This is a genomic window from Pseudomonas frederiksbergensis (genome assembly GCF_003732705.1).
Taxonomy (GTDB): domain Bacteria; phylum Pseudomonadota; class Gammaproteobacteria; order Pseudomonadales; family Pseudomonadaceae; genus Aquipseudomonas; species Aquipseudomonas frederiksbergensis_F.
The window spans coordinates 56389-112263 of sequence record NZ_MOBR01000016.1 but is presented as its reverse complement, the minus strand read 5'-3'; the positions used below and the strand labels follow the sequence as shown (position 1 = coordinate 112263).

General features: G+C 59.6%; 56 protein-coding genes, 1 other RNA gene, 1 pseudogene and 1 riboswitch (2 of these 59 cut by a window edge). Of the genes and pseudogenes, 20 read left to right on the top strand and 38 right to left on the bottom strand.

The window, feature by feature from the left end:
• From BK667_RS18135 to rsmI, 8 genes are all read right to left on the bottom strand, one after another.
• Positions 1–819 carry the 5' portion of a UDP-N-acetylmuramoyl-tripeptide--D-alanyl-D-alanine ligase gene (locus BK667_RS18135; protein WP_123598459.1) on the bottom strand. Its footprint begins 549 nt before the window's first position, so 819 of the gene's 1368 nt are visible here — the first part of the coding sequence; it begins with the start codon at positions 817–819; the stop codon falls past the left edge of the window.
• Positions 812–2275 carry a UDP-N-acetylmuramoyl-L-alanyl-D-glutamate--2,6-diaminopimelate ligase gene (locus BK667_RS18130; RefSeq protein WP_123598458.1) on the bottom strand — a complete coding sequence of 488 codons (1464 nt, stop codon included), beginning with the start codon at positions 2273–2275 and terminating at the stop codon, positions 812–814. The genes BK667_RS18135 and BK667_RS18130 overlap by 8 nt, the downstream gene beginning before the upstream one ends.
• Positions 2275–4014 (bottom strand): peptidoglycan D,D-transpeptidase FtsI family protein, encoded by a 1740-nt coding sequence (locus BK667_RS18125; protein WP_185058242.1) that lies wholly within the window; start codon positions 4012–4014, stop codon positions 2275–2277. The genes BK667_RS18130 and BK667_RS18125 overlap by 1 nt, the downstream gene beginning before the upstream one ends.
• Positions 4014–4307: a cell division protein FtsL gene (ftsL, locus tag BK667_RS18120; protein ID WP_123410156.1), complete on the bottom strand. Its 294-nt coding sequence runs from the start codon at positions 4305–4307 to the stop codon at positions 4014–4016. The genes BK667_RS18125 and ftsL overlap by 1 nt, the downstream gene beginning before the upstream one ends.
• Positions 4304–5251, bottom strand: coding sequence for a 16S rRNA (cytosine(1402)-N(4))-methyltransferase RsmH (gene rsmH, locus BK667_RS18115; RefSeq protein ID WP_375539177.1), 948 nt, complete (start codon positions 5249–5251; stop codon positions 4304–4306). The genes ftsL and rsmH overlap by 4 nt, the downstream gene beginning before the upstream one ends.
• Positions 5248–5703, bottom strand: a complete 456-nt coding sequence (gene mraZ / locus BK667_RS18110; RefSeq protein ID WP_008147486.1) for a division/cell wall cluster transcriptional repressor MraZ — start codon at positions 5701–5703, stop codon at positions 5248–5250. The genes rsmH and mraZ overlap by 4 nt, the downstream gene beginning before the upstream one ends.
• A gap of 411 nt (positions 5704–6114) precedes the next feature.
• Positions 6115–6468, bottom strand: an RNA gene (gene rnpB / locus BK667_RS18105) — RNase P RNA component class A.
• Positions 6469–6544: 76 nt separating this feature from the next.
• Complete coding sequence (rsmI, locus tag BK667_RS18100; protein WP_185058240.1) at positions 6545–7450, bottom strand: 16S rRNA (cytidine(1402)-2'-O)-methyltransferase; 906 nt, start codon at positions 7448–7450, stop codon at positions 6545–6547.
• A gap of 176 nt (positions 7451–7626) precedes the next feature.
• On the opposite strand from rsmI, the gene BK667_RS18095 reads away from it, so the two are divergent.
• The 4 genes from BK667_RS18095 to BK667_RS18080 all read left to right on the top strand — a co-directional run bounded on the left by BK667_RS18095 (position 7627) and on the right by BK667_RS18080 (position 11073).
• A complete protein-coding gene (locus BK667_RS18095) occupies positions 7627–9438 on the top strand; it encodes a penicillin-binding protein activator (RefSeq protein WP_123598457.1) in 1812 nt (603 codons plus the stop codon).
• A complete protein-coding gene (locus BK667_RS18090; RefSeq protein ID WP_123410153.1) occupies positions 9438–9800 on the top strand; it encodes a YraN family protein in 363 nt (120 codons plus the stop codon). The genes BK667_RS18095 and BK667_RS18090 overlap by 1 nt, the downstream gene beginning before the upstream one ends.
• A gap of 104 nt (positions 9801–9904) precedes the next feature.
• On the top strand, positions 9905–10498 hold the full coding sequence (locus BK667_RS18085) for a phosphoheptose isomerase (protein ID WP_007904374.1): 594 nt from the start codon (positions 9905–9907) through the stop codon (positions 10496–10498).
• Positions 10495–11073, top strand: coding sequence for a BON domain-containing protein (locus BK667_RS18080; RefSeq protein ID WP_123509240.1), 579 nt, complete (start codon positions 10495–10497; stop codon positions 11071–11073). The genes BK667_RS18085 and BK667_RS18080 overlap by 4 nt, the downstream gene beginning before the upstream one ends.
• A gap of 148 nt (positions 11074–11221) precedes the next feature.
• On the opposite strand, the gene BK667_RS18075 is transcribed toward BK667_RS18080, so the two are convergent.
• The 7 genes from BK667_RS18075 to rplM form a co-directional block, all read right to left on the bottom strand.
• Positions 11222–11635: a ClpXP protease specificity-enhancing factor gene (locus tag BK667_RS18075; RefSeq protein WP_123598456.1), complete on the bottom strand. Its 414-nt coding sequence runs from the start codon at positions 11633–11635 to the stop codon at positions 11222–11224.
• A 16-nt stretch (positions 11636–11651) separates the two neighbouring features.
• The gene (locus BK667_RS18070; RefSeq protein WP_123410150.1) at positions 11652–12269 is read right to left on the bottom strand and encodes a glutathione S-transferase N-terminal domain-containing protein; all 618 of its coding nucleotides are present in this window, start codon (positions 12267–12269) and stop codon (positions 11652–11654) included.
• A gap of 150 nt (positions 12270–12419) precedes the next feature.
• Positions 12420–13202: a cytochrome c1 gene (locus BK667_RS18065; RefSeq protein ID WP_123509239.1), complete on the bottom strand. Its 783-nt coding sequence runs from the start codon at positions 13200–13202 to the stop codon at positions 12420–12422.
• Positions 13202–14413: a cytochrome b gene (locus tag BK667_RS18060; protein WP_123598455.1), complete on the bottom strand. Its 1212-nt coding sequence runs from the start codon at positions 14411–14413 to the stop codon at positions 13202–13204. Before BK667_RS18060 ends, BK667_RS18065 begins: the two co-directional genes overlap by 1 nt.
• Positions 14413–15006, bottom strand: coding sequence for a ubiquinol-cytochrome c reductase iron-sulfur subunit (gene petA / locus BK667_RS18055; RefSeq protein ID WP_054045584.1), 594 nt, complete (start codon positions 15004–15006; stop codon positions 14413–14415). The genes BK667_RS18060 and petA overlap by 1 nt, the downstream gene beginning before the upstream one ends.
• 266 nt (positions 15007–15272) lie before the next feature.
• The gene (gene rpsI, locus BK667_RS18050; protein WP_003216038.1) at positions 15273–15665 is read right to left on the bottom strand and encodes a 30S ribosomal protein S9; all 393 of its coding nucleotides are present in this window, start codon (positions 15663–15665) and stop codon (positions 15273–15275) included.
• A gap of 14 nt (positions 15666–15679) precedes the next feature.
• Positions 15680–16108, bottom strand: coding sequence for a 50S ribosomal protein L13 (rplM, locus tag BK667_RS18045; RefSeq protein WP_007905295.1), 429 nt, complete (start codon positions 16106–16108; stop codon positions 15680–15682).
• 245 nt (positions 16109–16353) lie between these two features.
• Between rplM and BK667_RS18040 the strand changes: the two genes are divergently transcribed.
• The gene (locus BK667_RS18040; RefSeq protein WP_123509238.1) at positions 16354–17394 is read left to right on the top strand and encodes an NADP(H)-dependent aldo-keto reductase; all 1041 of its coding nucleotides are present in this window, start codon (positions 16354–16356) and stop codon (positions 17392–17394) included.
• Positions 17395–17531: 137 nt separating this feature from the next.
• On the opposite strand, the gene BK667_RS18035 is transcribed toward BK667_RS18040, so the two are convergent.
• Positions 17532–18668 carry an acyl-CoA dehydrogenase family protein gene (locus BK667_RS18035; RefSeq protein WP_123598454.1) on the bottom strand — a complete coding sequence of 379 codons (1137 nt, stop codon included), beginning with the start codon at positions 18666–18668 and terminating at the stop codon, positions 17532–17534.
• Positions 18669–18912: 244 nt separating this feature from the next.
• Here BK667_RS18035 and BK667_RS18030 point away from each other — a divergent pair, with 244 nt between their 5' ends.
• Positions 18913–19809 (top strand): GlxA family transcriptional regulator, encoded by an 897-nt coding sequence (locus BK667_RS18030; RefSeq protein ID WP_185058241.1) that lies wholly within the window; start codon positions 18913–18915, stop codon positions 19807–19809.
• 176 nt (positions 19810–19985) lie between these two features.
• Here the strand turns inward: BK667_RS18030 and zapE are convergent, their stop codons facing one another.
• From zapE to BK667_RS18015, 3 genes are all read right to left on the bottom strand, one after another.
• Positions 19986–21080, bottom strand: coding sequence for a cell division protein ZapE (gene zapE, locus BK667_RS18025; protein WP_123509236.1), 1095 nt, complete (start codon positions 21078–21080; stop codon positions 19986–19988).
• 91 nt (positions 21081–21171) lie between these two features.
• Positions 21172–22527, bottom strand: coding sequence for a tryptophan--tRNA ligase (locus tag BK667_RS18020; RefSeq protein ID WP_123598453.1), 1356 nt, complete (start codon positions 22525–22527; stop codon positions 21172–21174).
• Positions 22528–22551: 24 nt separating this feature from the next.
• Entirely contained in the window at positions 22552–23181 is a 630-nt protein-coding gene (locus BK667_RS18015) for an alpha/beta hydrolase (RefSeq protein ID WP_123598452.1), read from the bottom strand.
• 144 nt (positions 23182–23325) lie between these two features.
• On the opposite strand from BK667_RS18015, the gene BK667_RS18010 reads away from it, so the two are divergent.
• A complete protein-coding gene (locus tag BK667_RS18010) occupies positions 23326–23760 on the top strand; it encodes a Z-ring associated ZapG family protein (protein WP_123509233.1) in 435 nt (144 codons plus the stop codon).
• A 231-nt stretch (positions 23761–23991) separates the two neighbouring features.
• On the opposite strand, the gene BK667_RS18005 is transcribed toward BK667_RS18010, so the two are convergent.
• Complete coding sequence (locus BK667_RS18005; protein WP_123509232.1) at positions 23992–24717, bottom strand: YiaD family glycine zipper/OmpA-like lipoprotein; 726 nt, start codon at positions 24715–24717, stop codon at positions 23992–23994.
• A 102-nt stretch (positions 24718–24819) separates the two neighbouring features.
• Positions 24820–25464, bottom strand: a complete 645-nt coding sequence (locus BK667_RS18000; RefSeq protein WP_123598451.1) for an MBL fold metallo-hydrolase — start codon at positions 25462–25464, stop codon at positions 24820–24822.
• 325 nt (positions 25465–25789) lie between these two features.
• Here BK667_RS18000 and BK667_RS17995 point away from each other — a divergent pair, with 325 nt between their 5' ends.
• Positions 25790–26599 (top strand): PP2C family serine/threonine-protein phosphatase, encoded by an 810-nt coding sequence (locus BK667_RS17995; RefSeq protein WP_123598450.1) that lies wholly within the window; start codon positions 25790–25792, stop codon positions 26597–26599.
• Positions 26600–26653: 54 nt separating this feature from the next.
• Here BK667_RS17995 and BK667_RS17990 read toward each other — a convergent pair whose 3' ends face one another.
• From BK667_RS17990 to BK667_RS17970, 5 genes are all read right to left on the bottom strand, one after another.
• Positions 26654–29392, bottom strand: coding sequence for a winged helix-turn-helix domain-containing protein (locus tag BK667_RS17990; protein ID WP_123598449.1), 2739 nt, complete (start codon positions 29390–29392; stop codon positions 26654–26656).
• A gap of 289 nt (positions 29393–29681) precedes the next feature.
• On the bottom strand, positions 29682–31046 hold the full coding sequence (locus tag BK667_RS17985) for a DUF1329 domain-containing protein (RefSeq protein ID WP_123509228.1): 1365 nt from the start codon (positions 31044–31046) through the stop codon (positions 29682–29684).
• Positions 31047–31074: 28 nt separating this feature from the next.
• A complete protein-coding gene (locus tag BK667_RS17980) occupies positions 31075–32976 on the bottom strand; it encodes a DUF1302 domain-containing protein (RefSeq protein WP_123598448.1) in 1902 nt (633 codons plus the stop codon).
• Positions 32977–33322: 346 nt separating this feature from the next.
• The gene (locus BK667_RS17975) at positions 33323–35005 is read right to left on the bottom strand and encodes a fatty acid--CoA ligase (RefSeq protein ID WP_123598447.1); all 1683 of its coding nucleotides are present in this window, start codon (positions 35003–35005) and stop codon (positions 33323–33325) included.
• 153 nt (positions 35006–35158) lie between these two features.
• The gene (locus BK667_RS17970; RefSeq protein ID WP_123509225.1) at positions 35159–35788 is read right to left on the bottom strand and encodes a LysE family translocator; all 630 of its coding nucleotides are present in this window, start codon (positions 35786–35788) and stop codon (positions 35159–35161) included.
• Positions 35789–36011: 223 nt separating this feature from the next.
• On the opposite strand from BK667_RS17970, the gene BK667_RS17965 reads away from it, so the two are divergent.
• The 3 genes from BK667_RS17965 to BK667_RS17955 all read left to right on the top strand — a co-directional run bounded on the left by BK667_RS17965 (position 36012) and on the right by BK667_RS17955 (position 38847).
• Positions 36012–36977 carry a 2-hydroxyacid dehydrogenase gene (locus BK667_RS17965; RefSeq protein WP_123598446.1) on the top strand — a complete coding sequence of 322 codons (966 nt, stop codon included), beginning with the start codon at positions 36012–36014 and terminating at the stop codon, positions 36975–36977.
• Positions 36978–37010: 33 nt separating this feature from the next.
• Positions 37011–38009, top strand: a complete 999-nt coding sequence (locus tag BK667_RS17960; RefSeq protein WP_123598445.1) for a methyltransferase — start codon at positions 37011–37013, stop codon at positions 38007–38009.
• 40 nt (positions 38010–38049) lie between these two features.
• Positions 38050–38174: riboswitch (yybP-ykoY riboswitch) on the top strand.
• 88 nt (positions 38175–38262) lie between these two features.
• Positions 38263–38847 (top strand): TMEM165/GDT1 family protein, encoded by a 585-nt coding sequence (locus BK667_RS17955; protein WP_054045620.1) that lies wholly within the window; start codon positions 38263–38265, stop codon positions 38845–38847.
• Between the two features lie 140 nt (positions 38848–38987).
• On the opposite strand, the gene BK667_RS17950 is transcribed toward BK667_RS17955, so the two are convergent.
• On the bottom strand, positions 38988–39806 hold the full coding sequence (locus BK667_RS17950) for a M48 family metallopeptidase (RefSeq protein WP_123509222.1): 819 nt from the start codon (positions 39804–39806) through the stop codon (positions 38988–38990).
• A 259-nt stretch (positions 39807–40065) separates the two neighbouring features.
• Between BK667_RS17950 and BK667_RS34155 the strand changes: the two are divergent.
• Together BK667_RS34155 and BK667_RS34150 are read left to right on the top strand one after the other, a co-directional pair.
• Positions 40066–41352, top strand: a pseudogene (locus BK667_RS34155) (methyl-accepting chemotaxis protein); the annotation flags it as partial.
• A 12-nt stretch (positions 41353–41364) separates the two neighbouring features.
• Positions 41365–42207 carry a methyl-accepting chemotaxis protein gene (locus BK667_RS34150; RefSeq protein WP_375538744.1) on the top strand — a complete coding sequence of 281 codons (843 nt, stop codon included), beginning with the start codon at positions 41365–41367 and terminating at the stop codon, positions 42205–42207.
• Between the two features lie 108 nt (positions 42208–42315).
• On the opposite strand, the gene BK667_RS17940 is transcribed toward BK667_RS34150, so the two are convergent.
• Genes BK667_RS17940 through BK667_RS17930 form a run of 3 tightly spaced genes read right to left on the bottom strand, consistent with a single transcriptional unit; the run spans position 42316 to position 43430 of the window.
• Positions 42316–42939, bottom strand: coding sequence for an SOS response-associated peptidase (locus BK667_RS17940; RefSeq protein WP_123410128.1), 624 nt, complete (start codon positions 42937–42939; stop codon positions 42316–42318).
• Positions 42940–42974: 35 nt separating this feature from the next.
• Entirely contained in the window at positions 42975–43235 is a 261-nt protein-coding gene (locus tag BK667_RS17935) for a putative signal transducing protein (protein WP_123509219.1), read from the bottom strand.
• A 12-nt stretch (positions 43236–43247) separates the two neighbouring features.
• Positions 43248–43430 (bottom strand): CPXCG motif-containing cysteine-rich protein, encoded by a 183-nt coding sequence (locus BK667_RS17930; protein ID WP_008153387.1) that lies wholly within the window; start codon positions 43428–43430, stop codon positions 43248–43250.
• Between the two features lie 142 nt (positions 43431–43572).
• Between BK667_RS17930 and BK667_RS17925 the strand changes: the two genes are divergently transcribed.
• Positions 43573–44736, top strand: a complete 1164-nt coding sequence (locus BK667_RS17925; RefSeq protein WP_185058239.1) for a 1-acyl-sn-glycerol-3-phosphate acyltransferase — start codon at positions 43573–43575, stop codon at positions 44734–44736.
• Positions 44737–44863: 127 nt separating this feature from the next.
• On the opposite strand, the gene BK667_RS17920 is transcribed toward BK667_RS17925, so the two are convergent.
• The gene (locus tag BK667_RS17920; protein ID WP_123598442.1) at positions 44864–45148 is read right to left on the bottom strand and encodes a hypothetical protein; all 285 of its coding nucleotides are present in this window, start codon (positions 45146–45148) and stop codon (positions 44864–44866) included.
• A gap of 194 nt (positions 45149–45342) precedes the next feature.
• Between BK667_RS17920 and BK667_RS17915 the strand changes: the two genes are divergently transcribed.
• Positions 45343–45549 (top strand): hypothetical protein, encoded by a 207-nt coding sequence (locus BK667_RS17915; protein ID WP_010458215.1) that lies wholly within the window; start codon positions 45343–45345, stop codon positions 45547–45549.
• Between the two features lie 173 nt (positions 45550–45722).
• Here the strand turns inward: BK667_RS17915 and BK667_RS17910 are convergent, their stop codons facing one another.
• Complete coding sequence (locus BK667_RS17910; protein ID WP_123509216.1) at positions 45723–46307, bottom strand: YajG family lipoprotein; 585 nt, start codon at positions 46305–46307, stop codon at positions 45723–45725.
• A gap of 205 nt (positions 46308–46512) precedes the next feature.
• Here BK667_RS17910 and BK667_RS17905 point away from each other — a divergent pair, with 205 nt between their 5' ends.
• Positions 46513–46746 carry a hypothetical protein gene (locus BK667_RS17905; protein WP_054045638.1) on the top strand — a complete coding sequence of 78 codons (234 nt, stop codon included), beginning with the start codon at positions 46513–46515 and terminating at the stop codon, positions 46744–46746.
• Between the two features lie 737 nt (positions 46747–47483).
• The gene (gene mqo, locus BK667_RS17900; protein ID WP_123598441.1) at positions 47484–48992 is read left to right on the top strand and encodes a malate dehydrogenase (quinone); all 1509 of its coding nucleotides are present in this window, start codon (positions 47484–47486) and stop codon (positions 48990–48992) included.
• Between the two features lie 193 nt (positions 48993–49185).
• Here mqo and BK667_RS17895 read toward each other — a convergent pair whose 3' ends face one another.
• The 4 genes from BK667_RS17895 to BK667_RS17880 all read right to left on the bottom strand — a co-directional run bounded on the left by BK667_RS17895 (position 49186) and on the right by BK667_RS17880 (position 51178).
• A complete protein-coding gene (locus BK667_RS17895) occupies positions 49186–49473 on the bottom strand; it encodes a PA4642 family protein (RefSeq protein ID WP_123598440.1) in 288 nt (95 codons plus the stop codon).
• Between the two features lie 63 nt (positions 49474–49536).
• Positions 49537–50022, bottom strand: a complete 486-nt coding sequence (locus BK667_RS17890; RefSeq protein WP_123509214.1) for a hypothetical protein — start codon at positions 50020–50022, stop codon at positions 49537–49539.
• 121 nt (positions 50023–50143) lie between these two features.
• The gene (locus BK667_RS17885) at positions 50144–50617 is read right to left on the bottom strand and encodes a WbuC family cupin fold metalloprotein (RefSeq protein WP_123598439.1); all 474 of its coding nucleotides are present in this window, start codon (positions 50615–50617) and stop codon (positions 50144–50146) included.
• A 3-nt stretch (positions 50618–50620) separates the two neighbouring features.
• Positions 50621–51178: a hypoxanthine-guanine phosphoribosyltransferase gene (locus BK667_RS17880; protein WP_123509212.1), complete on the bottom strand. Its 558-nt coding sequence runs from the start codon at positions 51176–51178 to the stop codon at positions 50621–50623.
• Between the two features lie 165 nt (positions 51179–51343).
• Here BK667_RS17880 and upp point away from each other — a divergent pair, with 165 nt between their 5' ends.
• Both upp and BK667_RS17870 read left to right on the top strand, forming a co-directional pair.
• Positions 51344–51982 (top strand): uracil phosphoribosyltransferase, encoded by a 639-nt coding sequence (upp, locus tag BK667_RS17875; protein WP_054045646.1) that lies wholly within the window; start codon positions 51344–51346, stop codon positions 51980–51982.
• A gap of 2 nt (positions 51983–51984) precedes the next feature.
• On the top strand, positions 51985–53259 hold the full coding sequence (locus BK667_RS17870) for a uracil-xanthine permease family protein (protein WP_054613540.1): 1275 nt from the start codon (positions 51985–51987) through the stop codon (positions 53257–53259).
• 114 nt (positions 53260–53373) lie between these two features.
• Here BK667_RS17870 and hemH read toward each other — a convergent pair whose 3' ends face one another.
• A complete protein-coding gene (gene hemH / locus BK667_RS17865) occupies positions 53374–54399 on the bottom strand; it encodes a ferrochelatase (protein ID WP_123598438.1) in 1026 nt (341 codons plus the stop codon).
• Between the two features lie 13 nt (positions 54400–54412).
• Complete coding sequence (locus tag BK667_RS17860; RefSeq protein WP_123598437.1) at positions 54413–55315, bottom strand: TIGR01777 family oxidoreductase; 903 nt, start codon at positions 55313–55315, stop codon at positions 54413–54415.
• A 196-nt stretch (positions 55316–55511) separates the two neighbouring features.
• Between BK667_RS17860 and BK667_RS17855 the strand changes: the two genes are divergently transcribed.
• Positions 55512–55875, top strand: the 5' portion of a protein-coding gene (locus BK667_RS17855; protein ID WP_123598436.1) for an NAD(P)/FAD-dependent oxidoreductase. Its footprint extends 623 nt past the window's final position; the window shows 364 of its 987 coding nt (coding positions 1–364); its start codon is at positions 55512–55514; its stop codon lies beyond the right edge, outside the window.

Below are 55875 nucleotides of genomic sequence, written 5' to 3'. Positions count from 1 at the left end.
CACACCTTCTGGACTGTGCAGGCTGAACGACGGGCAACCGCGGGCATCGCGGTCCAGGTCGCTGGCATAGAAATCGGCGCTCGGGTTGTTCAAAGCAAATGTCAGCACTTTGCGGCCACCCGCGCGGGTCTTCCAGATGCCGAACGCCTTGTCGTCGAGATTCAGAACGGCGACGCCATCGGCATCCAGCCCTTCAATAATTTCGCCCTTGGCTTCAACGATTTTGTCCGGCCCGCCAAACTCGCCGACATGGGCGGTCCCGGCGTTATTGAGGATGGCCACCTGAGGCTTGGTCATGCCCACGGTGTAGGCAATTTCACCCAGACGCGAAGCACCCAGTTCGATCACGGCGGCGGTGTGTTCCGGCGCGAGCTCGAGCAGGGTCAACGGCACGCCGAGGTCGTTGTTCAAGTTGCCACGGGTCGCATGCACCGGACCGCGGGTGCGCAGGATGCTCGCGAGCATTTCCTTGACCGTGGTCTTGCCACTGGAACCGGTCACCGCTGCGACCGGGTTGCTGTAAGCCGCCCGGTTCAGCGCGCCCAGTTGGCCGAGGGCCTGGCGAGTGTCTTGCACGACGAGTTGCGGCAATGTGCTGTCGGCGACTTCACGCTCGACCAATGCCGCGACGGCGCCTTTGCCGGCAACGTCATTCAGATAGTCATGGCCATCGAAGCGTGGACCGGTCAGGGCAATAAACAACTGACCTGGCTTGATCGCGCGACTGTCGATGCTGACACCGTCGAAACTGGCGTCGGCAGCCACCAGACGGGCATTCAGCACGCCCGTCAGCTCGCTCAGTTTCAAGGCTTTAAGCATGGGCCACCTCCCACGCGGTCAGGGCGTGATCAGCCTCGACCAGATCGGAGAACGCGTGGCGCTGACCGTTGATTTCCTGATAGTCCTCGTGACCTTTACCGGCCAGGACAATCACGTCATCGGCCGACGCACTGGCGATCAATTGGGCAATCGCCTGTCCACGGCCAGCGACGAACGTCACTTTATCCACAGCGGTGAAACCGGCGCGGATGTCATCGAAAATTACCGATGGATCTTCGGTACGCGGGTTGTCGTCGGTGACCAGCACGCCATCGGCCAGACGCTCGACCACTTCAGCCATCAACGGACGCTTGCCGCGATCGCGATCACCGCCGCAACCGAACAGGCACAGCAGTCGGCCTTTGGCGTGGGGACGCAGGGCCAGCAAGACTTTTTCCAGCGCGTCCGGGGTGTGGGCGTAATCGACCACCACCAGCGGCTGAGTACCGCCGCCCAGGCGCTGCATGCGACCGGCGGGGCCTTCGAGTTTCGGCAGAACCTTAAGGATTTCGTCCAGCGCATAGTCCAGGCCGAGCAAGGCACCGACGGCGGCCAAGACGTTGCTTAGGTTGAAACGACCGAGCAACGTGCTGCGCAAATGGTGCTCGCCTTGGGGCGTGACCAAGGTGGCGCGCACGCCTTCGTCGTCGAACTGCGCTTCGCGGCAATATAGATAGGCGCTGGTATTTTCCAGGCTGTAGGTGATCAAGCGCGACTCACGCTTATCAGCAGCGAGTTCGCGGCCGAATTCGTCGTCGAGGTTGATCACCCGGCATTTCAAATCATTCCAGGCAAACAGCTTGGCCTTGGCTTCGCCATAGGCTTGCATGGTGCCGTGGTAATCCAGATGGTCGCGGGACAGGTTGGTCATCACGGCCACATCGAACGCCAGTGCGGTCACGCGGCCCTGATCCAGACCGTGGGAAGACACTTCCATGGCCACGGCTTTGGCACCGGCCTTTTTCAGGTCGGCGAGGGTCGCTTGCACGGCAATCGGGTTCGGCGTGGTGTGCAGGCCGCTTTCCAGCGCGCCGTAGAAACCGGTGCCCAGGGTGCCGACGATGCCGCAGTGTTGGCCGAGCAAGTCGAGGGCTTGCGCCACCAACTGCGTCACACTGGTTTTGCCGTTGGTGCCGGTGACGCCGACCAGGTTCAAGTGGCGGCTCGGGTCGCCATAAAAGCGCCCGGCAATGTCCGACAACTGCGCCGCCAGGCCTTTGACCGGAATCAGCGGCACATCGGTAATCGGCAGCACGGTGGCGCCTTCGACTTCATAAGCCACGGCAGCCGCGCCGCGCTGCAACGCGTCGGCAATGTGCGCACGACCGTCGAACTTGCCGCCAGGGACAGCGAGGAACAAATCCCCTGCCCGCACGTTGCGGCTGTCGAGGGTCAGTTCGCGGATCAACAGATCACGACCGGCATGGGCGAAAATCTTGTTCAGACTCAGAGACATCAGCCGCGCCCTCCATTGGCTTTCAGCGGAACGACCGGTGTTGCGTTGGCCTGTTGGGTCGGTGGCAGGTTGTCAGGGGTGATGTTCATCAGGCGCAAGGTCCCGGACATCACTTTGCTGAACACCGGCGCCGATACCAGGCCACCGAAGTAACCGGCCTTGGTCGGCTCATCGATCACCACCACAATGGCGAAACGCGGATCACTCATCGGGCCGAAACCGGCGAACAGCGAGCGATAGGAATTCTCGGCGTAGCCTTTGGCGCCCACCGACGTTTTACGGGCCGTACCCGACTTGCCCGCCACGTGATACGCCGGGACCTGCGCACGGAATACACCGCGCGGGGCCTCGATCACCTGGGTCAGCATGCCTTGCATGGTTTTCGCGACTTTTTCCGGGATCACCTGGGTGGTCTGCGGTGGCTTGTCGGTCTTGATCAGGGTCAGCGGCGCAATGCGGCCGTTGTTGGCCAACGCGGAGAAGGCGTGGACCAGCTGGATCGCCGTCACCGAAATACCGTAGCCGTAGGACAGCGTGGCGGTTTCAGCCTTGCGCCATTCGCGGTAGTTCGGCAGGTTGCCGACGCGCTCGCCGGGGAAGCCGAGACCGGTGTCCTGGCCGAGACCGACTTTCTGCGCCAGACGGAAAATGGTTTCGCCGCCGATATCGAACGCGACCTTACTCATGCCGACGTTACTGGAGTTGATCAGGATGCCGGTCAGGTCAAGCACCGGGCCTTCGGACTTCGATACGTCCTTGATGGTGTACTTGCCAATCTGCAAGGAGCCCGGATACACCTCGACGGTGTCGCTCGGTTTCCAGCGCCCGGTTTCCAGGGCGGCACTCATGGAGATCGCTTTCATGGTCGAACCGGGTTCGAACACGTCGATCATCGCGCGGTTACGCATCATCGCCGGTTGCAGGTTGCGACGGTTGTTCGGGTTGTAGGTCGGCTGGTTGACCATGGCGAGGATCTCGCCGCTTTTCACGTCCATGATCACCAGGCTGCCGGCCTTGGCGCCGTTCTCGATGATCGCGTTACGCAGTTCGCGGTTGGCCAGGTATTGCAGGCGCAGGTCAATGGACAACGCCAAGGGCTTGCCGGCCTTGGCGTTTTTGGTGACCTGGACATCCTTGATCAGCCTGCCGCGCCGATCCTTGATGACCTGTCGCTTGCCGGCGACCCCGGCCAGCCATTCGTCGTAGGCCAGCTCGACGCCTTCGCGCCCGTGATCGTCGATGTCGGTAAAGCCGACCATGTGCGCGGTGACTTCACCGGCCGGGTAGAAACGGCGGAACTCTTCAATGCCGTAGACGCCGGGCACTTTCAGGTCGAGCACCGACTGGCCCTGCTCGGGGGTCAAGCCGCGCACCAGATAGATGAATTCTTTATTGGCCTGGGCTTCGAGGCGTTCGGCCAGGGCTTTCGGATCCTGGCCCAGCGCCGCTGCGAGTGCCGGCCACTTCTCTTTGGCCAGCTGCATTTCCTTGGCGTTGGCCCACAGGGTGGTGACCGGGGTACTCACGGCCAAAGGCTCGCCGTTACGGTCGGTGATCAGACCACGGTGAGCCGGGATAGGAATGTGACGAACGCTGCGGGCATCGCCCTGACCTTTAAGGAAGTCACGGTCGACCACTTGCAGGTCGATGATGCGCCAGCAGATCGCAGCCACCATGATGCCGAGCAAACCCAGCACCACGCGGAACCGCCAGGGAAAGAGTGCGCCTTCGAGTTTCATCATGGCGCCACCATCCGTACTTCAGCGGCGCCGGGAATGCGCATCTTCAGTTGTTCGGTGGCCAGCACTTCGATACGGCTGTGGGCGGTCCAGGTGCTCTGCTCGAGAATCAACCGGCCCCACTCGGCCTGCGCCTTGTCGCGCACGCTCAACTCGTTGTACAGCGAGTTCAGCAACTGACGGTTCCAGTGGGCGCTGTAGGACACGCCGATGGCCGACACGAGCACGCCAACAAACAGCAGCAGCATGAAAAAGCTTCCGCCGGGAAGTGGCTTGGCGAAAAGCTTGCTCACCGCAGCTTCTCCGCGACGCGCATGATGGCGCTACGGGAACGTGGGTTGGCTTTGAGTTCGGCCTCGGAGGCGGACTGCGCTTTGCCATGGACTTTGATTTTCGGTTCGAAAGCGACGTGACGGACCGGCAGGTTGCGCGGCAGGTTGTCGGCTTCGCCTTTCACCAGTTTGCGCATGAACAATTTGACGATGCGGTCTTCAAGCGAATGGAAGCTGATGACCACCAGGCGACCGCCGACTTCCAGGCATTCCAGTGCGGCTTCAAGGCCGGCTTCCAGATCGCCCAGTTCGTTGTTGACGTGAATACGCAGGCCCTGGAACGCACGGGTGGCAGGGTTCTTGCCCTTTTCCCAGGCCGGATTGGCGACTTTCAGGACTTCAGCCAGGTCAGCGGTGCGCTCGAACGGCTTGATGTCGCGGCGCTCGGCCACGGCACGGGCCATGCGGCCGGAGAAACGTTCTTCGCCGTATTCCTTGAACACCCGGGCGATTTCTTCCACCGGCGCGGTGTTGACGAATTCGGCAGCGCTGATCCCGCGGGACGGGTCCATGCGCATGTCCAGCGGGCCATCGTTGAGGAAACTGAAGCCGCGCTCAGGGTCGTCGAGTTGCGGCGACGAGACGCCGAGGTCGAGCAAAACGCCGCTGACCTTGCCGGCCAGACCGCGTTCGACGACTTCCGAGCCGAGCTCGGCAAAGCTACGCTGCACAACGACAAAGCGGCCGTCTTCGGCCGCTAGCGTTTGCCCGGTGGCAATCGCTTGAGGATCCTTGTCGAATCCGAGCACTCGACCATCGGGACCGAGCTGGCTGAGGATCAACCGACTGTGTCCGCCACGTCCGAACGTACCGTCCAGATAGCAGCCATCAGGACGTACGGCGAGAGCCTCCACGGCTTCGTCAAGCAGTACGGTGATGTGGTTAAAGCCGCTATCAATAGTCACAGGATCAAATCACGCAGTTCATCAGGCATGGCGCCCGGTTGTTGAATAGCAGCCAGGTCAGCGGCAGAAACCGCATCCCAGGCATCCTCGTCCCATAATTGGAACTTGTTCAGTTGGCCTACCAGCATTGCGCGCTTATCCAACTTGGCATATTCGCGCAGACGCGGCGGAACCAGAAAACGACCACTGCCATCGAGCTCGAGGTCGACGGCATTACCAATCAGCAAACGTTGCAGGCGGCGGTTCTCTTCGCGAAGCGAAGGCAGTGCGCGCAGTTTGGTTTCAATAATTTCCCACTCATCGAGGGGATAAACACACAAACACGGATCAACGGCATCGATGGTGACGATCAGTTGACCGGAACTACGCGAAACCAACTCGTCACGGTACCGGCTCGGCATAGCGAGACGGCCCTTTGCATCGAGACTGATTGCGTTAGCTCCGCGAAACACGTCTGCGTTTCTCCAATTTTTAGCGTTTTGAGCTCAAAAAACCCACTTCATGCCACTTTCCGCCACTTGCGCACACTATAGGAATGCGCCCACCACACCGTCAAGGCGCGGATTAAAGGAAAAGCCTTACAGAACGGAGATTTAGGAGCGTAAAAGGAGGGGCAACGAGAATATGACGTATGTTTTTGCTCAATAACTTGATTCAGCACTGATGGCTGCGCTCGAAAGTTAAAGTAATTTGTTAAGAGTAAGATTTTTTCGGTATTACGACGGAGGGTCTGCTGGTGTTTATGAAAGGAGGGAAATCGATATTGCGAGGAGATTTGTAAAGTGCTGCCAGCGCAGGCTAATCGATATCACAAAAGCCCGCCATCAGCACCTGCTTGATGATTCAAGCAGGGAAAGAAAAAGGTGGAGAGTCGATCTGTAAGCCGGGTTCTGTCTTGAACAGTCATTCGTCTACGATGGCCATCACTGGACATCTTTAGCAACCTACCCGGTCCCAGCGCGGGCCACGCCTTGGGACCCTATTTGGTCTTGCTCCAAGTGGGGTTTACCTAGCCACGAACTGTTGCCAGACGTGCGGTGCGCTCTTACCGCACCTTTTCACCCTTACCGGCGCTTGAGCGCTTAGGCGGTTATTTTCTGTGGCACTTTCCGTAGGCTCACGCCTCCCAGGCATTACCTGGCACTTCGCCCTATGGAGCCCGGACTTTCCTCCCCCCCCTAATTTTCATAGAGGGCAGCGACTGTCCAATCGACTCTCCGCCGCGAAGGTTAACGGCAGAGCGGCTGAAGAACAAGCGCTAATAGCCTCCAGCCACGCCTGCACGTCAGGTTTTTACTCGCTCTTCTGTTTATCCAGCGCGACTTGATAGAGAACATTCTTACGCTCGCCGGTGATTTGCGCGGCCAACGCTGCGGCGCGCTTGAGCGGCATTTCTTCGAGCAACAGATTCAGGATCCGCATCGCTTCACTGCTGACCGCGTCTTCTGTTTCCGGAGCCGACCAACCCGCCACCAGCACCACGCATTCACCGCGCTGCTGATTGCTGTCGGACTCGACAAATTCGCGCAACTCGGCGAGCGGCAAGCCCTTGAGGGTTTCGAAGGTTTTGGTGATTTCCCGGGCCAGCAACGCCGGTCGCTCGCCGCCGAACACCAACTCCATGTCTTGCAGGCATTCAAGGATCCGGTGCGGGGCCTCATAGAAAATCAGCGTGCGCGGCTCTTCCTTGACCAGCTCCAGGCGAGCCCGGCGGCCCACAGCCTTGGCCGGCAGGAAGCCTTCAAAGATAAAACGATCCGACGGCAGCCCCGCCGCCGACAGCGCCGCGATCAAGGCACAGGCCCCCGGAACCGGCACCACATTGATCCCGGCCGCACGCGCCTGACGCACCAGGTGATAACCCGGATCGGAAATCAGCGGCGTCCCGGCATCGGAGATCAATGCCACATCGTCCCCGGCCAGCAGGCGCGTGATAAAGCGACTACCTTCATCCCGTTCGTTGTGTTCATGGCAAGCGGCCAGCGGTGTCGGAATGCCGAAGTGCTGCATCAAACGCTGGGAGTGACGCGTGTCTTCAGCGGCAATCAACGCCACCTCTCGCAGGATCTTCAGCGCACGGGCACTGATGTCGTCCAGGTTGCCGATGGGCGTCGCCACCACATAAAGCGAGCCAGCAGCGGAATTCAAAGCACCTGGAGCAGTCAAAGCGCACACCTCATGATCGGTAAAAGTCGCCATTGTAGCGCGTAGTGACACTTGCGATGCGCGCAAGCCACCCTTGGTTTCGGGGCCCTTTGTGCAGTGCTGCAACATTTACACGAGCTAAATTGATCGTTTCACGCCAGTAACATCGCGCCCCGGCCAGTGCTTGGGTACAATTCCACGCTAATTTGATCGAGTATCAGGAACACTACATGATCGCTTGCCTGCGGCTGTTCACTGCCCTCTGCCTCGCTGCCTTGCTGGCGGCTTGCGCCAGCTCGCCCTCCTCCAGCCTTGGCGAACTTCCACGGACCCCGGATGCCAGTATCGAGCAACTGCTCGAAAAGGCTGCCCAGAGCAAAACGCCGGAACAAGCTGCACTGTTTCGTCTGAGCGCGGCAGACCTGGCTTACCGTCAAGGCAATGCCGGCCAGTCCGCGCAAATCCTGCAACAGGTGCCGATGGAACAACTCAAGCCTGGCCAACAGGTCTTCGCCAGTACCCTGGCGGCTGAACTGGCCATGGTGCGCAATCAGCCCAAAGCGGCGCTGACTGCCTTGAGCCATCCGAGCCTGCAACGCCTGGGTGAGCTGCCGGTCGAGCAACAGGTGCGCACCGGCACCGTTCACGCCCGCGCCCTTGAAGCCGACGGCCAGACACTGGCCGCCGCCCGGGAGCGCATCTTTATTGCGCCCATGCTCGAAGGCGAAGCCGCCGGCAAAAACCACGAAGCCATTTGGACCCTGATCGCTTCGCTGCCCACCGATCAACTGCAGCCGACCACCACCGACGACCTCGGCGGCTGGATGAGCCTGGCCCTGGCCGTGAAAACCGCTGGCACCCTGGAACAGCAGCAAGCTGCGATCGACGCCTGGCGCGCACAAAATCCAAAGCACCCGGCCGCACTTCAACTGCCATTGCCACTGACCAAACTCAAGGAACTGGCCAGCCAGCCCCTGGGCAAGATTGCCCTGCTGCTGCCGCAAGACGGTCAGCTGGCATCAGTCGGCAAGGCGTTGCGTGAAGGCTTCATGGCCGCTCACTACCAGGCACAACAAGCCGGGCAGAAGCCGCCGGCCATCGTGTTTTACGACAGCTCGAAACTGACCTCGATGGACGATTTCTATCGCAAGGCCCAGGCTGATGGCGTGCAACTGGTCGTAGGGCCGCTGGAGAAGCCGCTGGTCAAACAGCTCAGCGCTCGCCCGCAACTGCCGATCACCACCCTGGCGCTGAATTACAGCGAAGGCGAACAAGGTCCGGCCCAGTTGTTCCAGTTCGGTCTTGCCGCTGAAGACGAAGCTCGCGAAGTGTCCCGCCGCGCTCGCGCCGATGGCCTGCATCGCGCCGCCATCATGGTGCCGAAAGGCGAATGGGGCGACCGCGTCCTGAGAGCCTTCAGCCAGGATTGGCAAGCCAACGGCGGCAGCATCGTCGCAACCGAACGCGTCGATCAGCCGGTGCAACTGGCCCAGCAAATCGCCGACATGTTCCAGCTGCGTCAGAGCGAAGGCCGGGCGAAAACCCTGCAGAGCACCGTTGGCTCGCAAGTCGCCGCACAACCTTCCCGTCGTCAGGACATCGAGTTCATCTTCCTGGCGGCCACCCCGCAACAGGCGCAACAGATCAAACCGACTCTGAACTTCCAGTACGCTGGTGACGTGCCGGTCTACGCGACCTCCCACGTGTTCAGCGCCAGCGGCGATGTGAACCAGTACAACGACATGAACGGCGTTCGCTTCTGCGAAACCCCATGGTTGCTGGATGCCAATGACCCGCTGCGCAAACAGGTCACTGCACAATGGCCACAGGCCGGTGGCAGCCTCGGCCGCCTGTACGCGATGGGTGTTGACGCCTATCGCCTGGCGCCACGCCTGGGGCAACTCAAGGCCCTGCCGGACAGCCGCATCGAAGGTCAATCGGGCAGCCTCGGCATGACCCAGAACCAACGTGTGGTACGTCAGTTGCCGTGGGCACAGTTCGTCAACGGCCAGGTTCAACGCCTGCCGGACACCCCGCGCTGATGCCTGACAGGTCACGCCAGCAAAGCGGTCAGGATGCCGAGCGCCATGCGCTCGAGCATCTTCAACAACAAGGTCTGCGCCTGCTGGCGCAGAACTGGTTGTGTAAACGCGGCGAGCTTGATCTGGTCATGCTTGATGGCGATACAGTAGTATTCGTCGAAGTCCGCTACAGAAAAAACACTCAATGGGGTGGCGCACTCGATAGCATCGATGGGCGCAAACGGCAGAAACTGATTTTCGCCGCGCAGTATTTTCTTCAGCGCGAGTCGCGTTGGGCCAATTCCCCTTGCCGTTTCGACGTGGTTGCCATCGACAGCAACCTTGATCAGTTGAACTGGTTGCAGAATGCCTTCGACAGTTGATCGCTTGCACCCCGAACCGGACACCTTCACCCGACACTTTTGCTCTTTGCTTTGCGGGCTGCACATTCATGTGCCAAGTAGCCGCGCTAATTAAGGTCACACAGATGGACATGCAATCCCGAATTCGCCAGCTTTTTCAGGCCAGTATCGACACCAAGCAACAGGCGATGGACGTACTTGCACCGCACATCGAGCAAGCCAGCCAGGTGATGGTCAACGCCCTGCTCAACGAGGGCAAAATGCTTTCCTGCGGTAACGGCGGCTCCGCCGGTGATGCCCAGCACTTCTCGTCGGAACTGCTCAACCGCTTCGAACGCGAACGCCCGAGCCTGCCAGCCATCGCGCTGACCACCGACAGCTCGACGATTACCTCGATCGCCAACGACTACAGCTACAACGAAATATTCTCCAAACAGATCCGCGCCCTCGGCCAGCCGGGCGATGTATTGCTGGCGATTTCCACCAGCGGCAACTCGGCGAACATTATTCAAGCGATCCAGGCCGCACATGATCGCGAAATGATTGTCGTAGCATTGACCGGTCGCGATGGCGGCGGCATGGCATCACTGCTTTTGCCTGAAGATGTCGAGATTCGCGTACCGGCCAACGTCACCGCACGTATTCAGGAAGTCCACCTGCTGGCGATCCATTGCCTTTGCGACTTGATCGACAGCCAACTGTTCGGGAGTGAAGAATGACCCCTAATCGCCTAGGCCTTCTGGCCTTGACCCTGTGCCTCGGCATCAGCGGCTGCACCTCGGTGGTTAACGCCAGCCGCGAGAAGCCGATTGAAGACGATCGCGGCACGCGCACCTTCGGCAGCAAAATCGACGACTCCCTGATCGACACCAAGGTCGGTGTGAACATCGCCAAGGCCGATCCGGCACTGGATAACGACTCACACATCGTCGTCACCAGCTTCAACGGCGTCGTGTTGCTGGCCGGGCAAACACCCACCGCAGACCTCAAGGCCAAGGCCGAACAGGCCGCCTCCGCCGTCCAGCGCGTGAAGAAGGTCCATAACGAACTGCAAGTCTTGCCGCCGTCCGGCTTCCTTGCTCGCCAGAATGACACTTGGCTGACCTCCAAGATCAAGACCCAGATGCTCACCGACCCGAACATCCCGGGCTCGCGCATCAAGGTCGTCACCGAGAATGGCATCGTCTATTTGCTGGGCCTGCTGACCAAACAGGAAGCCGCGCAAGCCACCAACCTGGTGCAGAGCGTTTCTGGCGTGCAGAAGATCGTGAAGTTGTTTGAGTACATCGACTGACCACCCCTACAGGCGATGGCGCTCGCGAGATCGCCATCGCCTGTAGGAGCATGGCTTGCCAGCGATGGCGTACTTAAGGACGCCATCGCGAGCAAGCTTTGCTCCTACACGTAATAAAAAAGGCGATCCTTGCGGATCGCCTTTTTTATTACTTCACAACCTTCAAACTAGGTCGACCGCTGGGACGCGGCGGTTCGTTGTCGGGTGGCGGGACATCATCATCCGACTCAATCTCTTCATCGTCTTCCAGAGGCGATTCCAGATCGAACACCATGCCCTGACCGTTCTCTCGGGCGTAAATGCCCAGGATCGAAGCGATAGGCACGAACAGGGTGTGCGGCACGCCACCGAAGCGCCCCTCGAAGCTGACCGCTTCGTTGTCCATGTGCAAATGACGCACGGCAGCCGGTGAAACGTTCAGGACGATCTGTCCATCACTGGCAAAACCTTGAGGCACCTGCACCGACGGATATTCAGAATTGACCAGCATGTGCGGGGTGCAATCGTTATCAACAATCCACTCGTAGAGCGCGCGGACCAGATAAGGTCGACTGGAGTTCATAGCGGCTCCTTAAGCCTTAGCGCATATCGCGTTCGACACCAGACAGACTCGCCTGGAAAGCCTCACGCGCGAAAGAGCGCTCCATGTAATCAAGCAACGGCTTGGCAGGCCGCGGCAGTTCAATACCCAAAATCGGCAATCGCCAGAGTATTGGCAATAGGCAGCAATCCACCAGACTTTGTTCCTCACTGAGGAAGAACGGCTTGTCGGCGAATAACGGCGACACGCCAGTCAGGCTTTCGCGCAGCTCTTTACGAGCGACAACGCGGGCGGCTTCCTTGGACTTGGAATCCAGGATCAGATCCACCAGGCCACACCAGTCACGCTGAATACGATGAATCAGCAGACGGCTGTTTGCACGCGCCACAGGATAAACCGGCAGTAAAGGCGGGTGCGGGTAACGCTCATCCAGATATTCCATCACCACGGTCGACTCCCACAACGCCAGGTCACGATCGACCAGGGTGGGCAAGCTGCCGTAAGGGTTCACTTCGATCAGTTTAGGCGGCTGGCGACCAGCTTCCACATAAATGATCTCGGCGCTGACACCCTTCTCTGCAAGTACGATGCGTACTCGGTGGGAATAGTGGTCGGCGGGGTCGGAGTAACAGGCCAACCGATTGGTCACGCCCATGGCGGTCCTCCTCGCTTGTTGAAATTATCGGAAGCGGAAAAACGCGCGCGCCCAGAGGACGCCTCCCGTAACGCCTGGTTCACCAGACTCGTTACACCTTCAGAGACGCCCCTGGGCGCGCGCGATTAACAGCAATTGCTTACAGCTTTATCAATGTACGTCTTTCCAGTATTCACGCTTGAGCAAGTATGCGAATACGAAGAAGAACGCCAGGTAGAGCAATACATAGGTGCCGATGCGCTGATGTTGCAGCTTAACCGGGTTAGCCGAGTAAGCGAGGAAGGTTACCAGATTCTTGACCTTCTCATCGAACTGCTCTTCATTCAGGGCACCACTCTTCGGCACGATGGTCAGCTGATCGCACGCTTCATGAGTCAGCGGCGTACCGGTCAGCGGATCATACTGCTTCTTGCCGTCCTCGACGATTTGGACCTGTTTGCAGCCAACCACCTGGCGACCTTGCAGGCCGACCAGCACGTTAGGCATCCCGACGTTCGGGAAAACCTTGTTGTTCACACCCCAGGGACGCGTCGGGTCTTCATAGAACGAACGCAGGTAGCCGTAGAGCCAGTCAGTGCCACGAACGCGAGCCACCAGGGTCAGGTCCGGCGGTGCCGCCCCGAACCAGGTCTTGGCGTCTGCCGGCTGCATGCCGATGCTCATGTGGTCGCCGATCTTCGCGCCGGTGAACACCAGGTTTTTCAGCATCAGATCGTGAGGAATCCCCAAATCATCGGCAACACGCTCATAGCGCTGGAACTTGGCGCTGTGGCACCCCATGCAATAGTTGGCGAACGTGCGTGCGCCGTCCTGCATGGCCGCTTTATCGGCAACGTCGATGTCGACTTTTTCGAGCTCTGGACCGCCATGTTCGGCAGCGAACGAGAACACTGGCAGAGCAGCAAGAATCAATACCGCAAATAGCTTTTTCATCAGCCAGTCACCCTTTCCGGAACCGGTTTGGTCTTCTCGAGCCTGGTGTAGAACGGCATCAGAATGAAGTAGGCGAAGTACAGGAAGGTGCAAATCTGCGACACCAGCGTACGCTCGGGAGTCGGGGCCAATACGCCCAGGATGCCGAGGATCACGAAACAGATGCAGAACACCCACAGCCAGATCTTGCTCAGCCAGCCCTTGTAGCGCATGGACTTGACGGGACTGCGGTCGAGCCAAGGCAGGACGAACAGCATGGCAATCGAAGCACCCATGGCGATAACACCCATGAGCTTGTCCGGAATCGCCCGCAAAATCGCGTAGAACGGCGTGAAGTACCAGACCGGAGCGATGTGCTCTGGGGTCTTGAAGGCGTTCGCCACTTCAAAGTTCGGCTTCTCGAGGAAGTAGCCGCCCATTTCCGGGAAGAAGAACACGATCGAGCAAAAGATGAACAGGAACACCACCACGCCGACGATATCTTTCACGGTGTAGTACGGGTGGAAGGCAATGCCGTCCAGCGGTACGCCGTTTTCGTCCTTGTGTTTCTTGATGTCCACGCCGTCCGGGTTGTTCGATCCGACTTCGTGCAGCGCCAGAACGTGCAGCACCACCAGCCCGAGGATCACGATCGGCAGGGCCACGACGTGCAAGGCGAAGAAGCGGTTCAGGGTAATACCGGAAATCAGGTAGTCACCACGAATCCACTGGGTCAGGTCGTTACCGATGACCGGGATCGCACCGAACAGCGAGATGATCACCTGGGCACCCCAGTAGGACATCTGGCCCCACGGCAGCAGGTAACCCATGAAGGCTTCAGCCATCAGCGCCAGGTAGATCAGCATACCGAAGACCCACACCAGCTCACGCGGCTTCTGGTACGAACCGTAGAGCAAGCCACGGAACATGTGCAGATAGACCACGATGAAGAACGCCGAAGCGCCGGTGGAGTGCAACAGGCGCAGGATCGAGCCGTACTCGACGTCGCGCATGATGTATTCGACGGAGGCAAATGCTTCTTCCGCCGACGGGGTGTAGCTCATGGTCAGCCAGACACCGGTAACGATCTGGTTGACCAGAACGAGCAGTGCAAGGGAACCAAAGAAATAGAAGAAGTTGAAGTTCTTCGGGGCGTAGTACTTGCTGAGATGGTCTTCCCACATTTTGGTCGCGGGAAAGCGCGCATCAACCCAATCCATGAACTTGCTCATCACGCTTTCTCCGTATCGACGCCAATGACAATGATCTCATCGGTCTCATAGGAATGCGGGGGAACTGGCAGGTTCAAAGGCGCAGGTTGCGACTTGTAGACGCGGCCAGCCAGATCGTAGTGGGAACCGTGGCAAGGGCAGAAATAACCACCTACCCAGTCTTTACCCAGATCAGCAGGTGCCACTTCAGGGCGGAAGGTCGGCGAGCAACCCAGGTGTGTGCAGATACCGATCAGCAGCAGGACCTCTGGCTTGATCGAACGCGTTTCTGGATCAACGTAGGTCGGTTGTGTCGAGTTCTTGGAGGTCGGGTCAGACAACTGGCCCTCGATCTTTTTCAGATTCCCCAGGATTTCCGCGGTTCGGCGGACAATGAATACTGGCTGGCCGCGCCACTCAGCAATCATCTGCTGGCCTGGCTCGATTTTGCTGACATTCACTTTCACCGGTGCACCTGCGGCTTTCGCCTTGGCACTGGGAAACCATGACCCCACGAACGGGACCGCAGCCCCCACCGCTCCTGCAGCACCCACCACGGATGTGGCTGCTACCAAGAAGCGACGCCGGCCTGCATTCACGCCGTCATTGCTCATTCAGTCCTCTCCCATCAGCTTTGTGGCCTGTTAAATCAGGCATCTACTAAGTTAAATCTATGTACTTATAAAAATTTTGCCGAATGGTAATGAAAAGCCCCAATTCTGACAAGGTAATTACCCAAGGGCTCCACTGCCAAGCCTTGCAGTATAGGGGCTCTACGGATGTGGCAAGTTGTCACAGCGCAATTCTTTAATAATCGCACGCACAAAAAAACGCCCAGCTCCGCGAGGAGATGGGCGTTCTTTTTGAACGTAGAAGCGAATTAACGCTTCGAGTACTGCGGACGCTTACGCGCTTTACGCAGACCCACTTTCTTACGTTCAACTTCACGAGCATCGCGAGTAACGAAGCCAGCTTTGCGCAGAGCGCCACGCAGGGTTTCGTCATACTGCATCAGTGCGCGAGTGATACCGTGGCGGATTGCGCCAGCTTGACCACTTACACCACCACCGATCACGGTGACGTAGATGTCGAATTTCTCGACAGTCTCAGTCAGTTCCAGCGGCTGACGAACTACCATGCGGGCAGTTTCGCGGCCGAAGAAATTTTCCAGGGTGCGGTTGTTGATGGAGATGTTACCAGTACCCGGACGCAGGAAAACGCGTGCGGTTGCGGTCTTGCGACGGCCAGTGCCGTAATTTTGAGTCGCCGACATAATGAACTATTCCGTTAAAACTTCAGTTCTTGGGGCTGCTGAGCAGTATGAGGGTGTACAGCGCCCGCATAGACTTTCAGCTTACGATACATGTCGCGACCCAGCGGGTTCTTAGGCAGCATGCCTTTAACCGCGGTCTCGATCACGCGCTCAGGGGCTTTAGCGATCAGCTTTTCGAAGTTGATCGACTTGATGCCGCCCGGGAAACCGGAGTGGGAGTAGTAGATCTTGTCGGTGGTTTTAGCACCAGTTACACGAATCTGCTCGGCATTGATAACGACGATGTAATCGCCGGTGTCAACGTGAGGAGTGTACTCAGCTTTATGCTTGCCACGCAGACGGCTCGCGATTTCGGTGGCCAGACGACCCAGGGTCTGACCTGCAGCGTCGACGACAAACCAGTCGCGCTGTACTGTTTCCGGTTTAGCAGTAAAAGTTTTCATTCTTTATAGCCTCAGGGGCCGCCCTGTAAATTAGACGGCGGATCTTACTGAATAGTGCGTACTTTGACAAGTCAAAGGCAGCCGGATACAGACGCTTTCGGGGGCTCGGGTCGGCGCGTCCGTTCAACGGCAAGATTCTTCGGCGGCGGCGCATCACTTCCACTGCAGAAAGAGGTGCGCAATTATGCAGATTGCGAAAAATATTTCAACCTGCTTTTATGATTGTTTTGCCCAAGGAGCACCCGATGGACTATCGCCAGCTAGGCCGAACCAATCTGAACGTGAGTGCAATCTGTCTCGGAACCATGACCTGGGGCGAGCAAAACAGCGAGGCTGAGGCCTTCGCCCAGATTGAACGGGCCAAAAGCGCCGGGATCAATTTCATCGACACCGCTGAAATGTACCCCGTGCCACCCAAGGCTGAAACCTACGCCACCACCGAGCGTTACATCGGCAATTACTTCAAGAGTCGCGGCGATCGTGCCGACTGGATCCTGGCGAGCAAGATCGCCGGCCCGGGCAACACCATCGACTACATTCGCGACAAAAACCTGCGGCACAACCGCCAGCACATCACCGAAGCCGTGGACGCCAGCCTCAAGCGCCTGCAGACCGACTACATCGACCTCTATCAACTGCACTGGCCGGAACGCAGCACCAATTTCTTCGGTCAACTGGGCTACAAGCACAAGATCGAAGCCAACCTGACACCGCTGGAGGACACCCTCGAAGCGCTCGACGAACAGGTCAAGGCCGGCAAGATCCGCCACATCGGCCTGTCCAACGAAACCCCATGGGGCACCATGCGTTTCCTGGCCCTGGCCGAAGCCCGTGGCTGGCCGCGCGCCGTGTCGATCCAGAACCCCTACAACCTGCTCAACCGCACGTTCGAAGTCGGCCTGGCGGAAATCGCCATTCGCGAACAGTGCGGCTTGCTGGCCTATTCGCCCCTGGCGTTCGGCTTCCTGTCGGGCAAGTACGAAGGTGGCGCACGTCCGCCGAAAGGCCGCCTGAGCCTCTACAGCCGCTTCAGCCGCTATTTCAACGCACAGTCAGAGGCAGCGTGCAGCCGTTATGTCGCACTGGCCCGTGAACACGGCCTGGACCCGGCACAGATGGCGTTGGCTTTCGTGACGCAGCAGCCGTTCGTGACCAGCAACATCATCGGCGCGACCACGCTGGAGCAACTGGACAGCAACATTGCGAGTTTCGATCTGAAACTTTCCGATGAAGTGCTGGCCGGGATCGAGGCGATTCACAAGGATCACCCGAATCCGGCACCGTAGCCAAAAGTGATCGTTCCCACGCTCTGCGTGGGAATGCACCTCGTGACGCTCTGCGTCACATCCAGAAGCGGAACGCAGAGCGTCCCTGGCGGCATTCCCACGCAGAGCGTGGGAACGATCACCCAGTCAACGCAAAGTCAAAGCGAGCGCGCAATAATCTCCTTCATGATCTCATTGGTCCCGGCATAGATCCGCTGCACCCGCGCATCCGCCCACGCCCGGGCCACCGGGTATTCCCACATGAACCCGTAACCGCCATGCAACTGCACGCATTCGTCGAGCACCTTGCATTGCAGGTCGGTGCCCCAGTACTTGGCCATCGCCGCCGTCGGCACATCAAGCTTGCCTTGCAGGTGCAGCTCCAGGCACTTATCGACGAAAACCCGGCCAATCTGAATCTCGGTAGCCATCTCCGCCAATTTGAAGCGGGTGTTCTGAAAATCGGCAATCGCCTTGCCGAATGCCTTGCGGTCGCGGGTGTAATCCAGCGTCCATTGCAGCGCCGCCTCGGCCGAAGCCAGCCCGCCGACAGCAACCGTAAGACGCTCCTGTGGCAATTCCTGCATCAAGTAGGCGAAGCCCATCCCGGCCTGACCCAAGAGGTTTTCCTTCGGCACTCGTACGTCCTGGAAGAACAATTCCGACGTGTCCTGCGCCTTCATTCCGACTTTTTCCAGACGCTTGCCCTTGGCGAAGCCTGGCGTATTGGCTTCCACCAGAAACAGGCTGGTGCCCTTGGCGCCCGCCTTCGGATCGGTCTTGGCGACGACGATCACCAGGTCCGCGAGAAAGCCGTTGGTGATGAAAGTTTTCGAGCCGTTGATCACGTATTCGTCGCCGTCCAGCACCGCGGTGGTTTTCACCCCTTGCAGGTCGGAACCGGCCCCCGGCTCGGTCATGGCAATGGCCGTGACCATTTCCCCAGACACCAGTTTTGGCAGGTATTTGTGCTTCAGCGCTTCGCTGCCGTAATGCAGGATGTAAGGCGCGACGATGTCCGAATGCAGCGAGAAACCAATCCCGGTCAGGCCCAGGCGACCGACCTCCTCGATCACCACCGCGCTGTAGAGAAAGTCCGCCCCCAGCCCGCCATATTCCTCCGGCAGGTGCGAACAGAGCATCCCCGCCTCCCCCGCCTTGTTCCAGAGTTGACGGTCGATGTAACCCTGTTTTTCCCATTGCCCATGGAACGGCACGGCCTCTTTTTCGAGGAACGTTCGCACGCTGTCGCGAAAAAGTTCGTGCTCGGAACTGAACAAGGTTCTGGGGATCATGCGGCACCTGTCGTTATTGTTAAAAGGAAATGACCATCAGAGACTAAGCCTCACTTCCGATACAGGACACTGGACACATCAGACAAAAAATAAGACGATCCAGCCGTCTGGTGACCACTTTCCCCTATAAGAATAAAGTTGAATTATGTCTAACCAAGTCTCCACGCCCTTGCGGCGCGTCAGCATCCTGGCTATCGACCGGGTTTTCGCTTCCACCCTCATGCAAGCCAAGGATTTCTTCCACCTGGCCAGTCTGCGCTACGGCAAACAACTGGGCCACGGCCTGACACCGGCGTTCGAAACCCGGCTGGTCAGCCCCGACGGCAAACCGGTGAACAGTTTCAGCGATGTGATCATGCCGGTGGACGGCGGCCTGGAAAACGCGGACATCATCATCCTCCCGGCCTTCTGGGACGATTTCGAAACACTCTGCAAACGTTATCCACAAGTGCTGCCGTGGCTGCGCGAACAGCACGCTCGCGGCGCGGTGCTGTGCGGCGAAGCCACCGGGGTGTTCTGGCTGGCGGAAGCCGGGCTGCTCGATGGCAAGGAAGCAACCACGTACTGGCGGTTTTTTACGGCGTTTGCCGAGCGTTTCCCGCAGGTTCAGCTCAATCAGGACAAGCACCTGACCGACGCCGACAACCTGTTCTGCGCCGGCGGCACAACCTCGGCGTGCGACCTCTACATCTACTTGATCGAACGCTTCTGCGGCGCCAATGTGGCACAAGCCGTGGCTCGGGACATTCTCTATGAAGTGCAGCGCAGCTATGCGCCGGGGCGGATCGGTTTCGGTGGGCAGAAGCTGCATCAGGACGTGATCATCCTGCAGATCCAGCACTGGCTCGAAGAGCACTTCGCCGACAAATTCCGCTTCGAAGATGTGGCGCGAGAGCATGGCATGAGCATCCGCAACTTTATGCGCCGCTTCCAGACTGCCACCGGCGACAAGCCGCTGCATTATCTGCAACGCCTGCGTATCGAGACCGCCAAGGGCTTATTGTCCGGCAGCCGCAAGAGCATCAAGACCATTAGTTATGAGGTCGGCTACGACGATGCGAGCTTCTTCGCGAGGCTGTTTCGCCAGCACACTGAATTGTCGCCGAACCAGTATCGGCAGCAGTTTCAGCAAGCGGCTTAGCTCGAGCCGATCGTTCCCACGCTCTGCGTGGGAATGCAGCCATGGACGCTCTGCGTCCGCTTCGGAATGTGACGCGGAGCGTCACGGGATGCATTCCCACGCGGAGCGTGGGAACGATCAGATTCAACACAAAAAAGGGCCTGCATTTGCAGGCCCTTTTTATTTTCCGAAAAATCCTATGGCTTATGCGCCCGGGACAGGAATTCGTGCGACTGCATCTCCAGCAAACGACTCAACGTGCGCTGGAACTCAAAGTTCAAGCGACCGCCGGTGTAGAGGTCTTTGAGCTCGACTTCAGCAGAAATGATCAGCTTCACGTTACGGTCGTAGAACTCGTCGACCATGTTGATAAAGCGTCGGGCGATGTCGTCGGTGGTGACGCTCATCTGCTCGACGCCGCTGAGCAACACGGCGTGAAAGATCTTGCCCAGTTCGATGTAGTCGTTCTGGCTGCGCGGACCGTCGCACAGTTCGCGGAAGTCGAACCAGGCCACGTCATCACAGGTGCGCAAGGCACGGATTTCGCGGTTCTCGATCATCAGCACGTCGTTTTCGGTGGCGGCCGTGCATTCCGGCGTCAGGGCACGGAAGCTTTTGCGCAGGCTTTCGTGGGACGCGTCGTCGAGCGGGAAGTGGAACAGCTCGGCTTGCTCAAGGTGACGCAGACGATAATCGACGCCGCTGTCGACGTTGACGATGTCGGTGTTCTGCTTGATCAGCGCGATGGCCGGCAAGAAGCGCGCACGTTGCAGACCATCCTTGTACAGACCGTCCGGCACGATGTTAGAGGTGGCAACCAGGGTCACGCCGTTTTTGAACAGCTCTTCCATCAACGTGCCGAGAATCATGGCGTCAGTAATATCAGACACGAAAAATTCATCGAAGCAGATGACCCGGGCTTCGTCGGAGAACCGCTTGGCGATGATGGTCAGCGGGTTTTTCTCGCCGCCCAGGGTCTTCATCTCTTCGTGCACGCGCTTCATGAAGCGGTGGAAGTGAGTGCGGACCTTTTCCTTGAACGGCAGGGCTTCGAAGAAGGTGTCGACCAGATAGGTCTTGCCACGGCCAACGCCGCCCCAGAAGTACAGGCCCTTGACCGGCGCCTGGTCTTTTTTGCCAAACAGTTTGCCGAACAGGCCCGGCTTGCTCTGCGAGGCCGCGACCAGATCGTCGTACAGGCGCTGCAAATGACGCACCGCAGTTTCCTGGGCGGCGTCATGGAAGAATTCCGGGCGTTTCAGATCAGCTTGATATCGTTCTAGGGGCGTCATAATTCGTTAGCAAGGCAACAAAAACGGGCCGCCACTGTAGCGACGGCCCGTCAGAATGGCAATCAGCCCTTGGTCGGGCCGAGCCGCTGATTTATTCCTGAACCGGCGTCAATGCAATGCGCAGGGCGTCGATGGCAACGTCGCGAGCAGCACTGTCAGCGAAGGTTGCGCTATCGGCAACGCACTCGCCTTCCAGCCAGACGCTGAAGCTCAAGTCTTCGCTGCGCACGTCCAGAGGCTGGCCCGCTTGCAGTTGCTTGGTCACCTGACCGGCAGTTTTGCCGTCGGCGAAGTTGCGCGACAGCAGCAATTGTTCGCCATCGGCCGCCAGCAGACGGAAACGGAAGCTGCCGTCGTCTTCACGGAAACTGACGAAACGTGCAGCCTTCGCCGCTTTCTTCTTGGTCGTCGCCGCGACCTGGGTCTGGGCCACGAAAGAGCGCAGGCCGACCGCTTCGCGCAGTTCGTGAAGGAACGGCGTAGCCACCGAACGGGCCTTTTTGGCGCCGAGTTGCAGCATGTCTTCCAGGTCTGCCGGGCGCTCGATCAACTGGTGATAACGCTCGCGGGACTCGCCCAACTCGCTGTCCAGCAGTTGGAACAGACGATTCTTCGCCTCGCCCCAACCCAGGCCCTGCAACAATTCGCTGCGGAATTCGTCGGACTGCGCCGGCGTAGCGAAAGCCTGGAACAAGGTAAACAGATGCGAGTTGTCCGGATCCTTGGCTTCGCCTGGCGCGCGGGAGTCGGTGACGATCCGCGAAATCGCGTCCTTCATTTCCTTGGCGCTGCTGAACAACGGAATGGTGTTGTCGTAACTCTTCGACATCTTGCGACCGTCGAGGCCCGGCAGCGTGGCGACGCTTTCTTCGATCAGCGCCTCCGGCATGGTGAAGAACTCTTTGCCCTGACCAAACAAATGGTTGAAACGCTGGCCGATGTCGCGAGCCATTTCCACGTGCTGGATCTGGTCACGACCGACCGGCACCTTGTGGGCATTGAACATCAGAATGTCCGCGGCCATCAGCACCGGGTAGCTGTACAAGCCCATGGTGATGCCGGCATCCGGGTCTTCGCCGGTCTCGACGTTCTTGTCCACCGAAGCCTTGTAGGCGTGGGCACGATTCAGCAGGCCCTTGGCGGCGACGCAGGTCAGCAGCCAGGTCAGCTCGGGGATTTCCGGGATGTCGGACTGGCGATAGAAGGTCACGCGATCGACGTCGAGGCCACCGGCCAGCCAGGTCGCGGCGATTTCCAGACGCGAGCGCTGGATGCGCAGCGGGTCATCGCATTTGATCAGCGCGTGGTAGTCGGCCAGGAAATAGAACGAATCGGCATTGCTGTCACGGCTGGCGAGGATCGCCGGGCGGATGGCGCCGGCGTAGTTGCCCAGGTGCGGCGTGCCGGTGGTGGTGATGCCGGTGAGGATACGGGTACGAGTCGTCATGGGTAATCGCTTGTCAGACTGCAATCAATTCGAAAGACGCGGCAGGATCAGATCCTTGAGATCAGTCAGCTTGCCATGAAAAAAGTGTCCGCATTCTGCCACTTTCAGCAGCTCATGGGGGCGATCGAGTTTGTCAGACCATTCGTATACAAGCTGCGGATCGATGACTTCATCGGTTTCCGGCTGGATCAGGGTCAACTCGCCGTGTTGTGGCAATTGATCCTGATCGCCCAGGCGCATGACGGCTGGCGCAACCATAAACAGATGTTTCAGTTGCTCGCCCTTCGCTTCCAGGCGGCCGCCGAGACTTGCTGCAACAAAACCGCCGAAAGAGAAACCGAACAGCGTCAGCGGCAACTCCGGGTGCTTGGCCCGCAGCCACTCGGCCGCCGCCTGGGCATCGTCGACTTCACCGGTGCCCATGTCATGGGTGCCTTCGCTGGCGCCGACGCCGCGGTAATTGAACCGCAGGGTAATCAAACCGGCATCCCGGGCGGTGCGCTGCAAGGTCGAGACCACTTTATTGAGCATGGTGCCGCCCTGCACCGGGTTTGGATGGCAGATCAGCGCAATGCCGCGCGGCTGCTCGTTATCCAGGTACAAACTTTCCAGTTGACCGACGGGGCCATCAATCACTACAGGGGTTTCGCGCATAAGCAAGGAAGGAACTCCGTGACCTCGAATCGGGTCGACTCGTCTAGCAAATTGTCTGTGCCAATCTATTGCGAGTGAATCGCGGTATACAGCGCAGGTTCGAGCCGTTAACGTAAAGCAAAGCCGTTTATAGAGGAAGGACTCGTGGAACACTCGCTCTTAGTTTGGTTGTTGCCGACTCTTGCCCTGGTTGTGGGTGTCGCCATTGGATTCCTGGTCGCTCGTCTGGTGCCGAATGCCGCGCCTAACCGCACGCAACGTCAGCTGGATGATATTCAGGAACGTTTCGACAGTTATCAGAACGAGGTGGTGACCCACTTCAACAGCACGGCCAACCTGGTCAAGAAACTGACCGCCAGCTATCAGGACGTGCAGGATCATCTCGCCGAGGGTGCCAACCGCCTGGCCCTGGACGAGCAGACTCGCCAACGCTTGCTGGCCGCCCTGCACGCCGACGCAGCCGTGGCACCACGGGAACGCCTGACGCCGCCGCGCAATCAGGAGCCGCCTCGCGACTACGCACCCAAAGCCCCGAACGCACCGGGCATGCTCGATGAGCATTACGGCCTGAAGAAGTAAGCAGGTTTCGCGCTACGCAAAAAGCCCCCGGATGAGTGATTGTCCGGGGGCTTTTTTGTGGCTGGATGTTTGTGTTGCCTGTAACGGCCCCTTCGCGAGCAGGCTCGCTCCCACAGTTTTGAAATGCATTCCCCTGTGGGAGCGAGCCTGCTCGCGAAGACGCCAGAACAGGCGACACAAAAAAACCGCCAGATCTGCTAGAGATCGGACGGCTCTTTTTACAAACGGGGTTTACTGATACTGCTGAACAGGCTGCCCCTGCTGCTGATACTGCTGCCCCGGAATCGCCTTCAGATTGACCTCGACCCGACGATTCTGCGCCCGGCCATTCACGTCGCCATTACTGGCAATCGGGTTATCCGGCCCGGCACCACGTGCCGACAGGTTGGCACCACTGACACCCTGGGACGTCAGGTAAGTCGCCACGCTCTGAGCGCGACGCTGGGACAGGTCCATGTTGTGTTGACGGGCGCCGGTGCTGTCGGTGTAGCCGACGATCTCGATCTGGTTCTGGCTGAACTCTTTGAGCGAGCCTGCCAGGTTGTTCAGTGGTTGATAGAAGCTGGAGGCGATGTTCGCCGAATCGGTGGCGAACGTGATGTTGCCGGGCATGATCAGCTTGATCTGATCGCCCTGGCGCTGCACTTCAACCCCGGTATTGGCCATGCTGGCCCGCAGCTTTTTCTCTTGCTGGTCGGCGTAGTAACCGTAACCGGCGGCGGAAGCCCCCACCACCGCAGCGCCAATCAGCGCGCCTTTGCCACGGTTGTTGTGGTCGATCGCGGCGCCAGCCAGCGCACCGGCCAGCGCCCCGAGGCCACCGTACTTGGCCGTTTTGCTCACGCCTTGGGAACCGCCATCGGCTTGTCCCTGATTGTCATACGGATTGGGCGAAGCACAGCCGGACAACAAGGCCACAGCCGTTGCGACAATAATCAAACGCTGCTTGGTGAACATGAAGAGCTCCTACTTTTTACATTCTGTGATGCAACGGAACCAGGCATCGGCCCATGCGGGCGTTGGATCATTGGCGCGAGTAAAAATTCCGCCGGTTACAATTCAGGCCCGCACAAAAGGGTTCTCGCGCATTTCATCACCCAGACGCGTGTCCGGACCATGCCCCGTGACCACGGTGGCTTCCTCGTCAAGCGTATACAGCCGCTGCTTGATCGAGCGCACGATGGTCGCCTGATCGCCACCCCACAAATCCGTGCGCCCGACCCCGCGCTTGAACAACGTGTCACCGGCAATCAGCAGCTTAGCCTCTGAAAACCAAAAGCTCATGGAACCTGGCGTATGCCCCGGCGTGTGAATCGCCACGCCGCACCCGCAGGCCAGCTCTTCATCATCGGCCAACCAGCGATCCGGCGCTGGCACCGGCGTGTACGGCACGCCAAACATCTGGCATTGCATCTCCAGGTTGTCCCACAGGAATTGATCTTCTTTATGCAGATGCAGGGTCGCGCCGGTTTTTTCCTTGAGCTGCCCGGAGGCCAGGAAATGGTCGAGGTGCGCGTGGGTGTGGATGATGCTGACGACTTTCAAGCCCAAGGCATCTAGGCGAGCGAGGATCAGTTCGTGATTGCCACCAGGATCGACAATGATGGCTTTTTTAGTGATCGGGTCGCCGATGATGGTGCAGTTGCACTGGAGCGGGCCGACCGGAAAGGTTTCGCGGATAAGGGCTGTATTCGGGGTCTGCATGGGTTTGATCCTGGTGCCAAGGCGTTGTACTACGGTTGTGATCCGCAAAATTGATAGGTTATCCTCGCGCCGCGCCTGTTTTGAAACAAGACGGCAGGAAGCCAATGCCCCCCTCGATGGAACACGTGCTCGTCGATAAAAGTGTCCTTTTCTGTCTGCACCCGCCCCGCTCCGCGAGGCGCCGACCTCCCCGGAGGCATCGTGATGTGCTGGTTCAAACGACTCTTGAAGCGTTTCTTTTAACGCTCAACTCAAAAGGATAATGCCATGCAAGACAACTATCTCTTTGGCCAGGAAGACCTCGCCGAACACCCGGGTCTAAACAATGCCTGAGCACCCGATCGAATTCACCTGTAAAACCGCCTGCTCTTTTGTGGCAGGACGCTCGCACCTCGAGGCTCATACGCCTTGCCTGGAGTATGTCGCGGCCAGGGAGTCGAACGACGTGACCTGCATTGCACTGGCCGATGGCGCCGACTCCCGAGCCAGATCCGACATCGGCGCCCAGGTGGCCGTTACCGCGACCCTGGGCTTTGTCTGTAAAAACTTTGAAAGTCTCTGGCAAAACATGGAGAAACACAACGCGAAGGCCGCCCAGCGCCTGGTCAATCGCTGCCTGGATGCGTTCCGACGCAAATCCGCCAAACTCGGCTGCGACATCAACGACCTGGCCTGCACCCTGTCGTTCGTCGCTTACTCGCGCGGCCGCTACTTGTCGGGAAATTTGGGTGACGGCGTGATCGCAAGCGTCGATCCGGACGGGCAACTCCAGGCCCTTTCATCTCCGCAAAACGCCGAGCCTGCCAATACCCCGCTGTTTCTGACCGATCAGAAAGTGGCGGCGCGGCTCAGGCTATACCGGGGGCAGATCGGCGCCACGACAGGTTTTGCGCTCATGAGCGACGGCACCGCTCAAAGCCTCTATCACACCTCCAGCGGCGTCCCCGCCCCGGCGGTCCAAACGCTGCTGGAGTGGAACGCGACATTACCCAGAAAAAAAATGAAAAGTATGTTGGGCGACAACCTGCAACAGTCCATCGCCAGTAAAACGGCGGGGGATTGCTCCATTGGCTTACTGTCGGTCCTGCAACGCGAAGGCCACCCACACGCCCTGGGGATTGCCGAGGCGCAGTGAGCGACAACCTCTGACTCAAGGCCCAGCTTGTTTCGGAGGTTTTTCAAACACTGATTACTGCAAGACACCCAACTCTTTCGCCCTGGCGACCGCTTGCGTGCGCCGCTCCACCCCAAGCTTGCTGTTGATATGGCTGGCGTGGGTCTTGACGGTGTGCAGCGAGATAAATAGCTGATCGCTGATTTCCTGGTTGGAACAACCTAGGGCAATCAGGCGCAGCACTGCCAGTTCGCGGGTGCTGAGGGTTTCGGCGCCTGGGGATAACTCCAGTGCCGGACGCGTAGCAGCGGCAGGCAGTTTTTCCAAAAGGTTTTGCGAAACGGCGGTCGGGGCACAGAGTTGCAGTTGCCCACGCAACCAGTCGGCATGTTCGGTCAACAACCCGTCAAACGGTTGCAGCACCCCACCGGCGGCCGCTTCCAACGCCTGCACCAATGCCTGGCGCGCCTCGGCCTCACGCCCGCCGACCAGCAACAACGCAATCTTTTGCGCCAATGCCATCACGCTGAGCATCTGCCGCCCCGTCTGCTGCCCATGCTCCAACAGCGCATTCAATCGCCCTTCCGCCAACATGGGTTGGCCCTGAATCACATCAAGCAGCGCTTGCTGCAATTCGATGTGCAGCGGCAGCTGTGGATGGAATTCCGGCGGTGCGGCGGCGCGTTCGCCGTTGTAGGTCTGGCCCAATCGTACGAGCCAGGCTTCAGCCAGGTCGGTGCGGCCCTGGGCCAGCCAGAGTTCACATTTGACCAGGGTGATCATCGCCAGGTAATAGATCGGCGGGACGTCCCAGATGTGCATCAGCCGTTCGGCCTCGGCCAGTTCGGCGAAGGCTTTGGCGAATTCGCCGCTGCTGCCCTCGAGCCTGGCGATCACGCAGTGGCCGATCAATACGCTGATGTCGCGACAGGCCCGAGCTTCGCTCAAACCGGCCTGCAATCGTAAGCGCGCGGCTTGTGGTTGCGAGCGCAGGGCCAGTAAAAAGCCTTCGTACAAAATCAATCTGGCCCGCACCGCGTAGAGCCGTTGCGGTGACAAGCCGTGCAGGCGTTGCAGGCCCTGACGGACTTCATCCAGCGAGCGCAGGATTTCCCCTCGTGCTTGCAACACCCGGGCGCGGTCGTAATGAGCCAGGGCCTCGAACAACGGATTGCCGACGCGCTGCGCCAACTCCAGGGACTCGCGGTTCAAACCCCGGGCACGCCACAAGTCGCCATCGGCTATGGCCAGGTTGGACAAGGTCGAGAGGCACATCAGGCGCTGACCATAGCGCTTGGCCGGCAGGCTCTCCAGCGCTTCGGTGCAATAGAGCAGCGTCAGCGCACGATTACCGCGTCCCCGGGCGATGATGCCGCTGAGGGCCAGCCATTGGGCCAGCATGGACTTCTGCGCCGTGGCCGATGGCGCCGGCAGGAAGCGGCTCAAGTGATTGGCCAACTCTTCGGCAGCATCCAGCTGACAGGCCAGCCCCAGCGCCCAGCTGTAGAGCACGATCAGCCGTGGCGTGCTGATCAGCAAGCTGTCAGGCAAGTCCATTTTCCAGCGCAGCAGCATGCCGACGTTTTGCTCCGCCAGCAGTTGTTCTTCCGAAAGGTTTTGCACCAGGTTCGCCGCGACATCCAGGTGCCCGGCGCGCAAGGCCTGCTCCACCGCTTCATCGAGCAGCCCTTGGGCGTTGAACCAGCGGCAGGCGCGCAAATGCAGACTGGCGGCCGGTACCAGGGCCTGGGTCTTGGGTCGAGTGCGCAGCAAGTCGGAAAACAGATGGTGATAACGATACCAGTGACCGTGCTCATCCAGCGGCACCAGAAAAACCTGGTGGGCCAACAGGAAGCGCAGGATTTCGGCGCTGTCATGGGCTTCGCGCACAGCGTCGCACAGCTCACTGCAAAAACGTTCCTGAGGCGCGGTGTCATACAGGAATGACTGCACCTCGGCAGGCAAGCAATCGATGACTTCTTCCAGCAGATAATCGCGAATCAGCCCTTCCCCGCCGTGCAGCGACTGTGGCAACGCACCCTCGTTGCCGGCTTCGGAAGCCGCCAGCAGCCAGAAGCGCAGGCCGGCCACCCAGCCTTCGCTGCGCTGGATCAGATTTTCCAGCGCCTCGCCGCGCAATGAACTGCTATGGCGATCGAGCAGGGTCAGGGCTTCGTCGTGGGTCAGGCGCAGGTCTTGCTCATGCAGTTCGAGCAGTTGCCGCGACAGTCGCAACCGAGCCAGGTGCCAGTCGGGACGTTGCCGACTGGTGACCATGACCAGCAGACCATCGGGCAGGTGATTCAGGAAGAATTGCAAACAACGGTCGAGCACCGGGCCTTGGGCCAAGTGATAGTCATCCAGAACCAGCAACAAGGGTGTACTCGGCGACAAGTGCACGGCCAGTTCATCCAGCAAACCGTCCAGCCATTCTTCGAACGCGAACGGTTGATGGCGTTGGCGCATTTTCAGCAGCCCGAGCGCCTTGCTGCCCAGTTGCGGAAAATAGTCTTGAAGGCCTTCGAGCAGACGTTCAAGAAAGCGCCCAGGATCATTGTCCCGCGGGCTCAAGCCCAGCCACAGGCTATGCCAATGCGCCGGCAGGCCCTGGCAGAACTCCACCGCCAGCGAACTCTTGCCGAACCCCGCCGGGGCGCTGACCAGCAGCAACCGACCACCCAGCCCCGCACTCAGGCGCTCGCACAAGCGAGGTCGCAGCACATGGCCGTCCGGCAGCGGTGGCCGGAAGAAACGCCCGTCCAGTGCCGCGACGGCAACGCTTGCAGGACCCGGAAGTGGGGACAGATCAGTCATGGCCGGCTCTTGTTTGAAATGCTGTTGGCGGCGTTGCAGATGTCCGCAGACTAGCGGTAAACGGAGCGCTATTGAAGGTTGTTGCTACAAATGGCTACAAAAAGACCGTAGGAGCGAGGCTTGCCCGCGAATAGGTTGACGCGGTTGTATCGGCAATCATGCGGTGTTGATACGGACGCCTTCGCGGGCAAGCCTCGCTCCTACGGGGGGGCGTGGTGGGCGAGGCAAAAAAAAACGCCCCGAACCAGTCGGGGCGTTTTTCGAGGATGCGGCCTCTGTTCAGCGGGTGTTAGCGAACACCATCCTGACGCAGTGCGGCCGGGGTGAAGTCGCTGGTGGTGGCGGTAAAGCCGAAGTCATACGCCGATTTTTCTTCGTTCTTCATGCCCAGCGCCAGGTAGCGACCCGACTGCAGGTCATACAAAGTTTCCAGGGCGTACCACGGCACTTGCTTGTCGTAGTAGTTTTCGGCATGGGCTTCTGCAACGCGCCACAGTTGATTACGACCGTCGTAATGGTCGATTACCGCAGCCTGCCAGGTGTCTTCGTCGATGTAGAAGTCACGCTTGGCATAGATGTGGCGCTGACCTTCCTTCAGGGTTGCAACCACATGCCAGACCCGGCGCAGCTCGTAACGAGCCAGGTCCTGGTTGATGTGGCCGGCCTTGATGATGTCGGCATATTTCAGCTTCGGATCGTCGAGCTTGTAGCTGTCAGAGGCGATGTACATCTCTTTCTTGCCTTCGAGTTTCCAGTCGTAGCGGTCCGGCGCACCGTTGTACATGTCCAGGTTGTCGGAGGTACGCAGGCCATCGGCGGCAGTGCCCGGCCCGTCATAAGACACTTGCGGGGCGCGACGCACACGACGCTGACCGGCGTTGTAGACCCACGCCGAACGCGGTTCCTTCACCTGGTCGAGGGTTTCGTGCACCAGCAGTACACCACCGGCCAGACGTGCCGGCGCAGTCACTTTCTGCTTGAAGTAGAACAGGATGTTGCCCGGGTTTTTCGGGTCGTAGTCCTTCATCTTGTCGCGGAACACGAACTGGTCCTGGAAGTACACCAGGCTGAACGAGCCGTTCGGCTGCGGGGTAGCCTGGGTCACCAGACGGGTCACGCTGCCACCGCGATAGCGGGTGATGTGGTTCCAGATGACTTCCACGCCGCTTTTCGGAATCGGGAACGGAACGGCAGTTTCGAAGTTTTCCAGACCGTTGCCGCCGGACACCAGATTAGTCGCGGTGGCGTTTTTCTTGATGGCGGCGAACACGTCATCCGGCACGGTGGCACCACGATGGGACGGGTAGACCGGCATCTTGAAGGTTTCCGGGTAGCGCTTGAACATCGCGTACTGGCCCGGGGCAAGCTTCTCTTTGTACTGGTCAACGTTTTGCGCGGTGATGGTGAACAGCGGCTTTTCACTGGCGTACGGATCGGACAGGAAGCCCTTGCTATCGACACTGCCGGCATTCTTCGCCATGGGTTTCCAGGCCGGGATCGAACCGTCGGCATTGCCCGCCATTTCGGCGCCCATCGGGGTCAGGCTCTTGCCCAGCTTGTCCGCTTCAGCGGCAGGCACCGCTGCCATGACGCTTGTCGCCAGCAGCGACAGCCCCAGAACACCGGCGTGGAACAGACTCTTTGTTATTTTCATATGTGTGTTCGTCCTGAAAAAGCAGTGCTTAGAAGTTCACGCCGAAGCTGAGCGCAACGAAGTCGCGATCATCGACGGTGGTGTACTTGCCATCAAAGAAGTTGGTGTAGGCCAGGCTCGCGGTGTAGGTGTTCTGGTATTCGGCATCGACACCCAGGCTCACCGCTTTGCGACCTTCCTCGAAGTTGCCGCCAGGGCCAGGCGAGTAACCGCTGACGTCATGGGACCAGGCCACGTTCGGCTTGAGGTTCACACCGGCGAACACGTCGTTGTATTCCCAGATAGCGCGGCCGCGATAGCCCCACGAAGTAGCCGTGGTGAAGCCTTCGTTGGTGCAGTTGCGGCTGCGGTTGTTGGCTGGAGTTCCTGGACCGGCACCATTGATGGTGCTGGTGTTGAGCGTCGCACAGGTATCGAGCGCGCCAGAGGCGGGCAACTCACCCGGGCCGTAGCTCGGATCCCGGCCGTAACGCACATCGGAGGTGCTTTCCAGGCCGCCGACATGGGTCACGCCCACTTCACCCACCAGGGTCAGACGGCTGGCGCCCATGACCTGATCAAAAAAGTGCGTCAGGGTGGTCTGGAACTGGGTGATTTCCTTGCGACGATACCCGTGCAAGTCTTGACCCGGCACGCCGTTAAGCAGCGATGCGTTGGTCAATGGATTGTTCGGGTTGCCATTGCCCAGAGGACGGATACCGGCGAACAGGATGTCGGTAGTGTTCAGTTGCACCGGCGCGTTTGGACGGTAGCTGATCTCACCGCTCCACGCCGTACCGGTAGGCAGGGTGGTGGAGAAGCTCAAGCCGTACAGACGGATGTCTTCCGGGTATTCAACGAAGTAATTCGAGTTGCCTGCCACCAACAGTGGTCCTAATGCTGCGAACGGCCCGGGCAGCGACGCGGCGGTGTTATAGACCGACTGCGGGGCACCGGTGGCGCTGAAGACCGGCGCACGGCTGTGGTAGTTCATGAAGTAGGCGCCGAACTCGGTGTCCAGCGGATCGAACATGTACTTGAGGGATGCGCCCCACTGACCGCTGTCACGGGCGTCGCGATCGCCGCCGCGACGTACCAGCACGCCTTCTTCGTTGACATCGACACCGGCACCGGCCAAAGGCCCCAATGCGATGGCCGGGATCTGCGAACGCTTGTTCAGCACACGCAGATTGTTGTCGCAACCGTCGGCAATGATGTCCGGCTGGGAGAAGAAGGTGCCGCAGTTATCGACGACGGTCTGGTCCCACTCGAGCTGGTAGAACGCCTCGGCCGACAGGCTTTCGGTCAGGCTCTGGGACACGTAGAACATGTTGACCGGAATCAGGCCTTCCTTGATCTCGGCCCCCGGACGACGGAATGCGGACACGTCGATCGGGTTGATCGAGTTGATGCCGCCGCCGATGAAGGTACTTTCGCCCCAGCTCACGACCTGCTTGCCCAGACGCACGGAACCCGGCTCATCGGCAATGGAGTAGTTGTGGTAGATGAAGGCGTCGAGGATCTGCCCGCCGGAGGACTTGGCGCCTTCCTTGCGGTTGTGGTCGCTGATGTCCTTGAACTCGCGACTTTCGTCCTTGAGTTCAAAGTCGTACCAGTACTTGCCGCGGACGAACACGCCGGTGTCGCCGTATTTCAATTCAAGGTCATGGATGCCCTTGAAGATTTTCGAGAAGGTTTCCCCGCTCTTGAAGTTTGCGTGACCGTCATCGGACGTCTGGGACAGGCCATGACCACCGTTGTTGACGCCGATGAGGTTCTTGTTCGGCTGCTGAGTAGACCAACTGGCACCGATCGACAGGGATGAGTCGAACTGACCTTCGATTTCACCGACGTTGAAACTGACGCCGAATGCGGGCCCGGCGAGCGAAGAGGCGAGACTGACCGCCAGGGGCAGTTTCGCCCGGCGCCAGAACTGGTTTACTGATGTCATCGACGCTACTCCATGTGCATTATTGTTATGGCAGTGAGTACTTTTAAAAACGTTGTGGATGACCGGGAGCCAAGGCGTCCCGAATTCGATCCCAATGTGCATCGCCCCGTTTGTGCGTTTGCTCCGTTCTTAAAAATCCTTGAGCGGACTATAGCCAGCAGGTAGTACTGCTTGATCCCTCTAAAGTGTGATTTGCAGCTGCCGGCCACTCTGGAACAGTCCTTTCGCCAGTCCGACACATGTCGGCACGGCAAGGATGGCTGAAAATTCGGATTTCACAAGCCAAGCGCTTGCTTGGTGGGGCTGGCGTGCCTTTTCGGGCACGCCAGTGAACGTCAGATAACGCTCAAAGCGTCGAGAGGAAGGTGCTGTTGTTGGCCTGCCATTGCGTGATGTCGAGGCGGATACGCTTCTTGTCGAGTTTGCCGACGCTGGTCTTGGGAATTTCAGTAACAAGGGCAATCTGGCTCGGGATCGCCCACTTGCTCAGATGCCCCAGCTCGACGAACGGCTTGAGGTGTTCCTTGAGTTCACGAGCCCCGATCTCATGCCCTTCGCGGATTACCAGCAAGGCAAACGGTCGCTCGCCCCACTGCGGATCGGCAATCCCCACCACTGCTACTTCGCGTACCGCTACATGGCGGCTGATCAAGTCTTCAAGGTCCAGGGACGAGATCCACTCGCCACCGGTCTTGATCACGTCCTTGATCCGGTCGCGAATGTCGATCACGCCCATGCTGTCCAGGGTCGCCACGTCGCCGGTGTGCAGCCAGCCGCCAGCCCAGAGCTCGGCACCCTTCTGCGGCTCGTTGAAATACCCCTCGGTGAGCCACGGCGCACGCAGCACCAGTTCGCCCTGGGTCTCGCCATCGGCGGGCAGGAAGTTGCCATCGGTGTCGACGATCGCCGCCTCCACCAAAGGCCCCGGCACACCGGCCTTGATCCGGTAGGTGGTGCGTTCGTCTTCGGTGCCGGCCATCAACTCGTCATTGAGGTGAGCGCAGGACACCAGCGGCCCGGTTTCCGACATGCCGTAAGCGGCGGTCAACTGAATGCCCTTGGCCTTGGCGGTTTCGTACAACGTGCGGTTCAGTGCACTGCCGCCGATAACGATTTTCCAACCGCCGAAATCGGTGCCCTGGGCGCCTTTGGCATTGAGCACCATCTGCAGAATCGTCGGCACACAGTGGGAGAAGGTGACCTTCTCCTTGCGCCACAGCTCCACCAGGTATTCCGGGTCGTAGCGACCGGGATAAACCTGCTTGAGCCCAAGCATCGTCGCCACGTACGGCAAGCCCCAGGCGTGCACATGGAACATCGGCGTGATCGGCATATAGACATCGTTGGTGCCCAACAGCCGCACGCTGTCGATGGCGCCCATGATGGTCGACACGCCCAGGGTGTGCAGCACCAGTTGCCGGTGGGTGAAGTACACGCCTTTCGGATTGCCGGTGGTGCCCGTGGTGTAGAAGGTGGTCGCGACGGAATTTTCGTCGAAATCCTGGAAGTCGTACTGGGTGCTCGCAGCGGACAGCAGTTGCTCGTACTCGCCGACGAGGTTCGGCAAATCGGCGGTTTTTTCTGGCAGGTCGGTCAGCAGCAGGGTTTTCTCGACCGTAGTCAGGTGCCCGGCGATGGCTTGGTACAGGCCCACGAACTCACTGTTGACCAGCACGAAGCGGTCCTCGGCATGGTTCATGGTGTAGAGGATCTGTTCCGGTGACAGGCGCACGTTGATGGTGTGAATCACTGCGCCGATCATCGGGATCGCAAACATGCATTCCAGGTAACGATGGCTGTCCCAGTCCATCACTGCCACGGTATCCCCGGCCTTGACCCCGGCCGCCGTCAGCACATTGGCCAGCCGTGCGACCCGCTCGATCAGGGTCGGATAGCTATAGCGCAATTGGTCGCGGTACACGATCTCGCGGGTTTTCTCGTAACGAGCACCGGACATCAGCAGTCGTTTAATCAGCAACGGATACTGGTAGGCGCCTTCGGCGGGCGGGATAACGCGAGTCTGCAACATAAGAATCCCTTTTCTGACTGCACGGTCTTGGCTTGGAAGATAAGCACTCTAGAGCCCTTATACGCCAACCAAATCAGCCAAAGGTATGATTTGCAGAACCGTACAAATGCTAGCTTTGCGCCAGCACTTGGTCCTACGGGGATCCGCGTTTTATCAATGCATCTCGGTGAAGGCGAGTTTCACACCGATGGCGATCAGCACCGCGCCCATGGTCCGGTCGAACCAGTGCCCCATGCGGGCGAAACCGGCGCGTACCCGTTGTTGGCTGAACAGCATCGCCACCAGGCAGAACCACACCGCCGTCGCCACCGCCAGGTAAACCCCGTAACCGGCCTGCACGGCCAGCGGCGTGTGCGGGTTGATCACCACGGTGAACAGCGACAGGAAAAACAGCGTGGCTTTCGGATTCAGGCCATTGGTCACGAAACCGGAGGTGAAAGCGCCACGGGCGGTGCGCTCGCCGACTTCCTTATGCAGGTCGTCCGCCACCGGTTTGGCCGGTTGTGCGCGCAAAGCCTTAAAGCCGATGTACAGCAGGTACGCGGCAGCGGCCCATTTCAAGGCGTTGAACAGCACGATCGACTGGGACACGATCAGGCCGATGCCGAGCAGCGAATAACCGACGTGCAGGAAAATCGCCGTGCCCACGCCCAGCGCGGTCCAGGTCCCGGCGCGCCGACCGTGGGTCACACTCTCACGCACCACGACGGCAAAGTCCGGGCCGGGGCTGGCCACGGCCAGCAGGTGAATCAGGGCAACGGTCAAGAATTCTGTCCAGTACATGGGGGGCTCCTCTGGGGCAGATCGGGCAAAGTGTTATCGGGTTTCATCAGCCCCTGTGGGAGCGAGCTTGCTCGCGATAGCGAACTGTCAGCCAACATCAATGTTGAATGTTATGGCCCTATCGCGAGCAAGCTCGCTCCCACAGGGGTAGGCGTAACCATTTGTTTCATCTGGTAGGCTCGGCAGATTACGCCTTCAGTTCATTGCACAAAAGGTACAGTTGATGACGAACACTCGCCGCGCCGTTTTCCTCGACCATCCGTCCCTGGATCTGGGCGACCTCGACCTGACGCCTTTGCGCGATTGCTTCAGCGACTTGCAATTGTTCGCCCAGACCACGCCGGACCAGGTGATCGAACGCCTCAAGGGCGCCACCGTTGCCATCAGCAACAAGATCCTGATCGACGCCGCCGCCATCGCCGCCAGCCCCGAACTCAAGCTGATCCTGATCACCGCCACCGGCACCAATAACGTCGACCTGGCCGCCGCCCGCGCCCACGGGATTACCGTGTGCAACTGCCAGGGTTACGGCACGCCATCGGTGGCCCAACACACGATCATGCTGTTGCTCAATCTGGCGACACGCTTGGCGGACTACCAAAAAGCCGTGGGCGAAGGTCGCTGGCAGCAGGCCAAACAGTTCTGCCTGCTGGATTACCCGATCGTCGAACTCGAAGGCAAAACCCTCGGGCTGCTCGGCCACGGCGAACTGGGTGGCGCCGTTGCGCGACTGGCCGAAGCCTTCGGCATGCGCGTGTTGCTGGGGCAGATTCCTGGCCGCCCTGCCCGCCCGGATCGCTTGCCGCTGAATGAACTGCTGCCGCAAATCGACGCCCTGACCCTGCACTGCCCGCTCAACGAACACACCCGCCACTTCATCGGCGCCCGGGAACTGGCCTCGATGAAACCCGGTGCCTTCGTGGTCAATACCGCGCGCGGTGGTTTGATCGACGAACAGGCGCTGGCCGATGCCTTGCGTAACGGTCACCTGGGTGGCGCGGCCACGGATGTGCTGAGCGTCGAGCCGCCGACTGCCGGCAATCCGCTACTGGCCGATGACATCCCACGGCTGATTGTCACCCCGCACAACGCCTGGGGCAGTCGCGAAGCGCGCCAGCGGATTGTTGGCCAGTTGACTGAAAACGCCCAGGCGTTCTTCAGCGGTACAGCGCTGCGGGTCGTCAGTTGATAAACTGCCGCACTTTTTTTCAAGGAGCAGAGTATGGATCCGCGCAGTGAAGTACTGCTTCGTCAGGCCGAGTTATTCAAGGGTTCGGTGTTGCTGGCCGGTTTGCCCGCCGACGATTTGCTCGGTCGCCTGCCCGACGCCCACGGCTGGTGCTGGCATGCCGGCGATCAAGCGGCGCTGGACGCACGCTTTGCCGAGCGCAGCCAGTTTGGCGTGAATGCGCCCGAACGCGAGTTCGAAACAGCCGTGGTGTTCCTGCCCAAGTCCAAGGACCTGACCGACTACATCCTCAACGCCCTCGCTTCACGGCTGGCCGGTCGCGAGCTGTACCTGGTGGGTGAAAAACGCAGCGGCATCGAAGGCGCGGCCAAGCAACTGAACCCGTTCGGCAAACCGCGCAAGCTCGACAGCGCACGGCATTGCCAACTGTGGCAGGTCACCGTGGCCGACGCGCCAGAGGCTAAATCCCTGGAAAGCCTGGCCGTGGAATACGAACTGCCATTGGCCGAAGGGCCATTGAAAGTCATCAGCCTGCCCGGCGTGTTCAGCCACGGTCGGCTGGATCGCGGAAGCGCCTTGCTGCTGGAACATCTGGACAAGTTGCCGAGCGGCCACTTGCTGGACTTCGGTTGCGGCGCCGGTGTGCTGGGGGCGGCGGTCAAACGTCGTTATCCGCACAATCAGGTGACATTGCTCGACGTGGATGCGTTTGCCGCCGCCAGCAGTCGTCTGACATTGGCCGCCAACGGTCTGGAGGCCGAGGTGATTACCGGTGACGGTATCGATGCCGCCCCCATGGGTTTGAGCGCGATTTTGAGCAACCCGCCGTTCCATGTCGGCGTGCACACCGATTATTTTGCGACCGAGAACTTGCTGCGAAAAGCGGCCAAACATCTGAAAAACGGTGGCGAACTGCGCCTGGTCGCGAATAGCTTCCTCAAGTATCAGCCGCTGATCGAAGAGCACCTCGGCGTGTGTGCGATCAAGGCTGAAGGACAGGGTTTCCGAATCTACCGCGCAAAACGCGGCTGATAAATAAGTGCTTGCCTAACGGATTTTGCCTAGGCAGAATCCGCTCCGTCCTAGGGGAGTAGTCTCCCACGAGCGCCATGCTCGTCCGGCATACGTCAACATACTTGGTCAACAGACCATGGCGTATGCGACCCAAGCGTCCGCACAGACGGATCGCCAGGGTTTGACAAGACCTATGACACGAACACCTTACCCGGGGCGGGAAGGCTGTACGTGTCATAGCCGTGTCGACCCGCCCCTTAGGAAAACCCTGATGCTGGATTCACTTCTCGTTCCCACCGCAATCGTTGCCTTGGCCGAAATCGGCGACAAGACGCAACTGCTCGCGCTCATTCTCGCTGCTCGCTTTCGCAAACCCTGGCCAATCATCGCCGGCATCGTCGCCGCGACCCTGGCCAACCATGCGGCGGCCGGTGCGGTAGGCGCCTGGTTCGGCAGTTTCTTCTCGAATGCGACGCTGCACTGGATCCTCGCCGCGAGCTTTACCGCGACCGCGCTGTGGACCTTGGTGCCCGACAAAATGGACGACGACGAAGCCAGCACCGCGCGCAAGTTCGGGCCGTTCCTGACCACGCTGATCGCGTTCTTCCTCGCCGAAATGGGCGACAAAACCCAAGTCGCCACGGTGATGCTCGCCGCGCAATACCCGGACCTGTGGCTGGTGATCATCGGCACCACCGCCGGGATGTTGATCGCCAACGTGCCGGTGGTACTGGCGGGTAACTTTGCGGCGGACAAACTGCCACTGACGTTGATCCGTCGACTGGCTGCTTCGGCGTTCTTCGTCCTGGCGATTGTCGCGGTGTACAAGGCAATGCAGAGCAGTGGGTGGGTTTGACGCGTTTAGCCTGATTGATCGTTCCCATGCGCTGCGTGGGAATGCCGCCCTGGACGCTCCGCGTCCGTTTTTGGGGCGTGACGCAGAGCGTCACAGGATGCATTCCCACGCAGAGCGTGGGAACGATCATTAGAAACCTGTCAGGACTTCGAGGCTTTCTCGTACAACGGCATCACCTTCGGAATCGCTGCCTGCAACGAAGCAATACGACTGGTCGACGCCGGGTGAGTGCTCATGAATTCCGGCGGCGAGCCTTCCGACGCCTTGCTCATCTTGTTCCACAAGGTGATCGCGGCATTCGGGTTGTAGCCGGCGCGAGCCGCCAGTTCCAGGCCGATCAGGTCAGCTTCGTTTTCGTTGGCGCGACTGTTCGGCAACGTCATGCCGTAGTTGGCCACGGTGTCGGCCAGGGCCAGGCTGTCCTGCCCCAGACCAAACAACGCACCAGCACCCTGTTTGGCCATTTCGATGCCATAGGCCTTGGACATCGCCTCACGACCGTGCTCGCGCAGGGCGTGGGCGATTTCATGACCCATGACTGCGGCGATTTCATCGTCGGTGAGTTTCAGGCTGTCGATCAGCCCGGTGTAGAAAATGATCTTGCCGCCAGGACCGCAGTTGGCGTTGAGCTCGTCGCTCTTGATCAGGTTGACTTCCCACTTCCACTGGGCCGAATCCGGACGGAAGTTCGGCGCCTGGGCAATCAGCCGGTCGGCGATGGCCTGGACGCGTTTGGCTTCGGTGCTGGTTTTGTCCAGTACGCCTTTGCTCGTCGCCTCTCCCACGGTCTTCTGATAGGACTGGGCGTACATCTGGTTGACCTCATCCGAGGACAACATGCTGAACATGTACTGTTTACGCTCAACGCCCACGGCTCCACCGCTGGTGGTGTTGACCGACTGACAACCGGCCAGCAGCAATGCCGCGCTCAGTGCACCTACAACCAATGTCTTGTTCATCGAAAAACTCCCTGAAAATATGCCGCGTATCCTAGGCGTGGAATTGTATCGGCGCCAGATACAACAGACGTGTTGCACGCACTTTAAGAAAAGCCGCTATTCGTAGGAAAAAATTCACAGACGCCCGAGCGCCTCGCCCACCACGCTCCAGTTGCGACCTCCAGCACGCCAAAACAGTCATTTGGCCATTACCCGCTCATGGACTCCGATTGCCCGGCCGATACAACAGCGCAGACGTCCTCTTGCGTGCGGAGCACCCATGAAATTCAAGTCGATCCAGTTTTCCGTAGCGGCCCTTGCCGGTGCCATCGTCCTCAGTGTGGTCGCGGCCCTGGTGCTGTACGCGCTGTTTTCCGGTGCGCGGACGCAAGACATGGTCCAGGAACGGACCCAGGCGCAGTTCGAGCAAGTCATCGAGCAACGCCTGACCTCCCTGGCGCAAACCCAGGTCAGCCAGATTCAGCGCGAACTCGAAGCGCCGCTGCTGATTGCCGGCGCACTGGTGCGGATCAACGAACTGATCGGCACGCCGGGGGCCGATGGCCAGCCGCAGGTGAACATCAGCCGTGAGCAATTGATCAGCCTGATCAAGGAAAACGTCACCAAGAACCCGAAAATTCTCGGCACCTACATCGGCTGGGAAAAAAACGCACTGGACCACAATGACGCGGCCTACGTCGACACCAAGGTAGTCGGCATCGATGCCAGCAACGGGCGCTTCCTGCCGTGGTGGTTCCGCAACGAAGACGGCAGCCTGGGCCTGGACAAACTGGTGGACGTCGACGACCAGAAAACCCTGTCCACCGGTGTGCGCGCCAGCGAGTACTACCTGTGCTCGAAAGAAACCAAGAAATCCTGCGTGATCGATCCGGCGCCCTACAAGGTCGGCGACAAAATCGTCATGCTCGCCTCCTTTATTGAACCGATCATGCTCAACGGCGCCTTCCAGGGCATCGTCGGCGCCGACCTGTCGGTGAACTTCATCCAGGAAATGCTCCTGGGCGCCAACCAGAAACTGTATGGCGGCTCGGGCGTGATGGCGCTGATCGGCGGCAATGGCCGGATCGTTGCCTACACCAAGGACCCGAGCAAATTCGGCGAGAAGGTCAGCGACATCCTCGACAGCCAGCAGATTGCCAACATGGCCAATCTCAAGCGCGGCGAAGTGACCTACACCGTCGATAAGGCCAATGGCCGGATCGAGTTGTACCTGCCCTTCGGCATTGGCCAGACCGACGCCCGCTGGACTCTGATGCTGCAACTGCCGTTGAACGCGGTGATGGCGGACCTGCAAAAACTTCAGGGCGACCTGGATAAACAGCGCAAGTCCGACACCTTCGGCATGGCCATGGTCGGCTTGCTGATTGCGGGCATCGGCTTGCTGGTGATCTGGCTGGTGGGCCACGGGATTGCCCGCCCACTCAAGCAAATGGTGGCCATGCTCGACGACATCGCTCAGGGCGAAGGCGACCTCACCCGCCGCCTGACCAGCGACCGCGCCGACGAACTCGGTTCGATCGCCAAGGGCTTCAACACCTTCCTGGCCAAGTTGCAGGCGATGATCACCCAAGTGGTGACGTCGGTGCAGAGCGTCAGCGATTCGTCGGAACACACCGCCGACATCGCCATCCGCACCAACATCGGCGTGCATAAACAAATGGCCGAGATCGATCAAGTGGCCACCGCGGTGCATGAAATGACCGCCACCGCCCAGGACGTGGCACGCAACGCAACGTCGGCGGCGCAAGCGGCCAGTCATGCGGACAAGGCCGCGGCGCAGGGCATGCAGATCGTGCGCGACACCTCGAATTCGATTGGCGTGCTGGCGGTGGAAATCGGCAAAGCCGTGGCCGTGGTGCAGACCCTGGCCAAGGACAGCGAGAACATCAACGCGATCCTCACTGCGATTCGCGGGATCGCCGAGCAGACCAACCTGCTGGCCTTGAACGCCGCGATCGAAGCGGCGCGCGCCGGTGAACAGGGACGAGGTTTTGCCGTGGTGGCCGATGAAGTGCGCAACCTGGCGCAGAAGACCCAGAAGGCCACCGAAGAAATCCAGACCATGATCCAGCAGTTGCAGCAAGGCACCCGCGACGTGGTGCGGGTCATGGAAGACAGCCAGAACCGGACGGATGAAAGCGTGCAACACGCGGCAAAAGCCGCTGAAGCGCTGGAGACGATTACTCAGGCCGTGTCGGTGATCAATGACATGAACAACCAGATCGCCAGCGCCGCCGAAGAACAGAGCGCGGTGGCGGATGACATCAACCGCAACGTGATCAACATCGGCCAAGTAGCCAATGAAGTGGCCGGCGGGGCGGATGAATCGAGCGCGGCCAGTGCGGACCTGACCAAGTTGGCGGAACAGCAGCGGCGGTTGATCAATCAGTTCAAGGTTTGAGGTGATCGTTCCCACGCTCCGCGTGGGAATGCAGCCATGGACGCTCCGCGTCCACTGTGACGCAGAGCGTCACGGGATTCATTCCCACGCGGAGCGTGGGAACGATCATTAACCCGGGGTAATACACTCGGGGCCATTGAGCTTCGGATCATTCACCAGATTCGCCAACACCCGCTCGCGCAACGCTGCGGGCTCACTGGCCAGCAATCCCTGCAACACATGCAACGGCGTCTCGGGATCGAGCCACGCGGCCTGCCCCGCCTCATCGAGAATCAACGGCCGACGCTGACTCGCCGCCGGCTGAGTGATCACTGCCGTACTCAGCCACACCTGCTCCTGCACCGGATACGCTTCCCAAATCGCCGCAAAAAACAGCGCCGAGCCCTCCCCCGGCGTCAGCCAATACGGACGTTTGCGCGTGGTGCCGCGCCATTCGTAGAAACCATTGGCCGGCAACAGGCAACGGCGCTCGCGCAGGGCCTGGCGGAACATCGGCTGTTCGGCCACGGTTTCGGCCCGGGCATGGGCCGGTGTGCGCGACAGATCAGTCAGCCACGGCGGCGTCAGGCCCCAGCGGGCACGGGCCAGTTCGCGCTGACCGTCAGCGCCGGCACGCAGCATCAATACCGAATCGTTGGGAGAAATATTCCACTGGGCCTGCTGATCGGCGGGGAAGCCAGGCAGGGCCGCGAAGGCGGGGTTCCAGCGAAACAGGGCATAACGTCCACACATGGGGCAACACGACTCTTGATAAAACGAACGTCAGCCTAACAGACCAGGGTGCCGGGGAAACTTTCCGGTTCATCGCCGGGCATCGGCAGCGCGGCATTGTAGGCGGTGATCAGCTCCCGGGCATATTCGGCCTGGTCGTTATCCACCGACAAACCCAGCAAGCCGTAGATCGGCAATTCGCCGGTGCCACCGAGCAAATCCCGCCCCACCAGGTGCGCTTCGATGCCCTCGCTGGCCAGCATTCCTTGCAGCAACTCGCCTTCCATCAGGTTTTCCGGTTCGTAGATTCGCTGCATCGGGCGCCCCTCTCATTCATTCTCGCTGTGAACTTCGAGCAACCATTCCTGACCATCGGTTTGCAGTACAAAGGTAATGGGACGACAACACACCGGACAATCCTCGATATAGGTCTGATCACCGCCGGACAAATCCAGCACGGCCTCGGCCTCTTCACCACAATACGGACATTCGTAGCGCTCGGTTTCCAGCATCGCGGTCTCCCAGGTGACTTGTGCGTATAATCGCCGGTCTATTTGCAGGGCTATTTTTGTCTGGCTACCTTTTCAGACCGTGCCCCGTTGGTTTTCGATCAAAACCTTTACTTACCCTAGCCGTTTCTAACAAGAGAGCATGATGGGCGAATTCGATGCCATCCGACCTTACGACGACAGCGAAGTCCCAGCGGTGCTGGCGCGGCTGCTCGGCGACAAGGCGCTTCTAGATATCCTCATCCACTTCCGCTTCCCGCGTTATGCCGGTGCTTTCGGCTGGATGCTCAAACCTCTTATAGCTCATCGGCTGCGCCGTGAGTTCGCCGGCGTCAACTCGGTGGCCACTTTGCAAGACAAGGTCGAAGTCTACGTCGACCACACCATCGAACGCGCCACCGACGGCGTGACCTACACCGGCGTCGAGCAGTTCAAATCCGGCAGTGCTTATCTGTTCATCGCCAACCACCGCGACATCGTGATGGACCCGGCCTTCGTCAACTATGCCGTGTACCACGCCGGCCTGCCGACCCCGCGCATCGCTATTGGCGACAACCTGCTGCAAAAGCCCTTTGTCAGCGATTTGATGCGCCTGAACAAGAGCTTCATCGTGCACCGCTCGATCACCGGTCGCCGCGAGAAGATGGCGGCGTACCAGTTGTTGTCGGCCTATATCAACCACTCGATCCGCAACGATTGCGCCTCGATCTGGATCGCCCAGGCCGAAGGTCGGGCCAAGGACGGCGACGACCGTACCGAGTCGGCGATTCTCAAGATGTTCCACATGAGCCGCAAGGACGAGCCGTTCGGCGAAGTCATTCAATCGCTGAACGTGACCCCGGTGTCGATCAGCTACGAATACGACCCGTGCGACCAGGCCAAGGCCCGTGAACTGTTCATCCGCGCCACCACCGGCAGCTACAGCAAAGTGCCGGGTGAAGACGACGTGAGCATTGCCAAGGGCATCACGGGCTACAAGGGCCGGGTTCACGTGAACTTCGCCTCGCCGATCACCGAGTTGTTCGACGACACCAAGCAATTGGCGATCGAGATGGACAAGCAGATCCTCGGCGGTTACCGGTTGTTCCCGGTGCACTACCTGGCTTATGCGCAGTGGAAGGACGCCGATCCGCAACTGCAGGTGCCCAAAGCCGCCGACGTGTTTGCAGCGGATGAACTGGCCAAGGCTCAAGAAGAATGGCAGCGTCGGCTGGAGGCTTGCCCTGAGGAACATCGGCCGTTCCTGGTGCTGCAATATGCGACGCCGGTGAGGAATCAGTACCGCGTGAAAGCTGGGTTGCCGCTTTAAGCCCATCTGCCAGAGTGCAAACCCTGTGGGAGCGAGCCTGCTCGCGAATTCGCACTGACAGTCAGTAGAGATGCCGGCTGACAGATCGCCTTTCGCGAGCAGGCTCGCTCCCACAGGATCAAAGTGCTCAGAATTGGGTGCTGATCCACGACACGATCAACGCCACGCCCAGGCAGGCAAAACCGAATCGATAGAAAAACCGGTTCATGCGCTGGGTGGCGCCATCGAGCATCAACATCGAATCATCGACCCGACGGTTCTGAGTAGCCGCCTCAAGAATCGCCAACGCGCGCTGTTCACGGCGACGCGTGGCATGCAGCAACCAACTGCCCGGGAACGCCAGCAGCAAGGCCAGCAGGTTGATCAACTTGGCGGGATGGTTGGTAAACAACGAAATCAAATGCAACGACATCACGGACCTCGGGCAAAACTCAGGTGGCAGGCGCCGGACCGACGACTGCGGCGCGGATTCTACCGAAAGCCTGTCCGCCTGCCCTAACCTTTGCGACAAAAAACGAACCACTTGGCCGATTCCTGTCCTGCGTCACGGCATCGTCATCTGAATGCGCCAGTCTGTCGCCCCTCGAAACCGACACTGAGCACACCATGCTGCACGCCGAAAACCAGGACCGCCTCTACCTCATCGCCCAAAGCGACGAACAGCAAAACCTCGTCGGAAGCCTCGCCTTCAATGTCCAGGACCGCCACTGGCTGGTGTATTGCGCGCTGGGCGGGCATCAACATGCGGACTTGCCGGAGACGGATTTGCTGACGGGTGTGAGCGTGCTGGATTTCTACTCCCAAGCCGCCTGACCCCACCACATCCTGTAGGAGCAAAGCTTGCTCGCGATAGCGGTGTTTCAGTCACCATCAGTGTTGAATGTTGAGCCGCCATCGCGAGCAAGCTTTGCTCCTACAAGGGATCGCGGCGCAAAAAAAGCCCGGGGCCATCACTGGCACCGGGCTTTTTTGTATCTCGCGAAAGGTTACTCGCCGAGAATCTGACCCACGGTCGGGTCCTTGAACAGACGCGTCAGGGCATCGCTCAACACGTCGCTGACCAGTTTGGTGTTGGTTTCCTGGTTCGGCGCCATACCAAAACGCTGATCCAGGGATGCACCGTAACGGCCGCTGTAACGGCGATTGGCGTTCTGCACGTCGGAGCGGAAGGTCGCGCCGATGGTGGCTTCAGTCACGTACATGCCTTCTTTAGGCGACTGATATTTCAGTTCGGCCAGGGTCACGGTCAATTGCGGCGCGTTCATGCCGTTGGACACCGGGGTGAAACCCAGCAAACGCACGGCGGCTTCAGCCTGGGCCTGCAGCTTCGGCAGAATCTGCGCGCCCTGCACGGTGATCGCGCTGGTCTCAGGGTACAGACCACCACGGGTCCCCAGGGTTGGCGACGGACGACCGTCCACCACCCGCACCACCACCTGCTGGCCATGGCCAACCGGCGCCAGCTGAGTGGTCAGCTTCGGTTCCGGGCTCAGTTGTTGCGGGCTGTGGGCGCAGCCGGCCAGGGTCAAACCGGTCACAGTGATCAAACCGAACAACAGGCGTTGCAACATGCTCTTCTCTCCAGAATCAGGCACAAACAGGCCGGCAGTATAGCGGTGGGCCATCGTCTCGAACTAGCGTCTCGCAACGATTGCTGAAATCTCTGACAAACCCTTCAGAAACCGGTTCCTGTCACACATCTGTCATCGCCCATACACTTTCACGTCACGGCCTGCTGGCAACCTTCACAGCAGTCACCCCACAAGGTACTTCGCCATGCGTTATCTGATCTCGTTGTTCGCGCCACGCCCGCTGCATCGCAGCTTTGCCTTGCTCGATCGCAACGGCCATTGCCAGGCATTCAAGCAATGCAGCCTGCAGCCCATGGGCGATGGTTGGGTCGAAATCGAAGAAATCCGCCTCAACTGGTTGCACCATCCCCTGCCCCCTAGCGCCCGCGTGCGGCAGCATCAGCCTCGCTCACGGGTACAGGCGCTGTTGTCCATCTGACCAGACGCCTAATAAAAGTCATTAATCACGACCATTTCCCTGCGTTTCTTAGATACAATCTCCCCCCGATTATAAGGACGTCTCCTGATCGGGCCTCGCAGCATCGTCAATGCCTCGGTATTGGCACCCCGCACCGCCCACAGAGAGCCGCCCACACAGATCGAGTGAAGCTGGCGCGCTTGCTGTTCCTTGAGCAAAAACCCCACTTATCGCGAATCTGCAGAGCTGTCATTACGCTCGGTTACTGAGCTGTTTGCCCGTTTTGCCTGTCATGTATCCCATGGCGGCAATCCATCCGGGCACGGTGCCAGGCTGGGACAGCCCTTTTTTGAGGTTCACGTCTTCAAAAGAGCGTGAAAAAAACGGGTTTTCACAACTTCACAAGAGTGTGGCGAGCAAATGAATAGTTTTGCGTCTGAACATGCACCATTAGCGTCTGAAACAGCCCAACGACACAGGACCGAGTACTCCTCGAACACCGGAGCCTGAAGCCTGTCCGCTACGGATTTGGTTGCACAAACGGATGTCTCGACCATAAGTCGAATTGCCAGTCGTGTGCTGAAATGAGTTCATATCACTCATAGGCCCGACCGGTAGCGTCCGTCGAAGTTGCGAAAAATTGCGAAGATTCGGACATGGCGACACTGCCATGGGTACCTGGGGCATCACTGACACGCCCCTGAACACCTGGCAGCCATGCCGACAATTTGGTGCTGCAGATTTTGGAGACGCGTTAAATGGCGCATAACGAAGCAGTCGATGTAGTACTCGTTGGGGCCGGCATCATGAGTGCCACCCTCGCTGTACTGCTCAAAGAGCTCGACCCCGCAATCAAGCTGGAAGTCGTCGAGTTGATGGATTCCGGTGCCGCCGAGAGTTCCAACCCATGGAACAACGCCGGTACCGGTCACGCCGGGCTGTGTGAGCTCAACTACACGCCGCAGGCTGCCGACGGCACCGTCGACATCAAGAAAGCCGTGCACATCAACACCCAGTTCGAAGTGTCGAAGCAGTTCTGGTCGTACCTGACCAAAAAAGGCACCTTCGGCTCGTGCAAGTCCTTCATCAGCCCGGTGCCGCACCTGAGCTTCGTGCAGGGCGACAGCGGCGTGTCCTTCCTCAAGTCACGCTTCAACGTGCTGAGCAAGCATCACGCCTTCGCCGACATGGAATACACCGAAGACAAGGCCAAGATGGCCGAGTGGATGCCGCTGATGATGCCGGGCCGCTCGCCCGACGAAGTCCTCGCCGCCACCCGCGTGATGAACGGCACCGACGTCAACTTCGGCGCACTGACCAATCAACTGCTCAAGCACCTGACCAGCGCACCCGATGCCCAGGTCAAGTACTGCAAGCGCGTAACCGGCCTGAAGCGTAACAACGGCGGCTGGACCGTCAGCATCAAGGACGTCAACAGCGGCAACACCCGTGAAGTCGACGCCAAGTTTGTCTTCCTCGGCGCTGGCGGCGCGGCATTGCCGCTGTTGCAGGCGTCGGGCATCGAAGAAAGCAAAGGCTTCGGCGGCTTCCCGATCAGTGGCCAGTGGCTGCGTTGCGACAACCCGGAAGTGGTCAAGCATCACCAGGCCAAGGTCTACAGCCAGGCGGCCGTGGGCTCGCCGCCGATGTCCGTGCCGCACCTGGACACCCGCGTGGTCGATGGCAGCAAGTCCCTGTTGTTCGGGCCGTATGCCGGTTTCACCACCAAGTTCCTCAAGCACGGTTCCTTCATGGACCTGCCGCTGTCGGTTCGCGCCGGCAACATCGGCCCGATGCTGTCCGTGGCGAAAAACAACATGGACCTGACCAAGTACCTGGTCAGTGAAGTGATGCAATCGATGGAGCAGCGCCTCGATTCCCTGCGTCGCTTCTACCCTGAAGCGAAAGCCGAAGACTGGCGCCTGGAAGTGGCCGGCCAACGGGTGCAGATCATCAAGAAAGACCCGAAAAAGGGCGGCGTTCTGCAGTTCGGTACCGAACTGGTCGCGGCCAAGGACGGTTCTTTGGCGGCGCTGCTCGGCGCTTCGCCAGGTGCTTCGGTGACGGTTTCGATCATGCTTGAGCTGATCGAGAAGTGCTTCCCGAACAAAGCGTCCGGCGAGTGGGCGGCCAAACTGGCGGAAATCTTCCCGGCCCGGGAAAAAGTCCTGGAAACCGACGCGGCGCTGTATCGCAAGATCAACGCGCACAACAACGTCGCCCTGGAACTGGTTGAAGCCAGTAACGAGACCGAAAGCTACGCTTGATTCGGCCCCACAAAAAACGCCCCGTTCTCAGTGAGAGCGGGGCGTTTTTTTATGCGCCTACCTGTAGGAGCATGGCTTGCCCGCGATGGCGTCCTTCAGAGCGCTATCGCGAGCAAGCTTTGCTCCTACAACGCGTGCACCTGTAGGAGCTGGTAGGAGCTGTCGAGTGAAACGAGGCTGCGATCTTTTGATCTTAACCGCGAGCCTTGGCAATCAACTCAATGTACTCAGCCGCATTACGCTGATCCTTGATCACCGCAACAAAATCATCGCCGTGCTGATCCTTGCCGTCCAGGTCATACCCGGCTTCGACGAAGAACGTCAGGAAGCGCTCGAAATCGTCGATGCGCAGGCCGCGATAGGCCTTGATCAGTTTGTGCAGGGACGGTGAAGTGGCGTCGACCGGTTCAAAATCGAGAAACAGCTTGATCTGCTCATCGCCGATCTCGTCACCAATCACTTGCTTCTTATCTTTACGCATTGCCGACTCCAGCTCGCAGACATTTCACGGGGCGGGCAGTTTACCCCTCGATTGACGCCGGGCTCAACGCGCACGAACGCTGCCGGTGTGCAGATCGGCCCAGACATGACCGTTGGCGTAGGTGAGGAACTGGCAATACACCGTGTCGTTGCGCAGCAAATCGATCACCACCCGGTATTGCGCCAGCGGGTAGTAGAGCGTCAGGGTTTTGCTCGTTTCGTCGTAGATCGGCTTTTTCAGGCTTTTGCTTTCGCCATCGAAGTTGACCAGCACCTGGCTGATGGTCGCCCCCTTGTTCAAGGATTTACCTTTCAGGCGGATCAGCAGCGGCGACGTCACCGGGATCGGCTGTTGGGTGGACTGACGCTGGCTGCCCACCACTACCGAATAGTCGGTGACCTGCAACAGTTGTTGCTGGTCCGGTTCGGCGTCACGCAAGGTCAGGTCATCCGGCGGCAGGAACTGCCCGTGCATCGGCGCCGGAGCGGCGGCCAGGGGCAGGCTGAGAGTCAGCAACAGGGCGGCGCAGCTGCGGATCAAAAGGCTCATGACGGGCTCCGGAGGGCGGGGCCGAGCACTTTATCACGGCTGACTGAGGTGAAGCGGTGCCGCCTCTGTAGGAGCGAGCGGTGCGACGATTCGACTTGCCCGCTCCTACAAGGGATGTAGATCAATCGAACTGCGCGTGCATCCAGGCCTGATACTCGGCCACACCCGCCTCGCCTTCACGGGGCGCCCAGTGAGGCAGCTCACCTTCACCGACCGGGCGATAAGGACCCGCCTTGCACTCGAACATCAGACTGTCGGCTTCAAGCACCACCAGGCCATGGAACACGCCCGTCGGCAGGTCCACGCCGACACAGTCGCCACCGGCCTGCAGGATTTGCTTCTTCACCACCACACCGGACTCGTCGAAGATCAACACACCCAACCGTCCCTTGAGGACCAACAGGGTTTCAGCCTTGTTTTCGCCCAGGTGCCGATGAGGCGGGATGTAGGTGTTCGGCTGCAAACCCACCAACATGCGGTGGCAAGCATCTTCCATCTGATGGAAGTTGTGATGCTGGCGCCCACGAGGGCTAGCCGCAGCTTTCCCGGCCAATTCATTGAACAGTGTCAGATCCAGAAAGCTCGGCGTGGCCATTGATTACATTCCTTTAACGGCAAAAATCCCATTGGCATTACGCCAGTAGCCCTTGTAGTCCATGCCATAACCGAAGATGTAACGGTCGATGCACGGCAAACCGACGAAATCGGCCTTCAGGTCCGGGCGAGCCTTGCGGTCGTGGTCCTTGTCGATCAGCACGGCGGTGTGCACTTTGCGCGCGCCGGCGTGTTTGCAGTAGTCGATGATCGCGCCCAGGGTGTGACCTTCATCGAGGATGTCGTCGATGATCAGCACGTCGCGGTCGAGGAACGACACTTCCGGCTTGGCTTTCCAGAACAGGTCGCCACCGCTGGTTTCATTGCGATAACGGGTAGCGTGCAGGTAGGACGCTTCCAGCGGGAAGTGCAGATGGGTGAGCAGCTTGCCGGCGAAAATCAGGCCGCCGTTCATCACACAGAACACCACCGGGTTGGTCTCAGCCAGCTGTTCGTTGATGTGTGCACCGACGCGGGCGATGGCCGCCTCGACTTCAGCTTCGGTGTACAGGCAGTCAGCCTCTCGCATGATTTGACGGATATGCTCGAGATCAGCAGGCATGTCGCTCTCCAAGGGGTGGCGGATTCAGGAAAAGCGGGCAAAGGTACGCATCCAGCCCGGCCGAATCAAGCGTTTGTGGACTAACGTACTGTATGTCTATAGGACAACACCCTCGGATAGATTAATCTAGGCCGGTTTTTTTGCCCGCCGCCGGAGCCTTTCCCCATGCCCATCCAAGAGATCCGCCATCCGCTGATCCGTCATAAACTTGGCCTTATGCGCCGCGCAGACATTAGCACGAAGAATTTCCGTGAGCTTGCTCAGGAAGTCGGTGCCCTGCTGACCTATGAAGCTACCAAAGACCTGCCACTGGAAACCTACGATATCGAAGGTTGGGCCGGTACTGTGTCGGTTGAAAAAATCGCCGGCAAGAAGATTACCGTGGTGCCAATCCTGCGCGCCGGTATCGGCATGCTCGAAGGCGTGCTGAGCCTGATCCCGGGCGCCAAAGTCAGCGCCGTCGGCGTGGCCCGTAACGAACAGACCCTGCAAGCTCACACCTACCTGGAAAAACTGGTTCCGGAAATCAACGAACGCCTGGCAATGATCATCGACCCGATGCTCGCCACCGGCAGCTCCATGGTCGCGACCATCGACTTGCTGAAAAAGGCTGGTTGCCGTGACATCCGCGCCATGGTGCTGGTAGCAGCCCCTGAAGGCATCGCCGCTGTGGAAAAGGCGCATCCGGACGTGATGATCTACACCGCCTCCATTGACGAAAAACTCAACGAACACGGCTACATCATCCCAGGCCTGGGCGATGCCGGTGACAAGATCTTCGGCACCAAGCAGAAGGACGCTTGAGCATGCAGGATGAGTTCAACGATCCGCTCTGGCGCACAGTGCTGTCGGGTGCACAGATGCTGTTCGTGGCGTTCGGCGCCCTGGTGTTGATGCCGCTGATTACCGGCCTGGACCCGAACGTGGCGCTGTTCACCGCAGGTCTTGGGACGATTCTGTTCCAGATCGTCACCGGGCGTCAGGTGCCGGTGTTCCTGGCCTCAAGCTTTGCCTTCATCACCCCGATCATTCTCGCCAAGGGCCAGTTCGGCCTCGCGGCGACCATGGGCGGTGTGATGGCGGCCGGTTTCGTCTACACCTTCCTCGGCCTGGCCGTGAAGATCAAAGGCACCGGTTTCATTGACCGCTTGCTGCCACCGGTGGTGATTGGTCCGGTGATCATCTCCATCGGCCTGGCCATGGCGCCGATTGCCGCCAACATGGCGATGGGCAAGGCTGGCGATGGTAGCGAGCTGATTCATTACCAGACTGCGATGCTGATCTCGATGCCGGCGCTGCTGACCACCCTGATCGTCGCGGTGTTCGGCAAAGGCATTTTCCGCCTGGTGCCGATCATCTCCGGCGTACTGGTCGGTTTTGCCATGGCGTTCTATTTCGGCGTGGTCGATACCGCAAAGATTGCCGCCGCCCCATGGTTCGCGATTCCGCACTTCACCGCGCCGGAGTTCAACTGGCAGGCGATTCTGTTCATCGTCCCGGTCGCGCTGGCCCCGGCCATCGAGCACATCGGCGGCGTGATTGCGGTCGGTAGCGTGACCGGTCGCGATTACCTGAAGAAACCCGGCTTGCACCGCACCCTGCTCGGTGATGGCATTGCCACCACTGCGGCCGGTCTGTTCGGCGGACCACCCAACACCACCTACGCCGAAGTCACGGGCGCGGTGATGTTGACCAAGAACTACAACCCGAAAATCATGACTTGGGCGGCGATCTTTGCCATCAGCCTGGCGTTTGTCGGCAAGTTCGGTGCGCTGCTGCAAAGCATTCCAGTGCCGGTGATGGGCGGGATTCTGTGCCTGTTGTTCGGTTCGATTGCGGCGGTGGGCATGAACACGCTGATTCGCCACAAGATCGACCTGGGCGAGGCGCGCAATCTGGTGATTGTCTCGGTGACGTTGGTGTTCGGGATTGGCGGTGTGCTGGTCGGCACCGGCACGGGTCCGGACGACTTTGGCCTCAAAGGCATCGCGCTGTGCGCGGTGGTGGCGATTGCGCTGAACCTGTTGCTGCCGGGCAATGACAGCTGGAAGCACAAGAAGGCGGATGAGCCGTTGTTGTAACCGCTTCTGATCGTTCCCACGCTCTGCGTGGGAATGCCTCAAGGGACGCTCCGCGTTCCAATGGGACGCAGAGCGTCCCGGGCTGCATTCCCACGCAGAGCGTGGGAACGATCATTACAGCGCCAACGGCGCTCTCTCGCATAAAGCACTCAACGCCTTCGCCCACCGCGGATCATCGTTAAGGCACGGCACCAGCACCAACTCCTCCCCCCCTGCTTCGCGGAACTGCTCCAACCCGCGATCACCGATCTCTTCCAGGGTCTCGATGCAATCGGCGACGAACGCCGGGCACATCACCAGAATTTTCTTCGCGCCACTTTTGCCCAACTCATCGAGGCGTGCTTCGGTGTAGGGTTCGATCCACTTGGCCCGACCCAATCGCGACTGGAACGACACCGACCACTTGCCATCCGGCAGGCCCATGCGCTTGGCAAATTCGGCCGCCGTGCGCAGGCACTGGGCGCGGTAGCAAGTCGCCAATACCGCCGGCGAAGCGTTCTTGCAGCAGTCTTCATTCTTGAAGCAATGCTGGCCGGTCGGGTCGAGCTTAGTCAGGTGCCGCTCGGGCAAACCGTGAAAGCTCAGCAGCAGGTGATCGTAATCCTGCGCCAGATAAGGCTTGGCACTGGCGACCAGCGCATCGAGGTATTCCGGCTGATCGTAAAACGGCTGGAGAATCGATAACTGCACATTGAGTTTCTTCTCGCGCACCACCCGTTTGGCTTCCTCGATCACCGTGGTCACGGTGCTGTCGGCGAACTGTGGATAAAGTGGCGCGAGGGTGATGCGCTTGTGGCCCTGAGCAACCAGCTGCAGCAATTTCGATTCAATCGACGGCTCGCCATAACGCATCGCCAGTTCGACGGGGCCGTGGGTCCACTGGGTGGTCATGGCCTGTTGCAGGCGACGGCTGAGCACCACCAGTGGCGAGCCCTCCTCCCACCAGATCGAGGCATAGGCGTGGGCCGACTGTTCCGGGCGCTTGAACAGAATCAGCGACACCAGCAAGCGTCGCACCGGCCATGGCAGGTCGATCACATACGGGTCCATCAGAAATTGATTGAGGTAGCTGCGCACATCCGCCACCGAAGTGGAGGCCGGCGAGCCCAGGTTGACCAGAAGCAACGCGTGATCGGTCATGCAACGTCCTATTTCAGAGGCGGCTGGACACGTCGTCCAACGCCGCACGTAAATCAGTGAACTGGAAAGTGAAACCCGCTGCCAGCAGACGCGCCGGCACGGCTTTCTGCCCGCCCAGCAACAGCAACGACATTTCGCCCAGACCCACCTTCAACGCCAGGGCCGGCATGGGCATGAACGCCGGGCGGTGCAACACACTGCCCAACGTCTTGGCAAATTCGCGATTACGCACCGGTTTCGGCGCGCAGGCATTATATGGACCGCTGGCGTCAATGCGATGCAGAAGAAAATCAATCAGGGCGATTTGGTCCTTGATATGAATCCACGGCATCCACTGCCGACCGTTGCCGATCGGCCCGCCCAGCCCGAGTTTGAACGGCAGCAACAGCCGCGACAAAAAGCCGCCCTCGGCGGACACGACCAACCCGGTGCGCACCAGAATCACCCGAATGCCCAAGGCCTCGGCGCGCTGGGCGGTTTCTTCCCAGGCGATGCACAACTGACTGGCGAAATCATCGATCACGGGCGGCGACTCTTCAGTCAACTCACGCTCGCCACCGTCGCCATACCAACCGACCGCAGAACCGGAGATCAGCAATTGAGGTTTTTGCTCACGGGTTTCAAGCCAGGCCAGCAGGGTTTCGGTCAGGCCGATGCGGCTGCTCCAGAGCAGCGTCTTGCGCCGGTGAGTCCACAGACGATCACCAATCGGTGCGCCCGCCAGGTTGATAATGGCATCGACCGGTTCCTGGCCGAGGTCGTCGAGACGGGCAATGCCACGCACCTGAGCGCCACAGATTTTCGCGACTTTTGCCGGCGTGCGACTCCAGACCGTGAGGCGATGACCCTGACTCAACCAGTGATGGCAGAGCTGACGTCCTATCAAACCAGTACCGCCGGTCAGCAATATGTGCATGACTTCTTCCTCGCGTGGCGTTTTACCGTGATCACTAGTCTATTTTTATAAGCAGGGATCTTTGGTATCGGGCAGGGTCTGTGTTTAACAATAGGCCAAGCTGTCAGAACGAGAACGCTAAAAGTTATACCAAAAAACAATATTGTACAGGTTTAATCCACGGCGTAGTCTGTACAGAAAGGTAAACGAGGCCCCTATGACTGTACCTATCGCAATCATCGGCACCGGCATCGCCGGACTCTCAGCCGCCCAGGCCCTGACGGAGGCCGGGCATGTTGTTCAACTTTTCGATAAAAGCCGTGGCAGCGGCGGACGCATGTCGAGCAAGCGCAGTGACGCCGGTGCTCTGGACATGGGAGCGCAGTATTTCACGGCACGTGACCGGCGCTTCGTCACCGAAGTGCAGCGTTGGCAAGCCAATGGCTGGGTCGCCGAATGGACGCCGCTGCTCTATACGTTCCAGGGCGGCCAGCTCAACCTGTCGCCGGATGAGCAAACCCGTTGGGTCGGCACGCCGCGCATGAGCGCCATTACCCGCGCGCTGCTCGGGGACCTGGAAG

What these genes read in the sequence shown, in the direction of transcription:
- BK667_RS18130 (WP_123598458.1), bottom strand. Translation starts at nt 2,275, where the DNA reads ATGTCTCTGAGTCTGAACAAGATTTTCGCCCATGCCGGTCGTGATCTG.
- BK667_RS18125 (WP_185058242.1), bottom strand. Translation starts at nt 4,014, where the DNA reads ATGAAACTCGAAGGCGCACTCTTTCCCTGGCGGTTCCGCGTGGTGCTG.
- rsmI (WP_185058240.1), bottom strand. Translation starts at nt 7,450, where the DNA reads ATGGCGACTTTTACCGATCATGAGGTGTGCGCTTTGACTGCTCCAGGT.
- BK667_RS18095 (WP_123598457.1), top strand. Translation starts at nt 7,627, where the DNA reads ATGATCGCTTGCCTGCGGCTGTTCACTGCCCTCTGCCTCGCTGCCTTG.
- BK667_RS18090 (WP_123410153.1), top strand. Translation starts at nt 9,438, where the DNA reads ATGCCTGACAGGTCACGCCAGCAAAGCGGTCAGGATGCCGAGCGCCAT.
- BK667_RS18085 (WP_007904374.1), top strand. Translation starts at nt 9,905, where the DNA reads ATGGACATGCAATCCCGAATTCGCCAGCTTTTTCAGGCCAGTATCGAC.
- BK667_RS18080 (WP_123509240.1), top strand. Translation starts at nt 10,495, where the DNA reads ATGACCCCTAATCGCCTAGGCCTTCTGGCCTTGACCCTGTGCCTCGGC.
- BK667_RS18075 (WP_123598456.1), bottom strand. Translation starts at nt 11,635, where the DNA reads ATGAACTCCAGTCGACCTTATCTGGTCCGCGCGCTCTACGAGTGGATT.
- BK667_RS18070 (WP_123410150.1), bottom strand. Translation starts at nt 12,269, where the DNA reads ATGGGCGTGACCAATCGGTTGGCCTGTTACTCCGACCCCGCCGACCAC.
- BK667_RS18065 (WP_123509239.1), bottom strand. Translation starts at nt 13,202, where the DNA reads ATGAAAAAGCTATTTGCGGTATTGATTCTTGCTGCTCTGCCAGTGTTC.
- BK667_RS18060 (WP_123598455.1), bottom strand. Translation starts at nt 14,413, where the DNA reads ATGAGCAAGTTCATGGATTGGGTTGATGCGCGCTTTCCCGCGACCAAA.
- petA (WP_054045584.1), bottom strand. Translation starts at nt 15,006, where the DNA reads ATGAGCAATGACGGCGTGAATGCAGGCCGGCGTCGCTTCTTGGTAGCA.
- rpsI (WP_003216038.1), bottom strand. Translation starts at nt 15,665, where the DNA reads ATGTCGGCGACTCAAAATTACGGCACTGGCCGTCGCAAGACCGCAACC.
- rplM (WP_007905295.1), bottom strand. Translation starts at nt 16,108, where the DNA reads ATGAAAACTTTTACTGCTAAACCGGAAACAGTACAGCGCGACTGGTTT.
- BK667_RS18040 (WP_123509238.1), top strand. Translation starts at nt 16,354, where the DNA reads ATGGACTATCGCCAGCTAGGCCGAACCAATCTGAACGTGAGTGCAATC.
- BK667_RS18035 (WP_123598454.1), bottom strand. Translation starts at nt 18,668, where the DNA reads ATGATCCCCAGAACCTTGTTCAGTTCCGAGCACGAACTTTTTCGCGAC.
- zapE (WP_123509236.1), bottom strand. Translation starts at nt 21,080, where the DNA reads ATGACGCCCCTAGAACGATATCAAGCTGATCTGAAACGCCCGGAATTC.
- BK667_RS18020 (WP_123598453.1), bottom strand. Translation starts at nt 22,527, where the DNA reads ATGACGACTCGTACCCGTATCCTCACCGGCATCACCACCACCGGCACG.
- BK667_RS18015 (WP_123598452.1), bottom strand. Translation starts at nt 23,181, where the DNA reads ATGCGCGAAACCCCTGTAGTGATTGATGGCCCCGTCGGTCAACTGGAA.
- BK667_RS18005 (WP_123509232.1), bottom strand. Translation starts at nt 24,717, where the DNA reads ATGTTCACCAAGCAGCGTTTGATTATTGTCGCAACGGCTGTGGCCTTG.
- BK667_RS18000 (WP_123598451.1), bottom strand. Translation starts at nt 25,464, where the DNA reads ATGCAGACCCCGAATACAGCCCTTATCCGCGAAACCTTTCCGGTCGGC.
- BK667_RS17995 (WP_123598450.1), top strand. Translation starts at nt 25,790, where the DNA reads ATGCCTGAGCACCCGATCGAATTCACCTGTAAAACCGCCTGCTCTTTT.
- BK667_RS17990 (WP_123598449.1), bottom strand. Translation starts at nt 29,392, where the DNA reads ATGACTGATCTGTCCCCACTTCCGGGTCCTGCAAGCGTTGCCGTCGCG.
- BK667_RS17985 (WP_123509228.1), bottom strand. Translation starts at nt 31,046, where the DNA reads ATGAAAATAACAAAGAGTCTGTTCCACGCCGGTGTTCTGGGGCTGTCG.
- BK667_RS17980 (WP_123598448.1), bottom strand. Translation starts at nt 32,976, where the DNA reads ATGACATCAGTAAACCAGTTCTGGCGCCGGGCGAAACTGCCCCTGGCG.
- BK667_RS17975 (WP_123598447.1), bottom strand. Translation starts at nt 35,005, where the DNA reads ATGTTGCAGACTCGCGTTATCCCGCCCGCCGAAGGCGCCTACCAGTAT.
- BK667_RS17970 (WP_123509225.1), bottom strand. Translation starts at nt 35,788, where the DNA reads ATGTACTGGACAGAATTCTTGACCGTTGCCCTGATTCACCTGCTGGCC.
- BK667_RS17965 (WP_123598446.1), top strand. Translation starts at nt 36,012, where the DNA reads ATGACGAACACTCGCCGCGCCGTTTTCCTCGACCATCCGTCCCTGGAT.
- BK667_RS17960 (WP_123598445.1), top strand. Translation starts at nt 37,011, where the DNA reads ATGGATCCGCGCAGTGAAGTACTGCTTCGTCAGGCCGAGTTATTCAAG.
- BK667_RS17955 (WP_054045620.1), top strand. Translation starts at nt 38,263, where the DNA reads ATGCTGGATTCACTTCTCGTTCCCACCGCAATCGTTGCCTTGGCCGAA.
- BK667_RS17950 (WP_123509222.1), bottom strand. Translation starts at nt 39,806, where the DNA reads ATGAACAAGACATTGGTTGTAGGTGCACTGAGCGCGGCATTGCTGCTG.
- BK667_RS34150 (WP_375538744.1), top strand. Translation starts at nt 41,365, where the DNA reads ATGATCACCCAAGTGGTGACGTCGGTGCAGAGCGTCAGCGATTCGTCG.
- BK667_RS17940 (WP_123410128.1), bottom strand. Translation starts at nt 42,939, where the DNA reads ATGTGTGGACGTTATGCCCTGTTTCGCTGGAACCCCGCCTTCGCGGCC.
- BK667_RS17935 (WP_123509219.1), bottom strand. Translation starts at nt 43,235, where the DNA reads ATGCAGCGAATCTACGAACCGGAAAACCTGATGGAAGGCGAGTTGCTG.
- BK667_RS17930 (WP_008153387.1), bottom strand. Translation starts at nt 43,430, where the DNA reads ATGCTGGAAACCGAGCGCTACGAATGTCCGTATTGTGGTGAAGAGGCC.
- BK667_RS17925 (WP_185058239.1), top strand. Translation starts at nt 43,573, where the DNA reads ATGGGCGAATTCGATGCCATCCGACCTTACGACGACAGCGAAGTCCCA.
- BK667_RS17920 (WP_123598442.1), bottom strand. Translation starts at nt 45,148, where the DNA reads ATGTCGTTGCATTTGATTTCGTTGTTTACCAACCATCCCGCCAAGTTG.
- BK667_RS17915 (WP_010458215.1), top strand. Translation starts at nt 45,343, where the DNA reads ATGCTGCACGCCGAAAACCAGGACCGCCTCTACCTCATCGCCCAAAGC.
- BK667_RS17910 (WP_123509216.1), bottom strand. Translation starts at nt 46,307, where the DNA reads ATGTTGCAACGCCTGTTGTTCGGTTTGATCACTGTGACCGGTTTGACC.
- BK667_RS17905 (WP_054045638.1), top strand. Translation starts at nt 46,513, where the DNA reads ATGCGTTATCTGATCTCGTTGTTCGCGCCACGCCCGCTGCATCGCAGC.
- mqo (WP_123598441.1), top strand. Translation starts at nt 47,484, where the DNA reads ATGGCGCATAACGAAGCAGTCGATGTAGTACTCGTTGGGGCCGGCATC.
- BK667_RS17895 (WP_123598440.1), bottom strand. Translation starts at nt 49,473, where the DNA reads ATGCGTAAAGATAAGAAGCAAGTGATTGGTGACGAGATCGGCGATGAG.
- BK667_RS17890 (WP_123509214.1), bottom strand. Translation starts at nt 50,022, where the DNA reads ATGAGCCTTTTGATCCGCAGCTGCGCCGCCCTGTTGCTGACTCTCAGC.
- BK667_RS17885 (WP_123598439.1), bottom strand. Translation starts at nt 50,617, where the DNA reads ATGGCCACGCCGAGCTTTCTGGATCTGACACTGTTCAATGAATTGGCC.
- BK667_RS17880 (WP_123509212.1), bottom strand. Translation starts at nt 51,178, where the DNA reads ATGCCTGCTGATCTCGAGCATATCCGTCAAATCATGCGAGAGGCTGAC.
- upp (WP_054045646.1), top strand. Translation starts at nt 51,344, where the DNA reads ATGCCCATCCAAGAGATCCGCCATCCGCTGATCCGTCATAAACTTGGC.
- BK667_RS17870 (WP_054613540.1), top strand. Translation starts at nt 51,985, where the DNA reads ATGCAGGATGAGTTCAACGATCCGCTCTGGCGCACAGTGCTGTCGGGT.
- hemH (WP_123598438.1), bottom strand. Translation starts at nt 54,399, where the DNA reads ATGACCGATCACGCGTTGCTTCTGGTCAACCTGGGCTCGCCGGCCTCC.
- BK667_RS17860 (WP_123598437.1), bottom strand. Translation starts at nt 55,315, where the DNA reads ATGCACATATTGCTGACCGGCGGTACTGGTTTGATAGGACGTCAGCTC.